This is a genomic window from Kribbella sp. NPDC003557, from assembly GCF_040610805.1.
GTDB lineage: Bacteria > Actinomycetota > Actinomycetes > Propionibacteriales > Kribbellaceae > Kribbella.
Genome location: NZ_JBEXMY010000006.1, coordinates 228203 through 284589, shown reverse-complemented (window position 1 = coordinate 284589; position 56387 = coordinate 228203). Strand labels below are relative to the sequence as shown.

General features: G+C 69.4%; 54 protein-coding genes (2 of these 54 running past the window's edge). 20 read left to right on the top strand and 34 right to left on the bottom strand.

The window, feature by feature from the left end; genetic code table 11:
- On the top strand, positions 1-377 hold the 3' portion of the coding sequence (locus ABZW60_RS25995) for a TetR/AcrR family transcriptional regulator (protein ID WP_355480980.1). Its footprint begins 355 nt before the window's first position; only the last 377 of its 732 coding nucleotides appear in the window; its start codon lies beyond the left edge, outside the window; its stop codon occupies positions 375-377.
- Here ABZW60_RS25995 and ABZW60_RS25990 read toward each other — a convergent pair.
- Positions 303-1196 carry an AraC family transcriptional regulator gene (locus ABZW60_RS25990; protein ID WP_355480978.1) on the bottom strand — a complete coding sequence of 298 codons (894 nt, stop codon included), beginning with the start codon at positions 1194-1196 and terminating at the stop codon, positions 303-305. The genes ABZW60_RS25995 and ABZW60_RS25990 overlap by 75 nt on opposite strands.
- 193 nt (positions 1197-1389) lie before the next feature.
- On the opposite strand from ABZW60_RS25990, the gene ABZW60_RS25985 reads away from it, so the two are divergent.
- The 4 genes from ABZW60_RS25985 to ABZW60_RS25970 all read left to right on the top strand — a co-directional run bounded on the left by ABZW60_RS25985 (position 1390) and on the right by ABZW60_RS25970 (position 7360).
- Positions 1390-4164, top strand: a complete 2775-nt coding sequence (locus tag ABZW60_RS25985) for a family 78 glycoside hydrolase catalytic domain (RefSeq protein ID WP_355480976.1) — start codon at positions 1390-1392, stop codon at positions 4162-4164.
- A gap of 93 nt (positions 4165-4257) precedes the next feature.
- A complete protein-coding gene (locus tag ABZW60_RS25980; protein WP_355480974.1) occupies positions 4258-5589 on the top strand; it encodes an extracellular solute-binding protein in 1332 nt (443 codons plus the stop codon).
- A complete protein-coding gene (locus tag ABZW60_RS25975; RefSeq protein WP_355480972.1) occupies positions 5586-6512 on the top strand; it encodes a sugar ABC transporter permease in 927 nt (308 codons plus the stop codon). The genes ABZW60_RS25980 and ABZW60_RS25975 overlap by 4 nt, the downstream gene beginning before the upstream one ends.
- Positions 6509-7360: a carbohydrate ABC transporter permease gene (locus tag ABZW60_RS25970; RefSeq protein WP_355480970.1), complete on the top strand. Its 852-nt coding sequence runs from the start codon at positions 6509-6511 to the stop codon at positions 7358-7360. The genes ABZW60_RS25975 and ABZW60_RS25970 overlap by 4 nt, the downstream gene beginning before the upstream one ends.
- Here the strand turns inward: ABZW60_RS25970 and ABZW60_RS25965 are convergent.
- The gene (locus ABZW60_RS25965; protein ID WP_355480968.1) at positions 7350-7979 is read right to left on the bottom strand and encodes a class I SAM-dependent methyltransferase; all 630 of its coding nucleotides are present in this window, start codon (positions 7977-7979) and stop codon (positions 7350-7352) included. The two genes, ABZW60_RS25970 and ABZW60_RS25965, sit on opposite strands and share 11 nt — an antisense overlap.
- Positions 7976-9106 carry an aminotransferase class V-fold PLP-dependent enzyme gene (locus tag ABZW60_RS25960; protein ID WP_355480967.1) on the bottom strand — a complete coding sequence of 377 codons (1131 nt, stop codon included), beginning with the start codon at positions 9104-9106 and terminating at the stop codon, positions 7976-7978. Before ABZW60_RS25960 ends, ABZW60_RS25965 begins: the two co-directional genes overlap by 4 nt.
- Before the next feature lie 222 nt (positions 9107-9328).
- Here ABZW60_RS25960 and ABZW60_RS25955 point away from each other — a divergent pair, with 222 nt between their 5' ends.
- The 3 genes from ABZW60_RS25955 to ABZW60_RS25945 all read left to right on the top strand — a co-directional run bounded on the left by ABZW60_RS25955 (position 9329) and on the right by ABZW60_RS25945 (position 11899).
- Positions 9329-9538, top strand: a complete 210-nt coding sequence (locus ABZW60_RS25955) for a zinc ribbon domain-containing protein (RefSeq protein ID WP_355481799.1) — start codon at positions 9329-9331, stop codon at positions 9536-9538.
- A 180-nt stretch (positions 9539-9718) separates the two neighbouring features.
- Entirely contained in the window at positions 9719-10471 is a 753-nt protein-coding gene (locus ABZW60_RS25950) for a glycerophosphodiester phosphodiesterase (protein ID WP_355480965.1), read from the top strand.
- Positions 10472-10525: 54 nt separating this feature from the next.
- Entirely contained in the window at positions 10526-11899 is a 1374-nt protein-coding gene (locus ABZW60_RS25945) for an MFS transporter (protein WP_355480963.1), read from the top strand.
- A 44-nt stretch (positions 11900-11943) separates the two neighbouring features.
- On the opposite strand, the gene ABZW60_RS25940 is transcribed toward ABZW60_RS25945, so the two are convergent.
- The 7 genes from ABZW60_RS25940 to ABZW60_RS25910 all read right to left on the bottom strand — a co-directional run bounded on the left by ABZW60_RS25940 (position 11944) and on the right by ABZW60_RS25910 (position 19608).
- Positions 11944-13362 carry a polysaccharide lyase 6 family protein gene (locus ABZW60_RS25940; RefSeq protein ID WP_355480961.1) on the bottom strand — a complete coding sequence of 473 codons (1419 nt, stop codon included), beginning with the start codon at positions 13360-13362 and terminating at the stop codon, positions 11944-11946.
- 10 nt (positions 13363-13372) lie between these two features.
- On the bottom strand, positions 13373-14218 hold the full coding sequence (locus ABZW60_RS25935; RefSeq protein ID WP_355480959.1) for an AraC family transcriptional regulator: 846 nt from the start codon (positions 14216-14218) through the stop codon (positions 13373-13375).
- On the bottom strand, positions 14215-15630 hold the full coding sequence (locus tag ABZW60_RS25930) for a polysaccharide lyase 6 family protein (protein ID WP_355480958.1): 1416 nt from the start codon (positions 15628-15630) through the stop codon (positions 14215-14217). The genes ABZW60_RS25935 and ABZW60_RS25930 overlap by 4 nt, the downstream gene beginning before the upstream one ends.
- A 3-nt stretch (positions 15631-15633) precedes the next feature.
- Entirely contained in the window at positions 15634-16500 is an 867-nt protein-coding gene (locus ABZW60_RS25925) for a carbohydrate ABC transporter permease (RefSeq protein ID WP_355480956.1), read from the bottom strand.
- Complete coding sequence (locus tag ABZW60_RS25920; RefSeq protein WP_355480954.1) at positions 16497-17441, bottom strand: sugar ABC transporter permease; 945 nt, start codon at positions 17439-17441, stop codon at positions 16497-16499. Before ABZW60_RS25920 ends, ABZW60_RS25925 begins: the two co-directional genes overlap by 4 nt.
- Complete coding sequence (locus ABZW60_RS25915; RefSeq protein WP_355480952.1) at positions 17438-18607, bottom strand: sugar ABC transporter substrate-binding protein; 1170 nt, start codon at positions 18605-18607, stop codon at positions 17438-17440. The genes ABZW60_RS25920 and ABZW60_RS25915 overlap by 4 nt, the downstream gene beginning before the upstream one ends.
- Positions 18608-19029: 422 nt before the next feature.
- Positions 19030-19608: a TetR family transcriptional regulator gene (locus ABZW60_RS25910; RefSeq protein ID WP_355480950.1), complete on the bottom strand. Its 579-nt coding sequence runs from the start codon at positions 19606-19608 to the stop codon at positions 19030-19032.
- A gap of 48 nt (positions 19609-19656) precedes the next feature.
- Between ABZW60_RS25910 and ABZW60_RS25905 the strand changes: the two genes are divergently transcribed.
- The gene (locus ABZW60_RS25905; RefSeq protein ID WP_355480949.1) at positions 19657-20445 is read left to right on the top strand and encodes a class I SAM-dependent methyltransferase; all 789 of its coding nucleotides are present in this window, start codon (positions 19657-19659) and stop codon (positions 20443-20445) included.
- Between the two features lie 42 nt (positions 20446-20487).
- Here the strand turns inward: ABZW60_RS25905 and ABZW60_RS25900 are convergent, their stop codons facing one another.
- The 4 genes from ABZW60_RS25900 to ABZW60_RS25885 are packed head-to-tail and all read right to left on the bottom strand — an operon-like array spanning position 20488 to position 24336.
- Positions 20488-21045: a hypothetical protein gene (locus tag ABZW60_RS25900; protein WP_355480947.1), complete on the bottom strand. Its 558-nt coding sequence runs from the start codon at positions 21043-21045 to the stop codon at positions 20488-20490.
- 21 nt (positions 21046-21066) lie between these two features.
- Entirely contained in the window at positions 21067-22296 is a 1230-nt protein-coding gene (locus ABZW60_RS25895; protein WP_355480945.1) for an ABC transporter permease, read from the bottom strand.
- Entirely contained in the window at positions 22296-22988 is a 693-nt protein-coding gene (locus tag ABZW60_RS25890; protein WP_355480943.1) for an ABC transporter ATP-binding protein, read from the bottom strand. Before ABZW60_RS25890 ends, ABZW60_RS25895 begins: the two co-directional genes overlap by 1 nt.
- On the bottom strand, positions 22978-24336 hold the full coding sequence (locus tag ABZW60_RS25885; protein WP_355480941.1) for an HlyD family efflux transporter periplasmic adaptor subunit: 1359 nt from the start codon (positions 24334-24336) through the stop codon (positions 22978-22980). The genes ABZW60_RS25890 and ABZW60_RS25885 overlap by 11 nt, the downstream gene beginning before the upstream one ends.
- 266 nt (positions 24337-24602) lie before the next feature.
- Here ABZW60_RS25885 and ABZW60_RS25880 point away from each other — a divergent pair, with 266 nt between their 5' ends.
- The 3 genes from ABZW60_RS25880 (at position 24603) to ABZW60_RS25870 (ending at position 26803) form a co-directional block, all read left to right on the top strand.
- Positions 24603-24974, top strand: coding sequence for an RNA polymerase-binding protein RbpA (locus tag ABZW60_RS25880; protein WP_130448290.1), 372 nt, complete (start codon positions 24603-24605; stop codon positions 24972-24974).
- Between the two features lie 90 nt (positions 24975-25064).
- Entirely contained in the window at positions 25065-25652 is a 588-nt protein-coding gene (locus tag ABZW60_RS25875) for a TetR/AcrR family transcriptional regulator (protein ID WP_355480939.1), read from the top strand.
- Positions 25649-26803 (top strand): GDSL-type esterase/lipase family protein, encoded by a 1155-nt coding sequence (locus ABZW60_RS25870; protein ID WP_355480937.1) that lies wholly within the window; start codon positions 25649-25651, stop codon positions 26801-26803. The genes ABZW60_RS25875 and ABZW60_RS25870 overlap by 4 nt, the downstream gene beginning before the upstream one ends.
- Before the next feature lie 4 nt (positions 26804-26807).
- On the opposite strand, the gene ABZW60_RS25865 is transcribed toward ABZW60_RS25870, so the two are convergent.
- The 6 genes from ABZW60_RS25865 to ABZW60_RS25840 are packed head-to-tail and all read right to left on the bottom strand — an operon-like array spanning position 26808 to position 32335.
- On the bottom strand, positions 26808-27149 hold the full coding sequence (locus tag ABZW60_RS25865; protein ID WP_355480935.1) for a hypothetical protein: 342 nt from the start codon (positions 27147-27149) through the stop codon (positions 26808-26810).
- On the bottom strand, positions 27136-27447 hold the full coding sequence (locus tag ABZW60_RS25860; protein WP_355480934.1) for a hypothetical protein: 312 nt from the start codon (positions 27445-27447) through the stop codon (positions 27136-27138). The genes ABZW60_RS25865 and ABZW60_RS25860 overlap by 14 nt, the downstream gene beginning before the upstream one ends.
- Positions 27448-27449: 2 nt before the next feature.
- A complete protein-coding gene (locus tag ABZW60_RS25855) occupies positions 27450-28679 on the bottom strand; it encodes a divalent metal cation transporter (RefSeq protein WP_355480932.1) in 1230 nt (409 codons plus the stop codon).
- Positions 28676-29107 carry a hypothetical protein gene (locus tag ABZW60_RS25850; protein ID WP_355480930.1) on the bottom strand — a complete coding sequence of 144 codons (432 nt, stop codon included), beginning with the start codon at positions 29105-29107 and terminating at the stop codon, positions 28676-28678. Before ABZW60_RS25850 ends, ABZW60_RS25855 begins: the two co-directional genes overlap by 4 nt.
- The gene (locus tag ABZW60_RS25845; RefSeq protein WP_355480928.1) at positions 29049-31388 is read right to left on the bottom strand and encodes an FUSC family protein; all 2340 of its coding nucleotides are present in this window, start codon (positions 31386-31388) and stop codon (positions 29049-29051) included. The genes ABZW60_RS25850 and ABZW60_RS25845 overlap by 59 nt, the downstream gene beginning before the upstream one ends.
- 26 nt (positions 31389-31414) lie before the next feature.
- Positions 31415-32335 carry an MBL fold metallo-hydrolase gene (locus tag ABZW60_RS25840; RefSeq protein ID WP_355480926.1) on the bottom strand — a complete coding sequence of 307 codons (921 nt, stop codon included), beginning with the start codon at positions 32333-32335 and terminating at the stop codon, positions 31415-31417.
- Between the two features lie 82 nt (positions 32336-32417).
- Between ABZW60_RS25840 and ABZW60_RS25835 the strand changes: the two genes are divergently transcribed.
- A complete protein-coding gene (locus tag ABZW60_RS25835; RefSeq protein ID WP_355480924.1) occupies positions 32418-33266 on the top strand; it encodes a LysR family transcriptional regulator in 849 nt (282 codons plus the stop codon).
- Positions 33267-33342: 76 nt separating this feature from the next.
- Positions 33343-34809: an AAA family ATPase gene (locus tag ABZW60_RS25830; RefSeq protein WP_355481797.1), complete on the top strand. Its 1467-nt coding sequence runs from the start codon at positions 33343-33345 to the stop codon at positions 34807-34809.
- Positions 34810-35300: 491 nt separating this feature from the next.
- On the opposite strand, the gene ABZW60_RS25825 is transcribed toward ABZW60_RS25830, so the two are convergent.
- From ABZW60_RS25825 to ABZW60_RS25795, 7 genes are all read right to left on the bottom strand, one after another.
- Positions 35301-35771 (bottom strand): FxsA family protein, encoded by a 471-nt coding sequence (locus tag ABZW60_RS25825; RefSeq protein ID WP_355480922.1) that lies wholly within the window; start codon positions 35769-35771, stop codon positions 35301-35303.
- Positions 35772-35870: 99 nt separating this feature from the next.
- Complete coding sequence (lnt, locus tag ABZW60_RS25820; protein ID WP_355480920.1) at positions 35871-37445, bottom strand: apolipoprotein N-acyltransferase; 1575 nt, start codon at positions 37443-37445, stop codon at positions 35871-35873.
- Positions 37446-38093: 648 nt separating this feature from the next.
- Positions 38094-38456: a hotdog domain-containing protein gene (locus ABZW60_RS25815; protein ID WP_355480919.1), complete on the bottom strand. Its 363-nt coding sequence runs from the start codon at positions 38454-38456 to the stop codon at positions 38094-38096.
- Between the two features lie 29 nt (positions 38457-38485).
- Positions 38486-39238, bottom strand: coding sequence for an OAM dimerization domain-containing protein (locus ABZW60_RS25810; RefSeq protein ID WP_355480917.1), 753 nt, complete (start codon positions 39236-39238; stop codon positions 38486-38488).
- Positions 39235-40794 (bottom strand): lysine 5,6-aminomutase subunit alpha, encoded by a 1560-nt coding sequence (locus ABZW60_RS25805; protein WP_355480915.1) that lies wholly within the window; start codon positions 40792-40794, stop codon positions 39235-39237. The genes ABZW60_RS25810 and ABZW60_RS25805 overlap by 4 nt, the downstream gene beginning before the upstream one ends.
- Entirely contained in the window at positions 40794-42371 is a 1578-nt protein-coding gene (locus ABZW60_RS25800; RefSeq protein WP_355480913.1) for an amidohydrolase, read from the bottom strand. Before ABZW60_RS25800 ends, ABZW60_RS25805 begins: the two co-directional genes overlap by 1 nt.
- A 3-nt stretch (positions 42372-42374) precedes the next feature.
- The gene (locus ABZW60_RS25795) at positions 42375-43418 is read right to left on the bottom strand and encodes an L-erythro-3,5-diaminohexanoate dehydrogenase (RefSeq protein WP_355480911.1); all 1044 of its coding nucleotides are present in this window, start codon (positions 43416-43418) and stop codon (positions 42375-42377) included.
- Between the two features lie 143 nt (positions 43419-43561).
- On the opposite strand from ABZW60_RS25795, the gene ABZW60_RS25790 reads away from it, so the two are divergent.
- Together ABZW60_RS25790 and ABZW60_RS25785 are read left to right on the top strand one after the other, a co-directional pair.
- Positions 43562-45028, top strand: a complete 1467-nt coding sequence (locus ABZW60_RS25790; protein WP_355480909.1) for a lysine 2,3-aminomutase — start codon at positions 43562-43564, stop codon at positions 45026-45028.
- A 114-nt stretch (positions 45029-45142) separates the two neighbouring features.
- Positions 45143-46795 carry a hypothetical protein gene (locus ABZW60_RS25785; RefSeq protein WP_355480907.1) on the top strand — a complete coding sequence of 551 codons (1653 nt, stop codon included), beginning with the start codon at positions 45143-45145 and terminating at the stop codon, positions 46793-46795.
- Here ABZW60_RS25785 and ABZW60_RS25780 read toward each other — a convergent pair.
- Genes ABZW60_RS25780 through ABZW60_RS25770 form a run of 3 tightly spaced genes read right to left on the bottom strand, consistent with a single transcriptional unit; the run spans position 46777 to position 49108 of the window.
- A complete protein-coding gene (locus ABZW60_RS25780; RefSeq protein WP_355480905.1) occupies positions 46777-47451 on the bottom strand; it encodes an HAD family hydrolase in 675 nt (224 codons plus the stop codon). The two genes, ABZW60_RS25785 and ABZW60_RS25780, sit on opposite strands and share 19 nt — an antisense overlap.
- Complete coding sequence (locus tag ABZW60_RS25775) at positions 47448-47888, bottom strand: AsnC family transcriptional regulator (RefSeq protein ID WP_355480903.1); 441 nt, start codon at positions 47886-47888, stop codon at positions 47448-47450. The genes ABZW60_RS25780 and ABZW60_RS25775 overlap by 4 nt, the downstream gene beginning before the upstream one ends.
- Positions 47889-47926: 38 nt before the next feature.
- Positions 47927-49108 carry an endonuclease/exonuclease/phosphatase family protein gene (locus tag ABZW60_RS25770; RefSeq protein WP_355480901.1) on the bottom strand — a complete coding sequence of 394 codons (1182 nt, stop codon included), beginning with the start codon at positions 49106-49108 and terminating at the stop codon, positions 47927-47929.
- A 140-nt stretch (positions 49109-49248) separates the two neighbouring features.
- Here ABZW60_RS25770 and ABZW60_RS25765 point away from each other — a divergent pair, with 140 nt between their 5' ends.
- The 3 genes from ABZW60_RS25765 to ABZW60_RS25755 are packed head-to-tail and all read left to right on the top strand — an operon-like array spanning position 49249 to position 52205.
- On the top strand, positions 49249-50169 hold the full coding sequence (locus ABZW60_RS25765; RefSeq protein WP_355480899.1) for a 5'-3' exonuclease: 921 nt from the start codon (positions 49249-49251) through the stop codon (positions 50167-50169).
- Positions 50166-51362, top strand: a complete 1197-nt coding sequence (locus ABZW60_RS25760) for a M20 family metallopeptidase (protein WP_355480898.1) — start codon at positions 50166-50168, stop codon at positions 51360-51362. Before ABZW60_RS25765 ends, ABZW60_RS25760 begins: the two co-directional genes overlap by 4 nt.
- A 48-nt stretch (positions 51363-51410) precedes the next feature.
- Positions 51411-52205 (top strand): alpha/beta hydrolase, encoded by a 795-nt coding sequence (locus ABZW60_RS25755; RefSeq protein ID WP_355480896.1) that lies wholly within the window; start codon positions 51411-51413, stop codon positions 52203-52205.
- Here ABZW60_RS25755 and ABZW60_RS25750 read toward each other — a convergent pair.
- A complete protein-coding gene (locus ABZW60_RS25750; RefSeq protein ID WP_355480894.1) occupies positions 52142-53368 on the bottom strand; it encodes an MFS transporter in 1227 nt (408 codons plus the stop codon). The two genes, ABZW60_RS25755 and ABZW60_RS25750, sit on opposite strands and share 64 nt — an antisense overlap.
- Before the next feature lie 51 nt (positions 53369-53419).
- Between ABZW60_RS25750 and ABZW60_RS25745 the strand changes: the two genes are divergently transcribed.
- On the top strand, positions 53420-53992 hold the full coding sequence (locus ABZW60_RS25745; RefSeq protein ID WP_355480892.1) for an ABATE domain-containing protein: 573 nt from the start codon (positions 53420-53422) through the stop codon (positions 53990-53992).
- Here ABZW60_RS25745 and ABZW60_RS25740 read toward each other — a convergent pair.
- The 3 genes from ABZW60_RS25740 to ABZW60_RS25730 all read right to left on the bottom strand — a co-directional run.
- A complete protein-coding gene (locus ABZW60_RS25740; protein ID WP_355480890.1) occupies positions 53989-54948 on the bottom strand; it encodes a nucleoside hydrolase in 960 nt (319 codons plus the stop codon). The two genes, ABZW60_RS25745 and ABZW60_RS25740, sit on opposite strands and share 4 nt — an antisense overlap.
- Complete coding sequence (locus ABZW60_RS25735; protein WP_355480888.1) at positions 54905-56224, bottom strand: hypothetical protein; 1320 nt, start codon at positions 56222-56224, stop codon at positions 54905-54907. Before ABZW60_RS25735 ends, ABZW60_RS25740 begins: the two co-directional genes overlap by 44 nt.
- A 94-nt stretch (positions 56225-56318) precedes the next feature.
- Positions 56319-56387: the 3' end of an ABC transporter ATP-binding protein gene (locus ABZW60_RS25730; RefSeq protein ID WP_355480886.1), read on the bottom strand. It continues 1989 nt past the right edge of the window; the window shows 69 of its 2058 coding nt (coding positions 1990-2058); its start codon lies off the right edge, out of view; its stop codon occupies positions 56319-56321.

Genomic DNA, 56387 nt, shown 5'->3' with positions numbered 1-56387 from the left:
GGCCCAACGAGCTCCTCTGGATGGAACGCGGACTGGCCGCACTGGCCGGCACCGGCCTGACCGGCGGCGAGCAGCTCGACTCGATCCTGCTGATCACCAGCCTCGTCCGGAACCTCGCCCAGCAGTCCACGACCTTCCCCGGGCACACCACCGGACTGACCGAGGAGGACATGCTGCGGTCGCTGGCCGAGATCCTCGCCACCGAGGCCGGCCGGTTCCCGCATCTGGCCACCGCGATGCGGACGTTGAGCGGCAGCGAGAACCAGGGCCTGGAGTTCGGTCTGCAGCGGATCCTGGACGGGCTAGACCTTCTCGTCCGCGGCCGGGTAGCTGTGCCGGATGGCATTGAAACGTTCCCGATAGAGGGTCGCGGATAGCCCGTAGTGGGATTTGAATCGGCGGGCGAAGTAGTTCTGGTCGGGCCAGCCGACGGACTCCCCGATCCGGTTGATCGGCAGGTCGGTGTGCAGCAGCCGGTCGGCCGCCAGCTCGACGCGATGCCGTGACAGGTACGCCATCGGCGGGACGCCGGTCACCGACTTGAACAGCCGGACCAGATAACCCGGCGCGAGATGCAATTCGCCGGAGAGTTCGGCGAGCGTCCAGTGCCGCGCCGGGTCGGCCTCCATCAACCGCATCGCGTCGAGCACCGCCGGGTGCGTGTGCTCACCGCGTTCGTCGGATTCGGCCACCGTTCGCGCGACACAACTCAGGTACAGCGACAGCCAGCCGATCACCTCGCCGCGGTGCCGGCTGAGCGGCTGGTTGCGGAGCCGGCGCAGTCCGTCGAGGTGCCCGACGGCCTCGGTGAAGGTGCCCGGATCGAGATGCGTGGCGAGCATCCCGCGACGCTGCGCGGAGAACGGTCCGGTCCACAACAGGTAACCCAGCAAGGGATCCTCGCGCGCCCACGCCAGCTCGCGGCGCACCAGGTCCGCGGAGAAGCAGCAGTTGTAGACCTCGAGATCGTCGCACTCGACGTACTCGTGCCAGACGCCCGGGCGCAGCAGGATCGCGTCGCCGGCGCGCAGCCGCTGACGCCCCGCGAGGCTGTGGTGGACGCCTTCACCGCCGGTGACGAGCAACAGCTCGAAGAAGCTGTGCGTGTGCAACGGATGGGACTTCTCGTGCAGGTGTGTCCCCGCGTGCACGACCGTCCCTTCGACGAAGTGCAGCACGGTTCCGCGGGTCCTCACCGGCTCATCGGCCATACATCACGATACGAGCCGAAGTGCAGATCGTGCTAGATCGGGTGCACATCGGGCTAGTGACCGGCGACTGCCGGTCGCAGGATCGGGGAACAGGCGAAACGTCCTCGCCGGTCAATCAGCCAACGATCGAGCGTTTTGTCAGAGCACCCAATGAATCGTTTCACTCGGTTGGAGTCTCATGTCGCAACTCGCCGCACCCACCGCCCTCCGCTTCGAGCATCGGTCCGCACCCGTCCTGGGTATCGGCACCGCGAGCCCGAGGATCTCCTGGCAGGTCCCGGCCGCGGACGCCGGCTACGCGCAGACGGCGTACGAGGTCGAGATCACCACCGGCAGCACGCAGGTCTTCACCGTCCAGTCCCCCGACCAGATCCTGGTGCCCTGGCCGGGTGACGCGCTGGAGTCCCGTCAGGCCGCCCAGGTGCGGGTCCGCGTCCGCGGTACCGATGACTGGAGCGACTGGAGCGAGCCGGCCACCGTCGAGCCCGGGCTGCTCACGCCGGACGACTGGACCGCCCGCTTCGTCAGCCCGCGGGAGAACCCGCACGGCTCCCCCGCGCCGCTGGTCGCCGGCACCGCCGATCTGCCCGACGGCGTCGTGAAGGCCCGCCTGTACGCCACGTCGTACGGCATCTACATCCCGGAGCTGAACGGTCAGCGGGTCGGGACCGAGGAGCTCGCGCCCGGCTGGACGGCGTACCAGTACCGGCTCCGCTACCAGACGTACGACGTGACCGAGCTTGTCCGGCCTGGTGAGAACACGCTCGAGTTCCTCCTCGGCAACGCGTGGTACCGCGGCCGGATCGGCTTCCAGGACCAGAAGCAGCTGTACGGCGACCGGCTCGCGGTCCTCGCGCAGCTCGAGGTGACGACCGAGGGCGGCCAGGTCCACACGTTCGCGAGCGACGGCACCTGGACCTCCCGGGAGAGCAACGTCCTGGCCGACGACCTGTACGACGGTCAGTCCACTGACCTGCGCAAGCGGCCCGGCGCACCGGCCCCGGTGGATGTCCTCGACGCCGACTTCACGCTGCTCGTCGCGCCGGACGGCCCGCCGGTGCGGATCACCGACGTGCTGCCCGCCGTCGAGATCACCACCTCGCCGTCCGGGAAGACCCTCGTCGACTTCGGCCAGAACCTCGTCGGCCGGGTCCGCCTGACGGTCCGCGGCCAGGCCGAGGGCGACGAGATCGTCCTGCGGCACGCCGAGGTGCTCGAGAACGGCGAGCTCGGCGTCCGCCCGCTGCGCACCGCGAAGGCGACCGACACCTACGTGCTGGCCGGGCCCGACGAGGTCGTGCTCGACTCGCCGCTCACCTTCCACGGCTTCCGGTACGCCGAGGTCACCGGCGTCGCCGGGCTCCGCAAGGAGGACCTCGAGGCGGTCGTGATCGGCACCGACCTGCGCCGGACCGGCTGGTTCGAATCGTCGAACGAGCTGCTCGACCAGTTCCACCAGAACGTGGTCTGGGGGATGCGCGGCAACTTCGTCGACGTACCGACCGACTGCCCGCAGCGCGACGAGCGGCTCGGCTGGACCGGCGACATCCAGGTCTTCTCCCCGAGCGCGAGCTTCCTGTTCGACACCGCGGGCTTCCTGACGAACTGGCTCGCCGACCTCGCCGCCGAGCAGCAGAAGGACGGCTCGGTGCCTTTCGTCATCCCGGACGTGCTCCGCAACGAGTCGCCGGCGACCGCAGCTTGGGGTGACGCGGCAACGATCGTTCCATGGGTGATCTACGAGCGCACCGGCGACGCCGGGCTGCTCGCCCGGCAGCTACCGAGCATGCGGGCCTGGGTGGACAAGATGGCCGACCTGGCCGGTCCCGACCTGGTCTGGTCGGGCGGCTTCCAGTTCGGCGACTGGCTCGACCCGACCGCGCCGCCGGAGAACGCGTTCCTGGCCAAGGCCGACCCCGATGTGGTCGCCACCGCGCACCTGGCCCGGTCCGCCGAGGTGTTCGGCAAGGCCGCCGCGGTGGTCGGCCAGACCGACCTCGCCCGCGAGTACACCGACCTGGCCGCGCGTGTCCGGCAGGCCTTCGCGACCGAGTACGCGACCGACGGCGGCCGCGTATTGAGCGACGCGGCAACGACCTACGCGCTCGCCCTGCAGTGGGCGCTGCTGCCGACCGAGAACCAGCGGCAGCGGGCCGGCGAACGGCTCGCCGACCTGGTCCGTACGTCGGGCTTCCGGATCAGTACCGGATTCGTCGGCACACCGCTGATGGCCGACGCACTGGCCGATTCCGGACATCCTGACCTGGCCTACCGCCTTCTGCTACAGACAGGCTGCCCCTCTTGGCTGTACGCAGTGACGATGGGAGCCACGACGGTCTGGGAACGCTGGGACAGCATGCTGCCCGACGGCAGCATCAACCCCGGCCAGATGACGTCGTTCAACCACTACGCCCTCGGCGCCGTCGCCGACTGGATGCACCGGCGGGTCGCCGGCCTCGCGGCCGCCGAGCCCGGCTACCGGACCATCGACATCCGCCCGCTGTTCACCGACCAGCTGACGAAGGCGTCGGCCAAGCACCTCACGCCGTACGGCGAGGCATCGGTCGCGTGGAACCGCGCCGACGGTCAGGTCACGCTGAGCGTCACCGTCCCGGTCGGGTCCCGCGCGAAGGTCGACGTACCTGGCCTCGAGCCCGTCGAGGTCGGGCACGGTACGCACGAGTGGACCGTCACCGACCCGTACGCCGAGTCGCCGCGGCTGGCCGCGGACGCGACGGTCCGCGACGTCCTGGACCACGAGCCGACCTGGTCGACGCTCGCTGCGGCCGCGGTCGAGAACGGCATCGTCGCCGATGACGCCGAGCTGGCCGGCCGCCTCGAGCGGTACCTGGACCAGCCCGCCACCGGGCTGGTCGACGCGATCAGCCCGCGCGGCTTCTCCGCGAGCGCCGAGGCCCTGAAGGGCGAGCTCGACGCCCTGCTCAACCACTAGCCCTACTCTCCCTGCCCAACTCAACCTGCCCAACTCAACCTGCCCACTCACCGACCGCCCCGCTGCCGCGAAGTACATCCCTTGGAGGTCATGATGAGGTTCCGCCCAGGAGCCAGCGGACTCGCACTGCTGGCTGTCTGTTCCCTAGCCCTCTCCGCGTGCAGCGCGGGCAGTCTCGGATCCAGCGACGACGCCGGTGGCAGCGGCGCGGTCGAGATCACGTACCTGACCACGAACCAGGATCAGGACATCAAGGAAGCCGAGCAACTCGCCAAGGACTTCCACGCGAAGAATCCGAACATCACGGTCAAGGTCGACAGCCGGCCGGGCGGCACCGAGGGTGACAACATCGTCAAGACCCGGCTGTCGACCGGCGACATGCCGGAGGTGTTCAACTACAACACCGGTTCGCTGTTCCAGGCGATCGCGCCGCAGAAGAACCTGCTCTCGATCAACGACGAGCCCTACATCAAGGACCTGGACGACAACTTCAAGAAGACCGTGACCGCCGACGGCCAGGTGTACGGCGCACCGGTCGGCGGGTTCATGGGCGGCGCGGTGCTCTACAGCATCCCCGTGTACGAGAAGCTCGGCCTCACACCGCCGAAGACGTGGGCCGACTTCATGGCCAACAACGCCAAGATCAAGGCCGGCGACCCGGGGGTCGCACCGGTGATCCAGACCTACGGCGAGACCTGGACCTCGCAGCTGTTCGTGCTAGGCGACTTCCACAACGTCTCCGCGGCCGAGCCGGACTTCGCCGACAAGTACACCAAGAACCAGGCGAAGTACGCGACGTCGCCGGCCGCGCTCAAGGGCTTCGAGCACACCCAGGCCGTCCACGACGCCGGCTACGAGAACAAGGACTTCGCCTCCGCGAAGCTGCCCGACGGCCTGAAGATGCTTGCCACCGGCAAGGGCGCGCACTACCCGATCCTGTCCGGCGTGGTCGCGAACATGATCGCCACCTACCCGGACGCCGCGAAGTCGGTCGGCCTGTTCGCGTTGCCTGGTGACGACGCGAGCAAGAACGGCCTGACGCTGTGGACGCCGGGCGGCCTCTACATCCCGAAGACCACGACCGGCGACAAGCTGGACGCGGCCAAGAAGTTCCTCGCCTTCGTCGCCAGCCCGGACGGGTGCAAGTCGCAGTCCGAGGCGGGCGCGCCGACCGGTCCGTACGCCGTGAAGGGCTGCACGCTCGGCGACAACGTGCCGCAGGCGATCAAGGACATGCAGCCGTACCTCGACAAGGACGGCGGCTCGAGCCTGGCGCTGGAATTCCTGTCGCCGGTCAAGGGCCCGTCGCTGGAGCAGATCACGGTCGAGGTCGGCTCCGGGATCCGCAAGGCGAAGGACGGCGCCGCCCGGTACGACGAGGACGTCAAGAAGCAGGCGCAGCAGTTGGGCCTGGAGGGCTGGTGAGGTCGGTGGCTGTGTCGATCTCCCAGGAACACAGCAAGACCGCGGCGGTCGCGAAGACCGGTAGCAAGGTCTACCGCCCGTACTCGTTCTGGTTCTACCTGCCCACCGCGGTGATCTACGCCGTGCTGTTCCTGGTCCCGACGTTCGCCTCGTTCTACTACAGCCTGACGCGCTGGAGCCTGTTCGAGTCGAAGTTCATCGGGCTGGACAACTTCAAGCTGTTCTTCGCCGAGCCCGCGCTGGTGAAGGGCTTCACCAACACGCTGATCTTCGCCGTCGTGACGTCAGGGTCCAAGGTCGTGCTCGGTCTCCTGCTGGCCGTGCTCCTGACGTCACAGATCGTCGGCCGCGGGTATCTGCGCTCGGTGGTCTTCTTCCCGGTCCTGGTCAGCACGGTCGGCGTCGGCCTGCTGTTCCAGGTGATGATGAATCCCGAGCGGGGCATCATCAACGGCGCCCTCGGGGTGATCGGCATCGACGGACCCGGGTGGCTGACCGACCCGAAGTGGGCGCTGCTGTCGATCGCCCTGGTGGACGTCTGGAAGGGCGTCGGCCTGGCGACGCTGATCTACATCGCCGGGATCGTGTCGATCCCGCGCGAGTACCTGGAGGCCGCCCGGGTCGACGGCGCCGGAGCCTGGGAGTCGTTCCGCCGGATCGTGCTCCCGCTGTGCAAGCCGGCCACGGTCACCGTGATCATCCTGTCGCTGATCGGCGGCCTGCGGTCGTTCGAGCTGATCTGGGCGATGACCCGCGGCGGACCCGGGTTCACCTCGGACGTGATCTCGTCGGTGATCTACAAGCAGTACCAGGCCGGCTTCTACGGACTGTCGACGGCCGGCAACGTGATCCTGTTCGTCGTGGTGACCGCGATCGTGCTGCCGCTCAACTGGTTCCTGAACCGCAAGGAGGTGGACCTGTGAGCACCGCCGAACTCGTCAACCACCGGCCCGGCCGCAAGTGGGCGCTCAGCGTGGTCGCGATCCTGGCCTCGATCGTGGTGTTCATCATCCCGTTCGTGTTCATGCTGCTGACCGCGGTCAAGGACCGCCAGCAGGCCGCGGACCTCGACTTCTCCTGGCCGCATCAGTTCCAGTTCGTGCAGAACTTCGTCGACGTGGTCAAGGCCCGCGACTACATGCTGGTGATCGCGTTCATCAACAGCACGATCCTGACCGTGGTGAGCGTGGCCGGCATGGTGGTGCTGGCCGCGATGGCCGGGTTCGTGCTGCAGCGCCGGGCGAGCCGGTGGAACGGCTTCATCAACTTCCTGGTGCTGTCCGGACTCATCATCCCGCCGGCCGTCGTGCCGACGATCTGGGTGCTGCAGAAGCTCGGGCTGTTCCGGACGATGCCGGGACTGATCCTGATCGAGATCGCGTTCGGGCTGTCGTTCTGCATCCTGCTGTTCCGGGCGTTCGTCGCGACGATCCCGCGGGAGCTGGACGAGGCGGCGATCATCGACGGGGCCGGGCCGCTGCGGCTGTTCTTCGGCGTCATCTTCCCGCTGCTCAGATCCGTCATCATCACCGTGGTCGTGGTGCAGTCGGTCAACGTGTTCAACGACTTCGTGAACCCGTTGTACTTCCTGCCCGGTGACAAGAACGCCACCGTCCAGCTCACGCTCTACAACTTCTCCGGTCAGTTCTCCACGCAGTACAACCTGCTGTTCATGGACATCCTGCTGATCACGATCCCGCCGCTGATCATGTTCCTGTTCTTCAACCGGCAGATCGTCGCCGGGATGACGTCGGGAGCGGTCAAGGGGTAGCCGGCTTGCGGACGAGAAGGGCGGCCTGGGCGGCGTCCTTCTCGCCGGGCAGCGCCGCGCGCGTCAGGGTCGCGACCTCGGCGAACCCGGCGCCGGCGAGCAGCCCGGCGACGTCCGCGACGTCGTACATGTAGACGTCCAGGTCGAGGTCGTGCCCGTAGCCGTTGCTCAGGTGGCGGCTGCCCGCACCGACCTTGAACCCGTGCAGCAGGTGACCGCCGGGCCGCAGGACGCGGAACAGCTCGCCGAACACCGCCGGAAGATCCTCGCGCGGGGTGTGCACCAGCGAGTACCACGCGAGGGCCGCGGCGAGCTCGCCGTCCTTCAGGTCCAGGTCGAACAGCGACCCGACCTCGAACCGCAGCTCCGGATACTCCCGCCGGGCCACCTCGATCATCCCGGGCGTCAGGTCGACCCCGAACACGTCCATTCCCCGGCCGTCCAGGTACGTCGTGATCCGGCCCGTCCCGCAGCCGAGATCGCCGACGGGTCCGTCCTCGACGAGCGCGGCGAAGTACTCCAGCGCGCCGGTCTCGAACGGGTCCTGCCGGTGGTAGTCCCTCAGGATCGCGTGATAGTCGGCGGCGGCGCGGTTGTATGACCCTCGGATGTCGTTCACGCGAGGACTCTAGGGAGCCCTTCCGACAGTTTCTCGTAGTCCGCGAGCGAGTTGTAAGCGTGCGCCGACAGCCGGATGAACTTGCGCTCCTCGAACCCGGTGAACGTGATCTCGGCCTTCAGCTCCCGCGACACCCGCATCTTCAGCGCGTCGCCACCACTCAGGTCGACCGAGGACGGCAGCTCGACCAGCCGCATCGTCGCCGGCGGGTGCACCACCTCGGCGACACCGGTCCCGAGCGCCTTCGCGAGGATCTTCGCGCCCTCCTCGACCAGTCCGGTCAGCTGCGGCCGGCGGGTCGGCCAGTCCAGGTCCGCCAGGACCCGCAGCGACTCCGGCGCCGCGATCCACGGCACGTAGTCGTACGTCCCCTGCATGTCGAACCGCTCCGGCATCCGCTCGTCGTACTCCGACCAGGACACGATCAGCGGCAACGCCGCTGTCCGCCACTGCTCGGCGACGACCAGACCGGCCGTGGCGCGCGGGGCGGCCGGCCACTTGTGGAAGTTGCCCGTCCAGAAGTCGGCGCCACCGGCGGCCGGCGCGTCGATCAGCGCCGGGGCGTGCGCGCCGTCGACCACGATCGGTACGCCGTGGGCGTGGGCGGCCGTCACCAGTGCGTCGACCGGGAACACCTTCGCCGTCCCCGAGGTGATCTGGTCCACGATCAGCACCGACGCGCCGTCCAGCTCGGCCGTCACCAGCGCGACCACGGTCTCGTCGTCGGCCTCGAGCGGGATCCCGACGTTCACCACCTCGACGCCGCGGTCCTTCGCGAACCGCTCGGCGGCGTAGCGCACCGCGCCGTACGCGTGGTCGGTCAGCACGATCCGGCTGCCCGCGGGGATCGGCAGCGTGTGCAGCGCCACGGTGACGCCGGCGCTCGCGTTCGGCACCAGGGCGAAGCCGGCCGGGTCGGTCTCCAGGTACGACGCGAGCGCGAGCCGGCTCGCGGTCAGGCGGTCGGCGACCGTGCGGAACCACACCATCGGGTTGGCGTCCATCTCGGTCCGCAGGGCTGCCATCACCTCCTGGGTCCGGCGCGGCACGGCGCCGTACGAACCATGGTTGAGGTGCAGGACACCGGGATCGAGGGTCCACAGGTCGGGGCGGGGGCCAGAAACCATTGGGTATTTCAACAGATTCCTCAGCATGTGTATTAAGGGCTGTTCAAAAGCTTCAGATGATTTCGCAGGGGAAGAGAGAGAAAGAGAAGAGATTTGTACTGGTGGCCGGCTTCGGTTACCGGCCGGAGGTTTTCTACGCGGCTGTGCAGGTGAGTCGATGCGGCATCACTCTACACTCGGGATCGATCACGATGAGATCGCCGAACTCGTCGGTCGACTCGTCTGCCCGGCGTCTACCGCAGCTGGAAAGCCGACCGCTGGTTTCCCTCGTCGAAACAATGCGCGCAATGCGACCGGCTCAATCACTCCCTCGCACCGGCCGACCGCGAGTGGACATGCACCGGCTGCGGCACCATCCACGACCGCGACGACGATGCAGCCGCCAATCTTCGCCGCGGACTCCTGGCTGAGCGAACCACCACATCAACCTGACGCAAGACGCCTCGCCGGGAAGTTCCCCGGAGAGACAAACGCCTGATGGAGACCGCCGAAGACCTCACTCTCCGGAGTCGGCGGCGGTCGATGAAGCAGGAAGGGTCTCAGCGACGCCACGACTGAGACTCACGCAACGGCTGAGTACCGTCACCACCCAAACGGTACATACTTCTGGACGTGTACCCCTACCTCGACCACGACGGCCCGATCGCGATGGCTCATCGAGGCGGCGCGAAACACCCGGACAACGTCGGCTACGAGAACTCGCTGCACGCCTTCCAGCACGCCGTCGACCTCGGGTACCGGTACCTGGAGACCGACCTGCACGCGACCAGCGACGGGGTCGTGATCGCGTTCCACGACAAGGTGCTGGACCGGGTCACGGACCGCACCGGGGTGATCGCGGAGCTGCCCTGGTCGGAGGTCAGCCGGGCGAGGATCAACGGCCACGAGCCGATCCCGCGCCTGGACGAGCTGCTCGAGCACTTCCCGGACATCCGGTTCAACCTCGACATCAAGGCCGAGGGCGGCCTGGAGCCGGCCGCGAAGGTGCTGCGGGCCGCGAACGTGCTCGACCGGATCTGCGTGTCGTCGTTCTCCCAGTCGCGGGTCCGGCGGATCCGCAAGCTGCTCGGCCCCCGGCTCTGCACCGGGTACGGCGAGTGGGAGGCCGCGCTGATCCGGTTCCTGCCGTTCGCGCTGCCGTCGCGCGGCGCCTGCCTGCAGATCCCCGAGCGGTACCGCTCCTTCCACGTGCTCACCCCCGGCCTGATCCGGCGCGCGCACTCCCGCGGCAAGCAGGTGCACGTCTGGACGATCGACGACCCGGCCACGATGCGCCGCCTGCTCGACGCGGGCGTCGACGGCATCATCACCGACCGCACCGACCTGCTCCGCGACGTCCTGATCGAGCGGGGTCAGTGGCACTGAAGTGTTATGCCGGGGTACGCCGCTTCGTCCCCCGGAAATGACACACTTCCGCGCATGGGAATCCTCTCCGCCCCGGCCGGCGTGGACAAGCGTGAGTACTGGGGCTTCAGCCTGTACGACTGGGCGAACTCCGGCTATGTCACCACGGTCGGCACGGTCCTGTTCGCGCCGTACCTGACGTCGGTGGCCGAGACCGCCGCCTGCGGGTACGTCGGGACGACCGACAAGCCGTGCGACACGAACCTCGACGTGCTCGGCCTCGGCGTCTCCCCCGGCTCACTCGCGTTCTACGTCGTCACTGTGGCCACGCTGGTGTCGGCGCTGTTCCTGCCAGTGGTCGGCGCGATCGCGGACCGGATGACCCGCAAGAAGCTGCTGATGTGCGGCTTCGCCTGGACCGGCGCGCTCGCGGCCAGCTCGATGGTCTTCGTCGGCGGCGGCCGCTGGGCGCTCGGCGCGCTGTTGCTGTTCGTCGGCAACCTGTGTCTCGGCTCGTCGCTCGTCGTCTACGACTCGATCCTGATCGACATCGCTCCCCCGGACCAGCGTGACGCGGTGTCGTCCCGGGCCTGGGCGTTCGGATACGCCGGCGGCTTCCTGCTGCTGCTCGTCAACCTCGCCGTCGTGACCGCACACGACGCGCTCGGGATGTCGCAGGGGACGGCCGTGCGCCTCAGCCTCCTCAGTGCCGGTCTCTGGTGGGGTCTGTTCACCTTCATCCCGTTCGTCCGCCTCCGCGACCGGCCGCCGGTGAGCGTGGTGCCGGTGCGCAGCGGCAGCCTGGTCCGCCAGAGCTTCGGTCAGCTGTCCGCCACGCTGAAGCACCTGCGCGCCTACAAGATGACGATGCTGTTCCTGATCGCGTACCTGTTCTTCAACGACGGCATCCAGACGGTCATCTCGGTGTCCTCGACGTACGGCGAGAAGCAGCTCGGGTTCGAGACCCAGGTGCTGATCGCGACCATCCTGCTGGTCCAGTTCGTCGCGTTCTTCGGGGCGCTCGCGTTCGGCCGGTTCGCCCAGCGGTACGGCGCACACCGCACGATCGCCGGCGGCCTGGTGATCTGGATCCTGATCGTGATCGCCGGGTTCCTGCTGCCGGCCCATCAGATCGCGCCGTTCCTGACCATGGGCGTCGCGATCGGGATCGTGCTCGGCGGCACGCAGGCGCTGTCCCGCTCGGCGTTCAGCCAGCTGATCCCGAAGGGCCGCGAGGCGGAGTACTTCTCGCTGTACCAGGCGGGCGAACGCGGGACGTCGTGGCTCGGCACGCTGGTGTTCGGCCTGGTCCACCAGCTCACCGGCTCGTACCGTCCGGCGATCGTCGCCCTCGGGCTGTTCTTCGTCATCGGCCTCGTGCTGCTCGCCCGGGTCGACATGCGCCGGGGTATCGAGGAGGCCGGCAACAGCCAGCCGGCTGTCGTCTAGGCGGAGGCGCCCGCCCTGGTGAACGGGCGCCTCCGCGTCCGGGGTCAGGCCGCGTTCGGGCCCACGTCGGCCGCGTTCAGCGGACGACGGATCGGTGCAGCTGTCGAGTACTCGTCGGCGCCCACGTCGTACGGCGCCGTGCGCGTCTGGCCGTCCACGTCGTCGCCGACCTGACCCGAGTGGTCGACGCTCGCGGCGTTCACGGCGGCGCTCCCCGAGCCGAGCCGGTAGACGCCGTCGGTGCCCGCGGTCAGCTTCGGATCGGCCCGGGTGTAACCGGACGACGGGATGTTGCCTGCTGACGCGGCGCCCCAGGTGATGTTGCCCGACCAGGTCAGGCCGCTCAGGTACGGCATGTCGACCAGGCCGCCGCTGTCGCCGACCATCAAGTTGTCGGAGACCACGCAGCCCAGCGGCGGCACCGTGCGCTGGCTCTCGCCGGCCAGGGCCTGCCCGTTGTTCCGCAGCGTGTTCAGCGTGATCGTCACCCGGTCCGGCGCGTCGTTGCCGCGCCGCGAGTCGGACGGCTCGCCCTCGTAGTGGTCGCGCTCCGTACCGCTGCCGAGCACCACACCGGCGCCGGAGACGCCGCTGACGTAGTTGTTCACGATCAGGTGGTCGTTGCCGTAGATCCGGATGCCGTTCTCCCCCGACAGCAGGTAGTTGCTCTCCACCCGGTTGTCGTTGCCGTGCCGCAGCACGATGCCGCCCAGGCTGTCGCGCACCGTGTTGTAGCGGATCGTGTTGCCGGACGACTTCACCGAGATCGCCTCGGGGTCGCCGTCGCAGCGCTCGAACAGGTTGTACTCGACCGTCGCGTCGGCGCCGCTGAGCGCCCGGCCGCTCACCCCGAGCCGGATCGGCTCCCCGCCGTTCGAACCGCTGAACGTGTGGTCGCGGAAGTGGTTCCGCAGGATGTACGTGCGCTGCGCCATCGCCTCCGAGCCCGGACCGTCGATCACCAGGTAGACGCCGATCGTGGACTTGTCGTGGAAGACGTTGCGGTCGATCTTCGCGTCGTCGCCGCGGACGACGACCCAGTGCTCGGCGGCCGGCGCGAGTCCGAAGTCGTTGCGGGTCAGCCGGATCCGGGGGCAGTCCGCCGGGATCTCCAGCGTCGTGCTCTGCCGGAACGCGAACCCGCTGATCGTGATGTCCGACGATCCCGAGAACACGAAGCTCTGCGCGCCGGTCAGCGTCACGCCGCCGCGGCTCTGCGCCACGATCGTGATCGGCGAGCCGCTGCTCCCGTGCCGGTTGGTGACGGTGATCGGCGATCCCGACAGTACGGCGTACGAGCCGTTCGCCAGCGTGATGGTGGTGCCGGCGGTGGCGGTGTCGATGGCCTGCTGCAACTGGGCCAGCGACGTCACGGTCGCCTGCTCCCGGGCGAGCGCGGGACGCGCGCTCACCAGGGAGAAGGCGATGACGCCACCGCCGGCCAAGAACGTGCGACGGTGCATGACGAGTCTCCTAGCTGTTGGGGCGGTACAACTTCCGGTACTCGCTCGGGGTCACCGAACTCACCTGTCGGAAGACCTTCGAGAAATAGGACTGATCCATGCCGACGGCGGCCGCGATCTCCTCCATCGGGCGTGCGGTCGCCACCAGTTCGCGCTGGGCCCACTCGATCCGGGCCCGTTTGATGTACTGCTTCGGCGACAGGCCGAACTCCGTGCGGAAGTGCCGCATGAAGGTCGGCAGGTCGTAGCCGAACCGTGCCGCGAGTTCCTCGACGCTCGGCAGCGTGGCGAGGTTGTCCTGGATGTAGCGCACGATCCCGGACTCGCTCGTCTGCCGCTCCGAGAGCCTGACCGAGCCGGGCGGCGCGCTGTCCAGGTAGTGCGCGAACAGCGCCGTCAGCGCCGAGCGCAGCCGCAGCGGCGTCGCGAGACCGGGCGGGTCCCGGTCGGCCGCGCCGACCTGCTCGAACAGCGCGGCCGCCTCGTCGGGGGCCTTGCTGGGCACGATGTACGGCAGCGTCAGCATCTCGCCGATGTCCCGGTCACCGATCAGCGCGTTGAAGTGCAGCCAGTGCTTGCGGAACACGTTGTCGCTGATCGTCTCGTACGAGACCGGCACCTCGGCCGGCATGTACACCAGCTCGCCCGGCCGCGGGTAGAGCTCCTCGTCGCCGACGACGAGGCGCCCTTCACCCTCCAGGATCAGGTACAGCCGCGAGAACGGATCGGGCTGCAACGGCCGGGACCACTCGCGGTGCACCTTGGTGATCCGGGCAGCGACGACCAGGTCCAGCCGCAACCGGTCGAGATACGTCCGGATGATCTCCTGCTCTCCTACCGCTGTCTTGGTGGTCATCGGGCGTGCGGTCCCACGTCGGTCGAGGTCAACGGGCGGTACTTCGCATGCCGCGGCGAGTACTCGTCCGCGCCGACGTCCGCCGCTCGTCCTGTCCGGTGGTCGCCGTCCAGATCGGTGGCCACCTCCGGGTACGGCCGGGACGCCGCGTCGATCGCGGGACTGCCGGCCGTCAGCCGCCGTACGCCGTCGGCCCCGGCCGCCAGTCGCGGGTCGACGCGGGTGAAACCGGCCGCCGGAGCGTTGCCGTCCGCGCCGAGTCCCCAGTGGATGTTGCCTGCCCAGGTGATGCCGTCCTGGAACGGCATGTTCACCAACTGACCGTTGTCTGCCACCAACAGATTGTCCGTCACCGCGCACTCCAGCGGTGGGAGGGTCCGGTGGCTCTCGCCGATCACGGCCGCCTCGCAGTCGAGCACCGTGTTCAGCGCGATCCGCACCCGGTCGGGCGCGTCGTTGCCGGTCCGGGACTTCGACGGCTCGCCCGGGTAGTGGTCCCGGACGTTGCCGCTGCCGAGGACGACGCCGGCGCCGCTGATCCGCTCGAGGTAGTTGTTCACGATCAGGTGGTCGTTGCCGTAGATCCGGATCCCGTTCTCCCCGGACAGCAGGTAGTTGCCCTCGACCCGGGTGCCGTTGCCGTGCCGCAACACGATGCCGCCCAGGCTGTCGCGGATCGTGTTGTGCCGGATCGTGTTGCCCGACGACTTCACCGAGATCGCCTCGGGGTCGCCGTTCGCGCGCTCGAACAGGTTGAACTCGACCACCGCGCCCGCCGTCGACAGCGCCCGCGGGCTGACGCCGAGCCGGATCGGCTCGCCGCCGTTGTCGCCGGGGAACGAGTGGTCGCGGAAGTAGTTGTGGTGGATCCGCACCCCGGCCGCCATCTGGTCGGTGCCGGCGCCCTCGACACCCAGGTAGATGCCGAGCTTGGACTTGTCGTGGAACTCGTTGTGGTCGAACTCGGTCTGGTCGCCGCGGATCATCACCCAGTGCAGACCCTCGACGTCGGCCAGCTGGAAGTCGTTCCGGGTCAGCCGGATCCGCTTGCAGTCCGGCGGTACCTCGAAGGTCGACGTCTGCCCGCGGAACGCGAACCCGCTGATCGTGACGTCGGACGACGCGCTCAGTACGAAGGTCTGGGCCCCGGTCAGGACGACGCCTCCGACGGACTCGGCCCGGATGACGATCGGCTCGTCACAGGTACCGCGCTTGCCGGTGATCGGGACCGGGCCCTCATAGGTGCCGTTGGCAACCGTGATGACGCTGCCCGGGACCGCCCGGGCGATGGCGGCCTGCAGTTCGTCGAGCGAGCGGACCAGGTTGCCGCGGGCGGACGCCGCCGTGGGCAGCCCCGCGCTCAGCCCGGCCCCGGCGACGCCGGTGGCCGCCAGGAAGGTACGACGCTTCATGTCTCACCCCTTGAGTGCGCCGGAGGTCAGCCCTCGGGCGAACGAACGTTGGAAGAAGAGGAACACCAGCACGGACGGGAGCAGCGCCAGCAACGACGCGGCGAGGACGACACCGGGCGTGACGGCCTGGTCGATCCGCAGCGTCCGCAGCGCGAGCGGCAGCGTGTACGCCGAGGAGTTCTGTGCCACCAGCAACGGCAGCAGGTACTGGTCCCAGATCATCGTGAAGCCGAACACCCCGATCACGCCGAGCGCCGGCTTGCACAGCGGCAGGATGATCTGCCCGAAGATCCGCAGCTCCCCCGCGCCGTCGATCCGGGCCGCCTCCTCGAGCTCCCGCGGGACGTCCTTCATGAACTCGGTCATCACCAGTATCGAGAACGCCCAGGCGCCGAGCGGGACGATCATGCCGGCCAGCGTGCCCATCAGGTTCAGATGGACCAGCGGCAGGTCGGCGAGCACCAGGGTCAGCGGCAGCGCGAGGATCTCCTCGGGCAGCATCATCGTGGCCAGGATCGCGACCATCACCAGCGTCATCAGCGGGAACTTCTTCCGCGCCAGCGCGTAGCCCGCCAGCACCGACACCGCCACCTGGAGCAGCAGCCCGAAGCCGACCACGAAGAACGAGTTCAGCAGGTACCGCAGGACGCCGTGGTCGAAGGCGATCCGGAAGTTGTCGAGCGTCGGCGACTTCGGTACGACGCTCAGCTGGGTCGGATCCGAGACGTGGTTGAACGAGCCGACCAGCAACGCGAGCAACGGTCCGGCGAAGACTGTGAACAGCCCCGCGTAGATCACGAACTTCGCGAGCCGGGCACCGAACCCCTTCCTCTCGGTGAGCCCCAGCGCGGTCTCCGTGGCAGCACTCATGCGGCTCTCCTCCGTCGCAGCAGCTGGACGCAGACGGTCAGCACGAGCGTGGCCGCGAACAGCAGCACCGCGCCGGCCGACCCGACACCGAGCCGGCTCTGCTCCAGGCCCAGCTTGTAGATCAGCGTCATCACGACCTCGGTCGAGCCGTTCGGCCCGCCGTTGGTCAGCAGGAACACCTCGGTGAACGTCCGGAACCCGCGGACGGCGGCCAGCACGAACAGGATCGCGAACACCGGCCGCAGCCCGGGCAGCGTCACGTGCAGGATCCGCTGCCGCGTCGACGCGCCGTCCACCGTCGCCGCCTCGTACAGCCCGCGGTCGATCCCCGCCAGCCCGGCCAGGAAGATCATCATGTCGTACGGCGCCCCGCGCCAGATGCCGGTCACCGCGATCGAGGCGAGCGACGTGTGCGGGTCGTTGATGAACCCGGACGGCCCGAGCCCGACCAGGCCGATCACCTGGTTGATCAGGCCGTCGCCCGTCGGGTGGTACATGATCCGCCACAACTCGGCGACCACGGCGAGCGGTACGACGACCGGCAGGAACGCCGCCGACCGGATGAAGGTCAGCTTGCGGGTCTGACCTTCCACCAGCAGCGCCAGGCAGAAGCCGAGCAGCATCGATCCGAACGTCTGCCCGACCGCCAGCACGATCGTGTTCCAGGCCGCGGACCGGAAGCCGTCCGAGCCCAGGACCTCGGCGTAGTTCGCGCCGCCGACCCAGGTGTTGCCCAGGTACGGCCGGACCTCCTGCACCGACATCCCGATCGCCTGTGCCATCGGGATGAACTTGAAGTACACGAACAGCACCAGCGCCGGGGCGAGGAACAGCCACGGCACCCACCACTGCCCGTCGCGCAGCTTCCGGCGGGGCCGGTGGACGGCCGCCGGCGCGACCTGCGCCGGGGCCGTCAACCGGGTTGCCTCACGCACACTCATGACGCGTTGACGCCCTGCTGGCTGAGCGTGTCGGTCAGCTTCTGGTCGAGCTTCTTCAGCTCGGCGTCGACGTCCAGGCCGCAGTCCGCGATCAGCGCGTTCACCGTGTCGGCGGTGCTCTGCCGGACCGGTGTCCAGTTCGGGATCGACGGGGCGTAACGGCCGTGCTCGCGGTACACGTCGGCGTACAGCTTCCACCGCGGGTCCGGGCGGACCGTGGTGATGTCGACGCTCTTGTTCACCGGCAGCTGGACGATGAACGCCTTCTCGCCTTCCATGCCGATCTTCTGGCCCTCGGCGGAGATCGCGTAGCCCGCGAAGGCGTTCTGCGCGGCCTCGTTCTTCGAGCCGGCCATCAGGTAGACGCTGCCGCCTTCCGCGAGCACCGTCGAGTCCTTCGGACCCTTGGGCATCGGGACGACCTCGTACTTGTCCTTGCCGAGCGACGAGTCGAAGCGCGGCATCAGGTACGGGCCGACGACGTACATCCCGGTCTTGCCGGCCTCGAAGGTCTCGTTGGTCGGAGGCGTGTCCATCGTCGCGGCGCCTGGCTGAACCACCTTGGACGTGCAGGCGAGGTCGCGGAACCACTTGGTCGCGGCCACCGACTCCGGGGTGGACATCGCGGGCTTGTACTTGCCGTCGCTCTGCTTGGCGATGAAGTCACCGCCGGCGGCCCAGAGGAAGTTCGAGAAGTACCACGACGCGTAGCCGCGCTTGGTCGAGCCCGGTACTGCCAGGCCGTACGTGTCGGCCTTGCCGTTGCCGTCCGGGTCCTGGGTGGTGAAGGCCTTCGCCAGGGCGACCATCTGGTCCCAGTTCGCCGGTGCGGTCAGGTTGACCTTCTTCAGCCAGTCCTTGCGGATCAGCAGCGCGGAGGCCTGCGCCGAGTACGGGACACCGTACGCCTTGCCGTCGGTCGCGCGCGCCGCGGCCAACGCCGGCTCGAGCAGCTGGTCACTGCCCTTGATCGCCGACAGGTCCACCTCGCGGACGATCCCCTGGCTCACCATCGTCCCCAGCTGCGAGGAATCGTTCATCACGATGTCCGGCAGGTCCTTCTGCGCCGCCCGCTGCGACAGCTTGGTCTCGAAGTCGTCGAAGATCGCCGTCACCTCGACCTTCTGCCCCGTCGCCGCCTCGAAAGCCGCCGCCAGCTTCTTCATGCCCTTCTCCCCGTCACCCCCCGGAGTGGTCCGCGCCCACAACTCCAAAGGCGCCGACGGATCCTGCTCGGCCTTCCCGGCCGCACCCCCACCGCAACCGGCAACCACCAGGGCGACCCCCACCCCCGCAGCCATGAATCTGAACGACCTGATCACGGACACAGTCATGCCAACTTCCCAGTCGAGAGACCCGATTTGTACTTTTTGAGCCTCATTTCGTCGCAAGATAACGCTTTCCAAACCAGGACGTCAATGACCCGCTCGCTCCAGGTCCGCCACCGCGCGGCCGCCACCCTCCACCCCAACGCGACCCCAATCCGAGGGGTTGCCCACTGAACCGGAGGGTCACCCCCTCGTATTTTGAGGAGGCAACCCTCCAGCTGAGTGGGCAACCTCCGTGGCCGGTGGAGCGCGTGGGGCGGCTAGGCGGGTAGGACGGAGGTGATGAAAGTGCGTACCTCGGGGACTGTGGGGCGAGTGCCTGTGCGGTCGGCGAAGAGGAGGTGGGTGGAGCCGATCAAGGTCAGGCCGAGGACGTCGGTGTTGGTGCCGGCCGGGATCCGGCCGTAGGTCTGCTCGGCGGACAAATAGTCCCGGATCGCCTGCCCGGCCTCGGTCAGGATCGGTACGCCGGTGGGCACCGCCTCCCGCAACCGCGCACGCAGACCGTCGCGGGAAATGGTCAGGCTGACGATCGCCACCGCGACCGACCCGAACAGATCGGTCAGCATCGTGGTCAGGTTGTCGACGACAGTCCCCTGCCCCGCCGACTGCAGCAGCGTCTCGGCCTGGGCGTCGAGCCGCCGGATCCGGTCGAGGACGAGCTCGGCGAGGAACCCGTCGAAGTCCGTGAAGTGCTTGTGCAGCACGCCTTTCGCACACCCGGCCTCGTTGGTCACGGCCCGGCTCGTGAGCGCCTCCGGCCCGTCCCGCAGCAGCACCCGTTCGGCCGCGTCGAACAGCCGCTCCCGCGCATCACGCATCGCCACGCCGGTCGGCATACACACCTCGCTTGACACAAATGGGCACCCGCCCACTACCGTGGGCACATGCCCACTCTACCGCCGCAACCCCACCAGAAACGCGACATGGCCGAATCGTTCGGCATCGACCCAGCCCTGTACGACCGCGCACGACCCCGCTACCCCGACGCCCTCGTCAACACGATCGTCGCCGCTGCCCCGGGCCCCGACATCCTCGACGTCGGCTGCGGCACCGGCATCAGCTCACGCCAGTTCCAGGCAGCCGGATGCCACGTCCTCGGCGTCGACGTGGACGAGCGAATGGCGGCCTACGCACGCTCCACCGGAGTCACCGTCGAGGTCTCACCCTTCGAGTCCTGGGACGCCGCCGGCCGCACGTTCGACGCGCTCGTCGCCGGCATGACGTGGCACTGGATCGACCCCGCGATCGGCGCCGAGAAGGCCGCCGATGTCCTCCGCCCGGGCGGCACCTTCGCGGTCTTCTGGTACGTCCTCCAGCCCCCGTCCGACCTCGGCGCAGCGTTCGCCGCCGCCTACGACGACGTACTCCCCAGCAACCCCCAGACGGCCGCGGCCCCACAAACGGCGTACCAGCAGATCATCGACCGAATCGCCGGCAACCTCACCGCGACCGGCGCCTTCACCAACCTCCAGCGTCCCACCTTCGACTGGACACGCGAGTACACCCGCGACGAATGGCTCGACCAGCTCCGCACCAGCGGCCTGGCCAAACCCCTGGCCGACGCCGGCAAGCTCGACACCGTCCTCACCCGGACCGCGGCCGCCATCGACGCCGTCGGCGGCGCCTTCACGCTCGACTCCTCCGCCGTAGCCCTCACCGCCACCCGCGGGTGACGTGCGCCCGGCCGGGGTGCTGGCCGGGCGCACGGGTCTCAATCAGCGCGACGACGGCGACGCGCTGGGGTTGTTGCGGAAACCGCCACCGAACGAGCCCTGCCGGACGGTGTTGGCGGTGATGGTGCCGTTCGAGTTCTGGCCGCTGACGACGACCTGCTCGCCGGCCTTCAGGTCCGCGGCCGTGCCCTTCGCGGTGATCTCGTACGTCGTGTCGCCGGTGAGCTTGACCGTGACGTTGCCGGACTGCGTCTTCACGACCAGCTCGGAGCTGTTCGCCGACACGACCGTGCCGACGGTGCCGCCGCCACCCTGCCCGCCGCCCGGGAACTGGCCCGGCGCGTTCTGCCCGTTCTGGCCACGAAACCCCCCGTACCCGCCGGCGCCGCGCCCACCGGCCTGCGGCTGGTTCGACGAGCTGTCCGACGCGAACGCCGCGTGCAGCCCGGCGCCGCCACCGAGACCGATCGCGAGCACGACGACGCCGGTCAGGATCGCCGTCGCCAGCGGCAGGTTGAGGGTCTTCTTCGGCTTCAGCGCCGCGTCGACCTCCTCGTCGGACCCGATCTGGGCGAACTCGTCGGGCGTCTGGTTACTCATCTGCAAGACCTCTCACTCATGTCACTCGTGACGTAGCGCATCGATGGGACGGAGACCGGCGGCTCGGTGCGCCGGCATGCTGCCGAAGAACAGGCCGACCGCCGCGGACACGCCGAGCGCGAGCCCGATCGACGACGGCACCAGCACGGGCTGGACGCCGGCCAGCTGGAAACGGGTGACGATCAGCGCGGCCCCGACGCCGACCGCACCGCCGATCAGGCTGAGCAGCGTCGCCTCGATCAGGAACTGGCCGAGGATGGTCCGCCGCCGGGCGCCGAGCGCCTTGCGGATCCCGATCTCCCGGGTCCGTTCGGTGACGGTGACCAGCATGATGTTGGTGACCCCGATGCCGCCGACGACCAGGCTGATCGCGGCCACGGTGGCGAGCAGGGCGGTGAACGTCGCCGCGGTGTCCTGGCTGGTCTGCAGGATCTGCGCCGAGTTCGTGATCCGGAACGGCGATGTCTCGGTCGCCGGCACCTGGTGCCGGGCGGTCAGCAGCTGCGTGACCTCGGCCTGCGCGGTGTCGACCCGGTTCTGGTCCGCGGCCTGGACGACGATCTGGCTCAGCGCGCCGTACCCGGCCTGGGTCGCCCGGAGCGTGTTGATCGGGACGATCGCGGTCGCGTTCGGGTCGTTGAACCCGGTGCTGTCCTTGCTCGCCAGGACGCCGAGCACGGTGAAGTCGACCGCGCCGAGCTTGATCGTCTGCCCGACCGCGCTCGCGGGCCGCGTGAACAGCTCGGTCGCCGCGGTCTGCCCGAGCAGGATGACCCGCCGCGAGCCGTCCACGTCGGCCTGCGTGAACGAGCTGCCGATCTGCACCGGCGTGTTGGTGGCGGGCAGGTACGCCGGGGTCGTGCCGATCACCTGGTTGACCGTGTAGCTGGTGTCGCCGTTGGTCGCCGTACCGGAGCTGGTCATCACCGGCGCCACGGAGGAGACGTCCGGCACCAGGTTCTTGTCGGCCAGCGCCGCGGCGTCGTCGAGCGTGAGGCTGTACTGCTGGTTGGCCGGGCCGGCCTGTCCGCGGACGAACCCACCGCCACCGCCGGTGGTGGAGACCGTCAGCAGGTTCGTGCCCATCGCTTCGAGCCGGTCCTGCACGGCCTTGCCGGAGCCGTTGCCGACCGCAACCAGCACGATCACGGCGCCGACGCCGATCGACACCCCGAGGACGGTCAGCAGCGATCTCAGCTTGTTCGCGGTGAGGCCGCGCAGCGCGGCGCCCATCAGGTCGCGTGGTGACATCAGCGGGTCACCTCGTCGGAGACGATCCGGCCGTCGGAGACGTGCACCAGCCGCCGGGCCCGGGCCGCGACCTCGTGCTCGTGGGTGATCACGATGATCGTCCGGCCGCCGGCGTGCAGGTCGTCGAACATGCCCAGCACCTCGTCGGTCGAGTGCGCGTCGAGGTTGCCGGTCGGTTCGTCGGCGAGCAGGATCCGCGGCCCCGTCGCGAGCGCGCGGGCGATTGCGACCCGCTGCTGCTGGCCGCCGGACAGCTGGTTGGGCCGGTGACCGGTGCGGTCGGCCAGGCCGACCATCTCGAGCGCGCGGTTGGCCCGCTTGCGGCGTTCGCCCCGGCGCAGGTGCGCGTAGGTGAGCGGCAGTTCGACGTTCGCGAGCGCGGTGGTCCGCGGGATCAGGTTGAACGACTGGAAGATGAACCCGATCTTCCGGCCGCGGACGAGGGCCTGCTGGTCCTCGCTCAGCCTGGCCACGTCGCTGCCGTCCAGCCGGTACTCCCCGCGGGACGGTACGTCGAGGCAGCCGAGGATGTTCATCAGCGTCGATTTGCCGGATCCGGACGAGCCCATCACCGCGACGTACTCGCCGGCGTCGATCCGCAGCGAGACGCCCCGGAGGGCGTGGACCGCGGTCTCGCCCTGGCCGTACGTCTTGGTGACGTCCCGGATCTCGATCAGGGACTCAGCGGCCACGGAAGCCTCCGGCGCCGGTGCCCTGGCCGAGACCGCCGCCCGGGAACTGGCCGCCGCCCGGCTGCTGCCCCTGCCGGTTCTGGCCGTTCTGGGTCCCGGTGCCGCCGATCGCGCCCTGCAGCAGCTCGATCTGGTCGCCTTCGTTCAGGCCGGAGGTGATCTGGGTGTAGCTGTCGCCGCGGACGCCGACCTGGACCTCGCGCGTCCCGCTGCCGTCGGCCATCGTGACGGTGGACGTCGTCCCGCTGGTCGCGATCGCGGTACTCGGGACGTAGAGCGCGTTGGCGGCCTTGGCGGTCTGGACCGTGACGTTCGCGGTCTGGCCGATCCGGGCGTTGGCCGGGAGCTTGGCGAGGCTGAAGGTGGCCGAGTACGACACCACGCCGTTGGTGGTGGTCGGCGTCGGCGAGACGGTCGCCAGCGAGGCGGTCAGCGTCGTGCCGGGTTCGGCGTTCAGCGTGACGGTCGCGGTCTGGCCGGCCTTGATCTTGATCGCGTCCGCCTCGGCGAACGCGGCCACGACCTGGAGCGCCTTCAGGTCGGCGATGTCGACGAACCCGGTGCCGGACGTGGTCGACGTACCGGAGCTGGAGGCTGAACCTTGACCTGAGGTCGAGCCTTGTCCGCCGGTGCCTGAACCGGAGCTCGAACTCGAACCGGACCCGCCGGCCACCGAGCCGACCGAGCCGTTGACCGCGGTGATCGTGCCGGCGATCGGGGCCTTGAGCGTGGTCGCGTCGACCGCCGCCTGGGCCGCCTCGACGTTCTGGTCGGCCTGCTCCTTGTCGGCCTTCGCCTTCGCCAGGCTCGCCTCAGCGTTGCTGACGGCAACTTCCGGGCTCTGACTCTGACCTTGACCTTGAGACTGCTGGGTCTGCTGCTGACCGTTCGTCGGGGTGGGTGTCGGCGAGGCCGAGGCTTCCTCGGCCTCCTCGAGGGCGTCCTGCGCGTCGTTCAGTGTCTCCTCGGCCGCGGTGACCGAGTTCGCCGAAGCGATCTGGTTCTGCTGCGCGATCCGCAACTGCCGCTCGGCGGCGGACGGGTCGACCTTCGCGATCGCGGCGCCCTTGGCGACCACCTGGCCGACCTTCACCAGCACCTGGGTCACCGTCCCGGAGGTCTCGAACTGCGGGGACGCGGTCTGGGAGCTCTGCAGGGTGCCGCTGGACCTCACGCTCGCGGTCACCTCGCCCCGCTGCACCGCCACGGTCGGCCGGGTCGCACCGGCGGCCGGCGGATCCTTCTTGAAGAAGAGGAAGTAGGCGGTGACGGCGATGACGAGGACGATGGCCACCAGAGCCACGTTCACGAAGTTGAGGCCACGGATCTTGTGGCGGGGTAGCACCATGGGAGCAGACGGTAGGGACCGATGCTGAGGAGGAGATCCTCAGTTCCTGGCAACAACCTGTGAACCAGATATCGATTTGGCGCGTCGTACGTCGGGCGGCAGGCGACACCTGGCAGCGGTGCGGGATCTGTGAACAGACGATGACAGCAGGTCACGACGGTGTTATCAGGGGCTGTCAGGTGCGTACATATGGCTCGGACATGCCAAAATGGGAATGATCCGGGCCGGCCGACCGTTGGCACGGATGACGATCTCGGAGGTTTGACATGTCTAATCGCGTACTGCGTGGTTCGGGGCTGGGTGGGGTCAGCTTCGAGGATGACCGTGGTGTCGAGTTCGCGCCGCGCCAGATGATCACGTACGACTGCCCCCGCGGCCACGTGGTCGAGGTGACCATGGCGCACGACGCCGAGGTGCCCGCGGTCTGGGAATGCCCGCACTGCGGCAGCGAGGCCGCCCGGTCCACCGGCGAGAAGCCGGAGCCGAAGCAGGAGAAGCCGGCCCGTACGCACTGGGACATGCTGCGCGAGCGCCGGAGCATCTCGGAGCTGGAGGAGCTGCTGGCCGAGCGGGTCGAGCTGCTCCGCAAGGGCGAGATCGGCCCGGCGCACCTGCACCGGACCAAGCGCACCGCCTGAACCACCCGGGAACCCTCATCGCAACGGCGCGGTGGGGGTTTCTTCTTGATCTCATTTGCCTAAAGGTTTTAGGTTTTTGCATAATGAGGTATGGCAAGAGTGGGGTTGAGCGGCGAGCGCCTGGCGCGGGCCGGGGCGGAGCTGGCCGATGAGGTCGGGTTCGACCAGGTCACCGTGTCGGCGCTGGCGCGGCGGTTCGGCGTGCAGGTGGCGAGCCTGTATTCCCATGTCCGCAACTCCGACGACCTGAAGGTCCGCATCGCCACCGTCGCTCTCACCGAGCTCGCCGACCAAGCGGCCGCTGCCGTTGCCGGCCGCGCGGGCCGCGACGCCTTGGTAGCCCTGGGCGACGTCTACCGCAGCTACGCCACGACTCACCCCGGCCGCTACACAGCCTCCCGCTACGCCCCACCCACCTCGGTCCTGGGGGCGGAGTTCGTAGCGGCCGGGAAGCGGCACTCGGAGCTGATGCGGGCGGTTTTGCGCGGGTACGACCTGGACGAGCCGGCCGCGACCGACGCCGTACGGCTGCTCGGCAGTGTCTTCCACGGCTACGTGACGCTCGAACTTTCCGGCTCGTTCAGCTACAGCGAACCGTCCAGCGGCGCCAGTTGGCCCCGGATCCTGGACGCCATCGACTCCCTCCTCCGCACCTGGCCCGAGAGGCACTCTTCGTGATCACCACCCCCATCACCATCGACCTGCTGCGCGGCGCGCTCGACCTCGAGCAGACCGAGCGCGGCGTCCTGCCACACCGCCTCCCCGCCTGGGCGCGAACGCAGTACGACGACGGCCAGATGTCCATGGTCGACTCGCAGCCCTCCGGCGTGCGCCTCGTGTTCGGCACCAGCGCGACCGCGATCGAGCTCGACACCCTGCCGACGAAGCGCGACTACACCGGCGCTCCCCCGCGCCCCGACGGCGTGTACGACGTCCTCGTCGACGGTCAGCTGCACACGCAGCTCACCGCCCAGGGCGGCGATGTGATCACGATCGACCTGACGACCGGTGCCACCGAGACCCGCCGCGGTCAGACCCAGACACTGCGCGTGACCGGGCTGGCCGCCGTACCGAAGACGGTCGAGATCTGGCTGCCGCACGACGAGACCACCGAGCTCGTTGCCCTGCGTACCGATGCGCCGGTCGAGCCGGTCGCCGCGACCCGGCGCGTCTGGCTGCACCACGGCAGCTCGATCAGCCACGGCTCCAACGCGACGCATCCGACCGGGACCTGGCCCGCGCTGGTCGCAGCCCAGGCAGGAGTGGAGCTGATCAACCTCGGGTTCGGCGGGAGTGCGTATCTGCAGCCGTTCATCGCCCGCACGATCCGCGACACGCCCGCGGACCTGATCAGCCTCAAGCTCGGCATCAACATCGTGAACTCCGACGGCCTCCGGCTGCGCGCGTTCACGCCTGCCGTGCACGGCTTCCTGGACACCATCCGCGACGGTCACCCCGACACGCCGCTGCTGGTCGTCTCCCCCATCCTCTGCCCGATCCACGAGGACACCCCCGGCCCGACCGGCTGGGACCTCGCCGCACTGGCCGCCGGCGAACTGCGCTTCACCGCGACCGGCAACCCCGACGAGATCCCCGCGGGCAAGCTCACCCTGTCGGTCATCCGCGCCGAGCTCGCCCGGATCGTCGCCCAGCGAGCCCTCACCGACCCGAACCTGCACTACCTCGACGGCCGCGAGCTCTACGGCGAGGCGGACAACCTCAATCATCCGCTTCTCGACGACCTCCACCCCGACGCCACCACCCACACCCTCCTGGCCGACCGCTTCACCCGCCACACCTTCACCTCGAAGGGCCCCTTCGCGGACTGAGCGGTCAGTAGCGGGCGAAGTCCTCCAGGCGGTGGAGGCCGGCGCGGCCCCGGGTGATGGTGACGGTGTCGCCGGCGATCTCGGCGACGTCTTCCCAGGGGAGGTACCAGACCTCGCCGAGCCGCCAGTGCATCAGGCGGCGCAGCAGCTCCGGGCCGACGTGGCGCTCGTAGCCGAACAGTCGGGTGGCGCGGTTCTCCACGACGATCAGGCCGTCGACCCGCAGCGCGCGCTGCATCGAGACCAGCATCGGGCCGTCCTGGACCAGGCGGACGTCCGCGACGCCGCCGATCACGTCGCCGTCGGCGTCCAGGACCCGGTGTCCGAGCAGGTCATTCAGCCGCATCGCCGGCTCCGGGGATCTTCGCGATCACGTGCTTCTCGACCCAGTCGTCGTAGTAGTCGAGGTCGAGATCGTCGACCACGACCGTCACCGCCGTGTCGATGGCGGCGATCCGGCGGGCCGTGATCCGCTCCCGGCCGGAGATCAGCGCGGCCACCACCGGCGGGTCGGCGTCCAGGTCGAGGTCGACGTCGTCGATCTTCCCGGCCAGGTGACCGTCGGCCTGGTCGATCAGCTGCCGGTCGAGCAGGTGCAGCTGGGCGTGCAGCACACGGCCCGATTCGGCGGGTGTGCGGGGCATGGTCACTGCCCTCCCTTCGTGATGATCATCAGCGGTATCGCGGCCGCCGAGGCGACCACCAGCAACGCCAGGTAGATCAGCCCGACCGCGTTCCGTACCGGACCGTTCCTCGCCTCGCCGACATAGTCGGGGTCGTTGGCAACGATCAGGATCGGCAGGTAGGTGAGCGGCAGCGCCATCGCCGCGAACACCACGGAGTACTCCGTCACCAGCACCGGATCGACGGAGGTCAGCAGCGTCAGCATCGCCAGCACGATGCACACGATCATCACCACATGGAACCGCGACGCCTCCCGCGGCCGGACCAGCTTGCCCCACTGCCAGCCGCGGTACTGCGCGATCGTGTAGCCGCACGACAACGCCGTCTCCAGCGCCGCGCCGAACGTCGCCGCGAACACGCCGATCAGCACGACAGCCAACCCGAGCTTGCCGAGGGCAACCGCCACCGGCAACGTCACCTGGCCGAGCGTCCCGACCTGGATCCCCGCGGGCAGGAACAGGACCGCGGTGCACCCCATGATCGCCAGCGACAGGATTCCACCGAGCGGGAACCCGACGAAGACGTTCGACCGGGCGGTCGCCAGGTCACGCCGGGTCCACTTCTCCTCGACCCCTCCGGAGGAGAAGAAGAACACCTCGTACGGCGTCATCGCCGCGCCGAACAGCGCGATCGCGAAGTACGCGTACGTCGACCAGTCCTCGTGGCCGATCGGGTGCGGCCGGGTTGCCTGATGCAACAGCTCGCCCCAGTCCGGCCCGAGCTTGAACAGCGCGACCGCGAACACGATCAGCAGCAGCCCGAGCAGCCCGAAGATCTGCTCCAGGCGGGAGAATTTCACCCGCCAGATCACCAGCCACACCGCGAACGCGGCGAGCGGCATCCAGAGCAGGTACTGCACGCCGCTCGCGAGCTCGAAGGCGAGCGCGACACCGCCGATCTCGGCGATCAGGGTCAGCAGCGTGACCAGGAACGACGCCACCAGGGTCAGCAGGCCGGTCCGGGGCCCGAGCCGCTCGCGGATCAGGTCGAACACCGGCCGCCCGGACATCGCCACGACCCGCCCGCACATCTCGGCGTACAGGCAGATCCCGATCACGCCGACGATCACGACCCACGCCAGGTGCATGCCGAACCGTGCGCCGACCAGCGCGTTCGTGACCAGGTCGCCGATGTCCACGAATCCGCCGATCGCGGTCAGGATCCCGAGCGTGACGCCGAGCAGCTTCTTCACTGGGTGAGCTCCCCGATCCGGCCGAGGTCGGCGCTCGAGCGTCGCAGCGCCGGGAGCTGCTGCTCGGCCGCCGCGAGATCGTCGTTGCCGAGCGCGATCCGGACCGCGGTCACCGCGGTCGTGGCGTCGTCGAGGGTCTTGGTGACCTGCTCGTAGAGCCGCGTCGAGGTCTCCGTCGAGGGTTGCTGGGCGGTGAACGAGCTCGCGGCGCTCTCGACACCCTTCTCGGCGTCCTTCACGATCTGTCCGGCGGGCTGCTTCCACAGATGGTTGGCCCGTAGCTGCTCGACAGCCAGGCGCGTCGTGTTCACCTCGGAGGCCGCCTCCCGCGCCGACTGCGCGGCGGCGGAGCGGAGCTTCTGGTCCGGGTTACCGCAGCCGCTCAGGATCAGCAGTGCCAGCAGTGCGATCGCCACTGCCCGACGCATGGTCACCATCCTCGGTCCGATAGTCGTACGACGGCCCGGTACCCAGCAGCATGCCGTGCCCTGTCGTACGCCGGGCCGCGGACGCGAGGCTCGGCTGCAGGCGCCGTACCGCTTCGAGGTGACTGTGCGTCCAGAGGATCCTGATCGCTGTCGGCGTCGCCTGACCGTCGCGGTCGTAGAGGTCGCGTCGCACGGCGTCGATCAGCCGCGCCTTCGTCGCGTGATCGTGCTCCAGCGGCTCGGGGACGCGTTCCTGCCCGTCGACGCTGCGCGCGAGGTCGGCGTACCACCGCAGCAGCCGGTCCGCCGACGCGAGGAGTGCGGCCTGCGCCGCGGCGCGGTCGTCCGACGGCGGGCGCCCGTCGGCGTACCGTTCCCAGAGCTCGAGTACGGCGTCCGCGGCCAGGCGGATCCCGACGACGCCGGTCACGAGCGCTGTCATCTCGCTCAGCGGCACCGGCTTCGCGCCGCGCTCGGCGAGGTACGTGCGGAACGTGTCGTCCAGCCGGCGGGCCGCGGCCGCCGCGCGCCGGCCGTCCTGCGGTGCGGTCGGTCCGGGCCCGCAGCACGACACGGCGTACCCGACGACGCTGACGAGGTACTGCGCGCTGTCGACGTACGCCTCGGCGAGCGCCTTGCCGACCGCTGTCGACGCTCCGCGCGGCCAGAACAGCAGCCCGACGAGCAGACTCACCGCGCAGCCGAGCGCGATGTCCTCGATCCGGAACAGGATCAGCGACCAGCCTTCCGGCTGCGCGATGTTGAAGAGGATCACCAGCGTGACCGTGAACGCGGCCTGACCGGTCGCGAACGAGATCGCCGCCGGCACGATGCCCGCGATCAGGACCGCGACCGGGAGCAGGATCCACAGCACGACGCTGTTCTCGCCGATCAGCACCAGGAGACCGCCGCCGATCAGCGAGCCGACCACAGTGCCGCCGACGGCGCGGTACGCGTTCTGGCCGGTGTTGAGCGCGTTCGAGCGCAGCACCGACAGAGTGCCGAGGATGACCCAGAAGCCGTGCTGGACGCCGGTGAGGTTCGCGAGCGCCACCGCGGCCGCGAGCCCGGCCGCGCCACGGATGCTGTTGTGCAGCCACACCGAATGCCGCTCGAGATGCGCGGCGGCGCGTTCGGCCGCGCTGGTGACCGGCTCCGTCAGCGAGCGCGGCTCCCGCCCGAGCAGCCGGTCCGTCCAGCTGCGCTGATCCGCGATGCGCGCGGTCTCCACGTTCTGCGCGACCAGCAGGACCGCGAAGCCGATCTCCTGCGCCCGGAACGACACGTTCAGGCTGCTCATCAGCTCGGCCGGCGTTCCGTACGCCGACGGCAGCCGAGCGACCGCGATCTCCTCCAGTGCCGTGACCGCGTCGCGCAGCGCTCGTGCCGCCTCGGTCAGGCCGTCGACGGCGAGCCTTGGATCGTCGAGCAGCTCCGCGCCGCGTTCCAAGACGTCAGCGGCCGCGAGGTGCACCGCGGCGGACTCGCCGTCACCGCCGGGGAGCACCGCGGGACGCGCGTCGCCGAGGATCGCGCTCAGCCAGGTGAGTTCGTCGACCAGCCGCACCAGCGCCCTGGAGCCTGTCGACAGACCGGTCGGCCGGTACGGCGTCGCGGTGAACGTACGCCGCAACTCGTCGATCAGGGTCGTGGTCCGATCCATCCGTACGGCGCAGATCTCCGCCGTGTCACGCGCCTCGGAACGCAACTGTGCGGCCGCTGCCCGGCACACCCGGGACGCCGGTGCCGCGAGCGGATCGGTCCATGGCCTCGGCCACAGGAGCGAGACCGCGAGGACTGCCGCCGCGGCTGCGATCGCGACCCCGGCCAGTCGATCCGGCAACATCGCCAGCGGGCCCGGTGTGGCGACCGAGAGGATGAAGGCGAGCAGCAACGACGTACCGGCGCCGGCCAGGACCGAGCTGACGACCCCGGAGAACAGGACCACGAAGCCCACGACAGCGGTCGCCACGATCGCGGTCCAGACGGAGCGGCCCGCCAACGTGCCGAGCGAGACCAGCACGAGCCAGGCCACCGCGAGCTGCACCTGGGCGCGGACCCGTTGCACCTTGGAGCCCGGGAAGTCGACCAGCAACAGCATCGCGAACGCGCCGAACGCGGCGAACGTCGCCACCGTCGGCGCGTGCAGGACCTTGGCGCAGAACGCGAACAGCGTGGGCATCACGATCGCCGTCCGCGCCGCCCGCCGCGTCGCCGCCAGCCCCGGATCGCGCGCCCGCAGCCAGGCGACGAGACGCCGGTCGAGCTTCACCACCCGCATCCCGCCTCTCGCCGAGCCCGATGGCGTCAGTCTGCTCCATCCGACCGGCTGTGGTCACGCGGATGTTCCGAGCAGAGACAGCCGACGCCACGCTCGATCCATTCGGGGAGCCGCCAGTCGGGGTGCCGCCGGATCATCAGGTCCCGGATCTCGGCCGCGGTCGTCTCCTCCGACACCCCCGAGTCACGCCGGCGCCAGGTCTCGTCGCGGAGCTCGGTCAGGTAGTCGCGGACCTGGACCAGCAGCCGCGCGTCACCGACGTCACCGTGGCCGGGCACAACGATCCGGTGGCCCTCCCCGGCGAGGCGGTCCATGACCTCGATCCAGCGCACGCCGGACACGTCGACGTCGTACGGAGGGAACCACGGGAAGATCGCGAACTGTCCCGCCTCGGCCAGATCACCGGTGAACAGGATGCCTTCGTCGGGGACGGTGACGACCTGGTCGCCCTTGCTGTGCGCGCGGCCGGTCGGTCGCAGGTGGACGGTGCGGCCGCCGAGGTCCAGCGTGTACGTGTCGTCGTACGTGTGGTCGGGGATCGGGATGCGGACGTCGTGGAGCTCGCGCGCGACGGGCTCGCCGAGCTGACGGAACATCGCCAGGTACCCCACGCCCTTGGTCGCGAGGTCGTCGGCCTGGGCGGCGTTGACGAGGTAGGTCGCCTCACCGGCGAAGACCTGCGCGCCGAACGCGTGCTCGGGATGGAAGTGCGTCGTCGTCAGGTACAGCCGGCGGCCGTTCGCGTACGACGTGGCGAACCGCAGTACCCGCTCCGCGTTGCGCGGGCCGAGGCCGGTGTCGACGACGAGGACCGAATGGGTGCCGCCGATCAGGCCGATGTTGGGCACGAGGTCGACGTTCCGGTTCGGGATCACGACGATTTCGCGGGCGAGTTCGTGGACGTCGCCGAGGTCGACGAGCGGGTCGGCGTACGGGTAGTCGGTCATGCGCCCAGCTCAGCACCGGACGTCGCGGCGCGTCCAAGACCGGTCCCGCATCGGCGATACCCGGCGGGTATCGTCGCAGGTGATGGAACTGCTGACCTTGCGATACTTCGTGGCGGTCGCCGAAGAGCTCCACTTCGGGCGGGCCGCGACTCGCCTGCACATGAGCCAGCCACCACTGAGCCGCGCGATCCAGCAGTTGGAGGCCGACCTCGGCACTCCCCTGTTCCAGCGGTCCTCCAGCGGCGTCACTCTGACCCCCGCCGGAACCGCCCTGCTCTCGGAAGCCCGCAAGCTTCTCCAACAGGCCGAACAGGTCCGCACACGAGTCGCTTCCGCCGCCGGCGCCGCAACGCTGACCGTCGGCATCCTCAGCGACAGCACCGACCCCGACGTGTCCAAGCTGGCCGCGGCCTATCGCCGACGCCACCCCAACATCGACGTACGAATCCGCGAAGCCGACCTCACCGACCCGACCTGCGGCCTACGCAACGGCCTGGTAGACGTAGCCCTCACCCGAGGCCCGTTCGACGAAACGGGCCTCCACGTCCAGGTCCTACGCACCGATCCGGTAGGCGCCGTCCTCCGCGCCGACGACCCGCTCTCCGGCCACACCCACCTGAAACTGGCGGACCTAGCCGACCGCCGCTGGTTCCAGTTCCCCACCGGCACCGACGCCACTTGGCAGTCCTACTGGAACGGCGGCGAACTCCGCCAGGGCCCGGTTGTCCGCGCAGTCCAGGAATGCCTCCAGTCAGTCCTCTGGAACGGCACGGTAGGCCTGGCACCCCTGACCCACCACAACCCCGGCAACGAACTAACCACCATCCCCATCGAAGACCTCCCACCCAGCCCGCTCGTCGTCGCCTGGACCAACACCACCCCACTCACCCAGTCCTTCATCCAAACCGCCAGCTCCACCTACCGCACCTGACGGTCCCCGACTTGTGGGGAGACGTCACAATCGTGGCGGACGATGTGAACCAGGCGAGGATCGAGGCCGATTGACTGTGCGACGAAGTGAGCAGGCCGGCATCTGGCAGCAACTGCGGATGGAAGCTGAAGCCCCGCACCTCAATAGAGTCTTGGTCCGATCGTCACCGGTCCTCGCACCCCAGACGATCGATCTGGGTCGATTCACCGTCCTGACCGGCACCCACGGTGTTGGCAAGTCGTACCTGCTACGAGTCTTGAGCCGTACGACGCCGTTGACCGGACATTACTTCCCGCAAGGCCCGCCCTACCTCTACGCATCGGAACGCTACGAGATTGCGGAGCCGCTGCAAGGAGCTTTTCAGGCTGAGTATCGCACCGGCGATGAGTTCGTCCGATGGTCGCTGGACCTCACCAAACCGGACGACGAAATCTTCGCGTCGTATCCGGAGTTCACGCAGGACGACGAACCATGGACGAGTTACGTCGACCCTTCTGTCGCGCTCAGCGATGTGTCCTTCTTCAACAGCAACAGGATGCCCAACATCCGCTTCTCAGAAGCACAACAAATCACCAAGACCGAGCCCGCCCGCCTTCGGCAGATCCTCGGAAAGTCCTACGAGCACCTCTCCTGGAAGACCTGGGTGACAGACGATCTCGAGTTGCCCTTCTTCAACGCAACAGTCGATGGCCACGCCTATACGTCAGACACGATGAGCATGGCTGAACTCTGGGTCCACTACGTTTTGTGGGTCCTGAGGAGCGCGTCTTCATCGAGCATTGTTCTCATCGACGAGCCCGAGACATTCCTGTCACCCACGGGCCATGCCGCGTTTCTGAACGAGATCGCTCGCAAGGCCCTCGAGTCGAAGGCTCAGGTCGTCGTCGCAACACATTCGACCGCGATGATCGCCGCGACTCCGCTCGAATGTCTCCGCGTCATCACTGCCGGCGTGACCGGCGCAAAAGTCAGTAGGCCGTCGACAACAGCCTCGGCGCTGCGCATTCTCGGACTGGAGCCGGCCGTCCGGGCCCTCGTGATCGTCGAGGATGACTTCGCCGCTCTGCTGGTGACACGAACTCTGGGGCTCCTCGCTCCCGACATCGCGGGAACCATCGACGTCGTACCGGCCGGCGGCTCGGCTGCGGCGATCGCGGCCGGCCGTGCGCTCATGCGGTCATCGCGCCTCGGGGTGTGTGTCGTGCTGGATGGCGACCAGCGTGATCGCACACTGTCCGATCCGCGTCCGCCTCTGCTGTACCTACCGGGCGACGCTCCCGAGATCGCCATCAGCGCGCCCAGCAGATCGAACCCGTCCGCTCTGGCCGACCGCCTCGGGCGCACGGTTGACGCCGTCGAGTACGCGCTGGACGGCGGCCGATTCCACGACCATCACGACTGGTTCTCGGCCGCGGCGCGCGCACTGGAGATCTCGCGTGAAGCCTTGGTCGACGGTGTCATCCTCGTCTGGCTGACCGAGACACAGACCTCCGAGGAGGGTCAACAACTCGCCGCTGGCATCAGGGCTGGGCTGCAACTCTGACGTAGTGCGTCTGCGGCGCGGGCCGTGGTTTGCCGCGGTGGGCGTAATCCACGGAGCGGGACGCCTGCCGTCCGAGGCGCCGCCGAGCCCACGGACAACAGCCCTGCGTCGTCGCGGGCGAAGTCCTTGCTCATCATCCCCCCGCTGCCGTCGCCAGCGAGCGGCAGCTCGCCACTGGCCGGCGGCAGCCGGCAACGTCCGGCGCCAGCCGGCACTCCCGGGCGCCAGCCCGGACCCCCGGCGCCAGCCGGAACCCCCGGGCGCCAGCCCGGACCCCCGGCGCCAGCCGGAACCCCCGGGCGCCAGCCCGAACTCCCGGGCGCCAGCCCGACCCCCCGGGCGCCAGCCCGGACCCCCGGCGCAAGCCGGCGCACCCGGCGCCAGCCGGAAGCGGATGCTCCGGCGGTAAGCCGGGGGTGGGTGGGAGTGCGTGGAGCAGCCGCGGTGACGAGCGCAGCGAGGAAGTGAGCGGGTGCGTAGCGCGCGTGGGGCTACTTGTCGGGGTCGACGACCTCGCCCTGGATGACGTCGCCGGACGAGGGCCGGGGCTGGGTGGGGCCGCCGGGCATGAAAGGAGTGAAGGTTGGTGGGGTGAGGGTGGCGGCGCGGCTGCTGACGAAGCGGGTCACCAGGCGGCGGGCGAGCGGGCGTGTGAAGGGAAGGACGAAGAAGAAGCCGAAGATGTCGGTGACGAAGCCGGGGGTGAGCAGCAGGGTGCCGCCGATCAGCACCAGGGCGCCGTCGGTCAGCTCGCGGCCGGGGAGTTTGCCGGTTTCGAGTGCGGTCTGCAGGGCGTTCCAGGCGCGTCGGCCCTCACGCTTGACCAGCCACGCGCCCAGCGCGCTCTCGGCGATCAGCAGGGCGACCGTCGGCCAGCCGCCGATCACCTGGCCGACCTGGATGATCACGAAGATCTCCACGATCGGCACGACCAGCAACGCCAGCCCGATCAACCACGGCATTTTCCGTACCCCTTCCGGTGATTCACCCAAGTGTTACAGGTCGCGGCACCGGTTCCCACGCGCTCGGGGGCCGTTCAGGGTCATCCCGGGTCTCGCAGGTTAAGCGGGCACCTTCTCGGGGCTGCGCGCCGGCCCGGCCGCGGGCGGTGGGGTTGTCGAGTCGCCGGCGCTACGGCGGCGGCGATCGAGGAGGGCGAGCACCAGCCCCAGCAGACCGAGTCCGGTGAGGATCCACTGCGGCCACCCGCCGAGGATCGTGGCCAGTGTGTGCCCGTCGCGCACCGGCACCGTCGCGACGTACACATCAGGAACGAACTGCGCGGACTTGTGCTCGACCGTCCCGTCCGGCCGGATGACACCGGAGATCCCGCTGGTCGACGCGATCAGCACGGTGCGACCGGTCTCGATGGCGCGCATCCGCGTGATCGCGAACTGTTGCTCGGGCTGACCCGTCCCGCCGTACGTCGCGTTGTTGGTCTGCACGATGAGGACCTGCGCACCGCCCTTGACCACGTCCTGGATGACGTTGTCGTACGCGAGCTCGAAGCAGATCACGTCGCCGTACGTGACCCCGCGGATCGGCATCACGCCCGGACCCACACCCGGTACGGTCTGCGCGCCGATCATCTCCAGCCGCTTGATGTACGGCAGCAGCTGGTCGCGGAACGGGATGTACTCGCCGAACGGCACCGGGTGCCGCTTCGCGTACCGCTGTCCCGGGCCGCTCGCCGGGTCCCAGACGATGCCGGTGGTCTGCCGCTCGTTGTCCCCCGGGCCTTCGGTGACGGCGCCGACCAGGATCGGTACGTCGACCGCCTTCACGGCTTCCTCGATGTCGGCGCGGGTCTCGGCGTCCTTGTACGGGTCGATGTCGGTCGAGTTCTCCGGCCAGATCACCACGTCCGGCTTCATCTCGGTGCCCGCCTCGACCCGCTTCTGGAGGTCGAGCGTGGCCTGCAGGTGGTTGCGCGTCACGGTGCGCGCCCGGCCGAGGAACTCCAGCCCCTTGCCCGGCACGTTGCCCTGGACCATCGCGGCCCGCACAGTCTTGCCGTCGCCCTCGGTCGACAGGTGGATCAGCACCGGCCCGAACACGATCGCTAGTCCCGCGGCGAGCGCGACGGCGCGCATCCGCACCACGGTCCCCCGGCGCAGCGCGGCGTACACGAGGACGCCGATGAAGGCGACCACGAAGCTCAGGCCCGCGATGCCGACGTAGGCGGCCAGCCTGCCCAAGGGCTGGTCGGAGAAGGCCCAGGCGAGCTTGCCCCACGGGAACCCGCCGAACGGCACCGACGCGGTCGCGAACTCGGTGGCCACCCACAGGCACGGGATCCACAGCGCCCACAGCCGCAGCTTCAGCACCTGCGTCGCGAACATCCCGAAGACGGCGTAGAACAAGCCCTCGAGGACGGCCAGGGCGATCGCGGCGTCGCCGCCGATCACGCTCAACCACGGCACCAGCACGGCGTAGTACGCGATCCCGAACCCGGCGCCGACCAGGAAGCCGGCCTTCATCGAGATCCCGTTCAGCGCGGCCAGGAACAGCGGCACGGCGACGATCGTCAGCCACGGGAGGTCGTGCGGCTCGAACGCGAAACCGAGCAGCACCCCGGCGGCCACGGCCACCGCCACCCGCGGCAGCAGCCGCACCAGCGCCTTCAACCGGTCCACGCGGTCAACCCCTTGTCCTCACGTCACCGGCGCATCGCCGGTTCGCCCGACCGTACAACGTCCGGGACACGCCAATGTATCCGCCCGGCGGCTATCAGGTGTCACGCGTTGTATCGAGCGGACCGAGAAGGTGCGCGATCTCGACGCTTTCGAAAGCTATCTGCGCACGAACACGCTGCTGAAGGTCCCGGCGCTGGGCCGGATCGCCCGGGTCAACTAATCACACCGCTGCAACTCGTCCCGGGAGAGAGGAAAGAGGCTCGGCGTGCCTTCGGACCAACCGACGATGCACTGGCTGCGCACCGCACGGCTGTTGTCTACTGGCCGCCGAGCCTCTTCCACCTCTGCCCCGCGGGGGGCTCACCGCCGGCGATCTCAGCCCCCGTCGACTCAAGCCTGGCTTTGGCCTGGTCAGCGTCGCGGGATCATCCGGCGGCCGAACTTCATGTGACCGTTGAACAAACGGGATATTGACGACTCCCAAAACGATGCTCGCTGACGGCGACGGTGTCAACCTCTCCCCCGGCTCTTTGAGCCCGTTGTAACACGATCGCCTGCCCTACAAGGAAAAACGAGGATACCTCAGCGAAGTCACGTTACAGAGCCGTGTCGGCACTCCACGTGATCGTTACCCAGGGCAACCAATCGTCACGCAACCGGTACGACGACCGTTCCCCTGGCCCGGGTGATCTCCAGCGGCACGTCGAGCACCTCGGCGGCCGACTCGGACCGGTCCGGGCGGCCGCGGCAGACGACGTACGCGCTGAAATCGAGGTCGCGGCTGCGGTTGCCGACCCGGCTGATCGTCGCCGTCACCTCGACGACGTCACCGGCCCGGAGCGGCTGCAGGAACTGCACGTCGGAGTACGACGCGAACAGGCCCTCGTCACCGTCCGCCTGGATGCACACCTCGGTCGCGACGTCGCCGAACAGGGCGAGCACGTAGGCCCCGTCGACCAGGTTGCCGGCGTAGTGCGCGTGGCTGTACGGAACGTACCGACGATGCGTCACCGTCAGCCCAACAGTTGCCTTTGACACCTTTATGCGCTCTTTCTGTAGGCGTGCCGCTTGGTCACCAGTGCGTCGACGAGATAGCTGGCCACTTCACCCGGCGTCGTGCCGCGACCGAACACCCGGTCGACGCCGAGCTCGCCGGCCATCTGCTCGGTGAAACGGGGGCCGCCGGCAACGAGTACGGGCCGCGCGTCCTCGGCGTACGCCTCCCGGAAGGCCGCCGACATCTCCTTGGTGTTCAGGACGTGCGCCTCGCGCTGGGTGACCACCTGGGAGACCAGGATCGCGTCGGCCTTGTCCGCCTTGGCCCGCCGGACCAGCTCCGGTACGGCGACCTGCGCGCCGAGGTTCACCACCTTCACCTCGCGGTAGTACTCCAGGCCCTTCTCGCCCGCGAAGCCCTTGATGTTCAGGATCGCGTCGATGCCGACCGTGTGCGCGTCGGTGCCGATGCAGGCGCCGACCACGGTGAGGCGGCGGCGCAGGCCCTTGCGGATCGCGAGGTTGACCTCCTTCGGCGAGAGCAGCGGGTAATCGCGCTCGATCACCTCGACCTTCGACGTGTCGACGAGGTGGTTGACCGGGCCGTAGACCACGAAGAACGTGAAGTCGGGGCCGATCGCCTTCGAGTGCACGACCAGCGCCGGGTCCATGCCCATCTTGTTGGCCAGCTGGACCGCCGCGCCCTCGGCCCGCTTGTCGTGCGGGACCGGCAGCGTGAACGACAGCTGCACCATCCCGTCGCCCGTGGTGTCGCCGTACGGCCGGATGATGCTCACTTGCCCTCCTCCAACAATTCGGTCGCCGGGTTGTAGTACTCGGCGGACTTCCGCGCGACGCCGTCGAGGCCGCGGCCGGCGTCCTGCGGCCGCTTCATTAGCCCGAAGGTGCCGTCACCGATGGCGTTCAGCAGGCCGTCGTCGACGATCTCGTCCAGCAGTTCGACCGACTCGGCCAGCACCTGCCGCGCGCGGGTCGCGATGAATCCGTTCGGCTCCGGCCGGAAGTCCTCGTGAAGGTTGCCGGCAGCACCCAATACGTAACGAACGTTCTGCAGCGCCAGGTCCCGGTCCGAGATCCACGGCGTCACGACCGCCTCGGTCATCATGCCGACCAGCAGGATGCCCTGCCCGGTCATCGCGCCGACCAGGTTGAAGAACCCGTCCAGCAGGTAGCCGCGGAACACGTCGCCGGTCATGTGCCGGGTCGGCGGCATCCACTTCAGCGGCGCGTTCGGGAACAGCTGCCGCGCGAGCATCGCGTGCGCCAGCTCGAGCCGGAACGAGTCCGGCAGGTCCGGGTTGATCTCGAACGCGTGCCCGAGCCCGAGCTGCGAGTCCTCGAGCCCCGCCTCCTTGGCGAAGTACTCGTTCAGCAACTGCGAGACCGTCACCGTGTGCGCGGCCTCGACCGCGTCGGCCGTGGTCAGGTAGTTGTCCTCGCCGGTGTTGATGATGATCCCGGCGCGGGCATGGATCTGCCGGCTGAAGCGCTGGTCGACGAACGTCCGGATCGGGTTGATGTCGCGGAACAGGATCCCGTACATCGAGTCGTTCAGCATCATGTCGAGCCGCTCGAGCCCGGCCAGCGTCGCGATCTCCGGCATGCACAGACCGGACGCGTAGTTGGTCAGCCGGACGTAGCGGCCGAGCTCCTTCGACGACTCGTCCAGCGCGGCCCGCATCAGCCGGAAGTTCTCCTGCGTCGCGTACGTCCCGGCGAAGCCCTCGCGGGTCGCGCCCTCGGGCACGTAGTCGAGCAGCGACTGCCCGGTCGACCGGATCACCGCGATGATGTCCGCGCCTTCCCGGGCCGCCGCCTGCGCCTGCGGGATGTCCTCGTAGATGTCGCCGGTGGCGACGATCAGGTAGATCCACGGCCGCTGCTCCGGGTCACCGTGCCGCTTGACCAGCCGGTCCCGCTCCCGCCGCCGGCCGTCGATCCGCTTCAGTCCGGCGGCCGCGACCTTCCGCGCCGCGGACCGGGCCCGGACGGCGTCGCGACCCTCCGGCATCCGGAAGGTGACCGAGCCGGACGCCGCCTTCTGCGCCAGCACGCCCAGATCCTCGGCCTCCCCGCGGAGCAGCGCGTCCCACACCGGCAGCGCGAGCCCGTGTTCGAGCCCGACGTCGGCGCGCACGGTGTCGGCCAGCCGGTTCACCCACGGGATGCCTTCGGTGTCGGCGCCGGTCAGCCCGGCAAGCCGCAGTACCGCCCGCTCGACCGACACCGTGGTGTGCTGTCGGGCCAGGTCGACGATCGGTTTGCCGGCCTTGCGCGCGAGGCTGCGCGCCTTCCGGACGGTGACCGGATCGAGGTCGAGCTTCTTCGGCATCACAATCCCTCGGCTTGATAGACGACACGGCCGCCGACGACCGTGCGCACGCAGGTGGGTGTTCCCTGGTTCAGATCCGGCAGGACCGGTACGCCGGCCCGCGGGTCCGTCGACCACGCGGCGACCCGCTGGTCGGGCGTCTGCACGACGAGGTCCGCGTCGCTCTCCCAGATCGCGTACGTCGCGGCGGTGCTCGGCGCGAGCACACCGGCGTCGTCGATTCCCACGGCCCGCCAGCCGCCCCGCGTGTGCGCCTGGAACGCGGCCCGGACGGTGATCCGCTCGGACTCCTCGTGGTGGAACGCGGCCGCGCGGACGGCGTCCCAGCCGCCCAGCTCGGTCACCGGGGCGTCCGACCCGAAGGCCAGCACGACGCCTGCGCGGGCCAGCGAACCGAACGGGTTCATCCCCCGCCACCGGTCGCCGACGCGGGCGGCGTACATCCCGTCCGGACCGCCCCAGTGGCCGTCGAACATCGGCTGCACGCTCGCCACCACGCCACAGCGGGCGAGAACGGCGATCGTTGCCTCGTCGACCATTTCGACGTGCTCGAGCCGGTGCCGGGCCGCGACCAGCGCCTGGACACCGACCTTCTCGGCGGCCAGCTCGAACCCGCGGGCGATGTTGTCGAGCGCCTGGTCGCCGATGCAGTGGAAGCCGGCCTGCACGTTGCGCTCGGTGCAGGCGATCACGTGCTCGGCGATCTGCTCCGCCGTCAGGTACGCGTGGCCGCGGGTGTCGGCGCGATCGGCGTACGGCTCCCGCAACGCGGCTGTGCGCGAGCCGAGGGCCCCGTCCGCGTTGAGGTCACCGGCGAGCCCGGCGAGGTCGTACGTGCCGATGTGCTCGAAGGCGCCGGGCTCACCCCAGTACAGCGTCGCCGAGAGCCCGACCTCTTCCGCCACCTCTCGCACCAGCGGCAACTCCCAGAGCGGTCCGATGTGCGGAGCCGCCATCTCGTGGAACGCGCCGATCCCCTTCGCGGCCATCGCCCGCAGCGCGGCGCGGATCTCCTGTCGCCGCTGCTCAGGACCCACCAGCTCGCTCAAGGCGTCGCGGACCAGGTGATTGGCGTGCCGCTCGACGCGCCCGCTGTCGTCGAAGCCCTCGCCGCGCGCGACGTCGAACAGCGCGGACGAGACCACGCCCGAGTGCCCGTCCACGCGGGACACGTACACGCGACGCCCGCCTGCCGCCGCGTCCAGTTCCTGCGCCGTCGGAGCGCGGCCCTCCGGCCACTTCGTCTCGTCCCACCCGGCGCTGTCGATCACCGCGTCCGCGGGCAGGTCCGCCGCGTAGGCCGCCAGCTTGTCGAGGGCGTCCGTCAACGACGTCGTACCGGCCAGGTCGAGGCCGGTGAGCACGGCGCCCGTTCCGGCCGTGTGGACGTGGGCGTCCACGAACGCCGGCGTAACCAGCTTGCCGTCCAGGTCGATGACCTCGTCGGCGCCGTCGGCGTACGAGCTCGCGCCGGTGTCGTCACCGAGCCACGTCACCACCCCGTCGTCGAAGGCGATCGCGGTGGCGTGGGGGTCGGCGGGCGAGTAGACGGAGCCGTTCGTCAGAAGTGTGCGCACGGCCTAATCCTCCGCCAGCCTGCTCTCGAACAGACCACGGACACCCGGCTCGGTCCGCAACAGCTCCATCGCGTAGTCCGCGTGGCCCGGGACGTACCCGTTCCCGACCAGCATCGTGACGTCCGCGGCCAGCCCTTCGGCGCCGAGCGCGGCCGCCGAGAACGACGTCGCCATCGAGAAGAAGATCACCGTGCCGCCGGCCGCTGTCGACAGGACGGCTCCGTGCTCGCAGCCCGGGACGTCCACGCACACGACCGTGATGTCCGCCGGTCCCCCGGCGTTCTCGACGGCCTGCGCGAGCGCCACCGGATCGCGGGCGTCGGCCAGCGCCACGACGTCGGCCAGACCGGCCTCGGTCAGCCGGTCGTGCTCGGCCTGGAACGGCACGACCCCGATCGTGCGCGCCGCACCCGCGGCCCGCGCCGCGGCCAGCGACAGTGACCCGGACTTACCTGCGCCGCCAATTACTGACACGACAGGCTTTATGCCTTTGTCGACATACGAGCCGACCACGCGGGCGGTCAGGGCAGGCGCTCCGCACACGTCCATGACGGCCAGTGACAGCTCGGGCTTCAGGTCGTCGGGCAGCTTCGCGACGATCGACCGGGCGAACAGGATCGCGTGACCCTGTGCCGGCACCTGCTCACTCCTGCCGTCCCAGTCCCGCAGCCCGTCGGTGATCTGCAGCGGGGTCAGCGTCAGCGAGACCAGCGTCGCGACCCGGTCGCCCTCGCGGACCCCGAGCGGCGAGTCCGGACCGGCCTCGTCGACCACACCGACGAGCATCCCGCCGGAGCCGGTAACTGGGTTCTGCATCTTGCCGCGGGTCTCGACGATGTCCAGGACCGCACGCCGGATCGCCGCACCGTCGCCGCCGTGCGCCTCGGCCAGCTGGCGGTACGACGCGGCGTCCAGGTTCAGGCGCTCGACCGCGATGCGGACCTCGTCGGGCCAGATGCCGGGACGCGCGTCGAGTTTCTCCGCCGCCTGCGGCAACACGCCGGACGGCGCGAGTACGCGGTGCAGTCCTACCGGGCTCGATGACACTGGTCCTCCTCTGTGCGGTCGGGCAAAATACTACTCACAGCGTGCCGTGACGGGAATTCTTACGGCGTACTGTTGGATCTGAGGGAAGTTCTATCGCTATCCTCACATCAGACCGCATTCCCCCACGTCCCCGCGGAGGACCTGTGACCGACCTGATCACCCCGGAGCTGGCGCCCTCGGAGCAGCCTGGCGACGGTCAGCCCTACCTCTACCGGCGCACCGAGCTGGTCGAACCGGACTGGACGCGGCTGCCCGGCTGGAAGGACGTCACGGCCGAGGAGTGGCGCTCGGTGCAGTGGCAGCGGTCGCACTGCGTCAAGAACGTCAAGCAGCTGCGTGAGGTGATGGGCGACCTGCTCGAGGAGCGGTTCTACGAGGACCTCACCCGCGACCAGGCCGAGCGCGCGACGATGTCGATGCTGCTGCCGCCGCAGATGCTGAACACGATCGTTCCCACGGGCGCCTCCGACTACACCGAGGCGTTCTACGCCGACCCTGTCCGCCGCTACATGCTGCCGGTGTTCAGTGACCGCCGTACTGACTGGCCGTCGCACCCGCATGCGACCCGGGACTCGCTGCACGAGCACGAGATGTGGGCCACGGAGGGGTTGACCCACCGCTACCCGACCAAGGTCCTCGCGGAGATCCTGCCGACCTGCCCGCAGTACTGCGGTCACTGCACCCGGATGGACCTGGTCGGGAACTCGACGCCGGTCATCGACAAGCTGAAGTTCGTGGCGAAGCCGCAGACCCGGCTGGACGACATGCTCGACTACCTGCGCCGTACGCCGGGGGTCCGGGACGTCGTCGTCTCCGGCGGCGATGTGGCGAACATGCCCTGGCCGCGGCTGGAGGCGTTCCTGAACAGCCTGCTGGAGATCGAGAACATCCGCGACATCCGGCTCGCCACCAAGGCGCTGATGGGCATGCCGCAGCACTGGCTGTCCTCCGACGTGCTGTCAGGTGTGGAACGCGTCGCGTCGGTGGCGCGCAGCCGCGGTGTGATGCTCGCGATGCACACGCATGTGAACGCCGCACAGTCCGTGACCCCGTTGGTCGCCGAGGCGTCGAAGGCGATGCTCGAGGCCGGCCTGCGCGACGTCCGGAACCAGGGCGTCCTGATGCGCGGCGTCAACGACTCGATCCCGCAGCTGCTCGACCTGTGCTTCGCGTTGCTCGACGGCGCGAACATCACGCCGTACTACTTCTACATGTGCGACATGATCCCGTTCTCGGAGCATTGGCGGGTCTCGGTCCGCGACGCGCAGCACCTGCAGCACGGCATCCTCGGCTACCTGCCCGGCTTCGCGACACCGCGAATCGTCTGCGACGTGCCGTACGTCGGGAAGCGCTGGGTGCACCAGCTGTCGGAGTACGACGAGGTGCGCGGCATCTCGTACTGGAAGAAGAACTACCGCACCGGCATCGAGCAGCAGGACCCCGAGGCGCTCAACCGCACCTACGAGTACTACGACCCGATCGACACCCTCCCCCGCGAGGGCCAGGACTGGTGGACCCAACACGCCGGCGACCACCTCGCCGAAGCCGAACAACGCGCCGCCGCCTCCCGCGCCGCCGCCGAGTCCCAGAAACTCCTGGAAATCAACTAACCCCGATCAGTCTTCGGTGCCACCGCAGGGGGCGGCACCGAAGACTTTTGCAACTTCGTGCAACTCTCCCAGCGTGACCCGTTGGATGCGCTCGGCAACCGCTAGCATCGCGGGGTGATTCGCAAGGTTGCCGGCGTACTGCTCGCTTTGGCTGGGCTGATTGTTGCTGTCGTCGGCGGCGTGGCCGCATTCTGGCTGATCGGGCCGGATGACACGGTGCATTCGGGCGAGCAATCGTTGAGCAGCAAGGGACTGGCGATCGCGACCACGCCAGAACTGCTGGACCGCCACGGCCCGGTGCTGCACGTCGACGTACGGTCGGCGAAGGACGAGCCAGTGTTCGTCGGAGTCGGCCGCGACTTCGACGTCGCCAGCTACCTCAACGGCACCGCGCACACGAAGCTCGTCCAGGTCCAGTTCCCGATCGCGCTGTCCACCGAGGACTCCAAAGGGACCGCCGGTCCTCTCGCCGCACCCGCCGCGCTCGACTGGTGGGTCGCCAAGGCGAGCGGCGCCGGCCGCCAGTCGATCGCCTGGCCCATCGAGGACGGCCCGTACGACCTCGTCGTCATGAACGCCGACGGCAAGACCGCCCCTGACGTCCGCGCCGACCTCGGCATCGAGATCCCGAAGGCATTCCTGACCGCCCTCGCCGTCTTCGTTGTGGGCATCGTGCTCCTTGCCTTGGGCATCCTCCTCGTCCTGCTCCGCCGCCGCCCGGCGAACCCCCAGGCTCGACAGATCACCTCATCGCCCAACGCACCCACCAGCCCGCCTGTGCAGGGCGGGGTGCGACGGGTTGTGGCGCTCACGGTCGTGGCCGGTCTGCTGACCGGATGCTCCGCGATCCCACAGCCGGACACCGTGACGACGCTGACCCGCCCGGCCATCAGTGACGAGGGCGCGGCAGCGGCCATCAAGCGGTACGACGAGGTCAGCAACGCGGCCGCGAAGCGTCGCGACGAAAAGCTGATCGCGGGTGTCGAGGCCGGGGACGAGCTCCGCCTGACACAGGCCGGCTATCGCATCAGCAGGGTGCTGGACAAAACGGCGAAGGACATCCCCGGCCCGACGACCCACGTGAAGCCGAGCCTCGGCGTGCCGACGTTCGGCGGCTATCCCATGCGGTTCGTCGCCTCGGCCGGCATGTCGGCGTACAAGGACTACCAGGTGCTCGATCTTTGGGAACGCAAGTCCGCGGGTGATCCCTGGCTCGTGACCCACCAGGTCACCCCGGAGAAGAAGGTCAAGCTCCCGCCGCTCAAGGGCTTGCGTCCGCTCACAGCCGCGGACGGCGCGAAGCTCGCAGCCTCACCGGAAGCCGCAGGAAAGGCACTCGCCGGATACTTGAACGCCGGCACCAAGTCATCACACGTCGCCCTCTTCGCCCCGTCCCCGGACATCACCAGCGTCCTCAACGAGCTCGCCGCCGCCAGGACGAACCTGTCCAGGGATCCGAAGTCGTACCGCGCTGTCATCGACACCTTCACCCTGAGCGGCACTCCGGCCGCGTTCCTGACAACCTCCGGCGAGGCGCTGGTCTTTCTGTCGCTGACCGAGGAGTTTCAGGTCCAGGTCGGTCCGGACATCGCGATCTCCTGGGGCCCGGGGAGTCGCGCATCCGCGTTCAGCCCGCCCACCAGGGAGTACGACAGTGCTCTGACCAGCACCGTCCTCCATCAGTTCGCTCTGGCCGTTCCGCGGAGAGGCGGCAAGATTCGGGTGCTTGCCGCGAACGACGACGTCGTTCAGGCCGGCGGCTTCTGAACCAGGTAGCTGGTCAGCTCGGCGAAGGTCTGGATGGTGGGGCCTTGCCAGGTTGGGGCGCTGTTGGCGTGTTCGAGGGTGCGGATGGCGTGCATGCCTAGGGCGGTGGCGGCGGGGAGTTCGTTGTCGTTGCCGTCGCCTACGTAGAGGCAGTCACCGGGGTCGGCGCCTAGGGCCGTGCAGGCGGCTTTGTAGATGGCTGGTTCGGGCTTGGCGGTTCCTAGTTCGGCTGAGAATGCCGTGGCGTCGAAGTACTGGGCCAGTGGGCTGGTCGGCCACTGGAGCTGAGTCTCTGCGGTGATGTTGCTGACCAGCCCGATGCGCCAGCCTGCGGACTTGAAGGCGGCCAGGGTGTCCAGGGTCGCCGCCGGCACCCTTGTGAGCAGCTGTTGCGCCAAGGCGCGTCGCAAGCTCGTTGCCTCTTCCACCTGTTCGTCGGTCGGCGCGCCCCCGCAGCGCTCGGCGATGACGCGCAACGTGCTCGGGAGATCGCCGTACGCCCCGATGAACCGCTCGTACGAACACGCGTCGAACGCCCGCTGGAACGCCGCACCGTCGACGCCGAGCACCGCGCCCATCCGCGCGTTGACCGCGTCCCGCTCGGCGTCCCCGCCGAAGACCAGCGTGCTGAACAGATCGCTGAGCAGGACCGTCACAGGGCCGGCGGACGACGCTCGTACGGCGTGCTCAGCACGATCGTCGTGGTCGTGGACACGTTCGCGCGGGCCCGAATGACGGCCAGCAGGTTCTCCAGCGCGGCCGGGGACGCGACCCGGACCACCAGGATGTAGCTGGAGTCGCCGGCCACCGAGTAGCAGGACTCGATCTCGCGGACGTCGCGGAGCCGCTCCGGCGAGTCGTCGGCCTGGGACGGGTCGATCGGCCGGATCGCGATCAGCGCGGTCAACGGCAGGTCCAGCGCCGTGTGGTCGACGGTCGCGGCGTACCCCTGGATGATGCCGCGCTGCTCGAGCCGCTTCACCCGCTGGTGGACGGCCGAGGTCGACAGGCCGGTCGCCTTGCCCAGGTCGGTGAAGCTCATCCTGCCGTCGGACGCGAGCAGGCCGACGATCTTGCGGTCCAGGTCCTCCATCCTGAAGACACTACTTGAGGAGACGCTCCAGCCGCTCGTCATCTCGCGACGGTGAGCGCGACTCCGGCGTGGTCGGACGGCCACAGTCCGGTGGCCGGGTCCTTCGCGGAGCTGTCCGCGCCGGTCACCTCGCCCGCGATCACCCGGACCTGCTCACCGGGTGCGGGGCGGGCGAAGATCATGTCGATCCGGTGGTCGAAGGACGGCGGCGCCGGCTCGTCGACGGTCTCGTTGAGGCCGGAGGTCCACCCCTGGTTCGCCGGTCGCCAGGTGAGCCAGAGGTCGGTGAAACCTCCCGGGCCGGTGATGTACTCGTACGGCGCCTTGTGCGGGACATGGTCCTGCGGCTTCACCGAGCTGTTCAGCGGGTCGGAGTTGCAGTCGCAGCCAATGATCGTCGTCCGGCCGCGATCGGCTGCCGGCCCGGCGAGCAACTCCCGGGCCTGGGCCAGCGCCAGGTCGGAGCTGAACGCTTCCAGGTGCGTGTTGACGAAGCGGAACGGCCGCCCGGAGCCGTGCGCGACGTCCACCCAGTTGTAGCCGCGGACGAACGACGCCGGCAGCCCGGCGACGGAGAGGACGAGCTTGGCGTCGTACTGACCGCTGCCCGAGTCGAGGACCCGCAGGTTGCTGGACGCCCGCAGCAGGATCACGTCGCGGACAGTGAGCCGCACGTCCCGCCCGTCGGTCGCCGTCCCGGTGAACGGGTTGCCGACGAAGGACGGCGCCTCCACGTCGGACTCCTGCTGCACGACGACCGCCTTGTACGGAACGCCCGTACGCCGCAGGTCCTGGAGCAGGATCGCCAGGAAGTCGTAGTCGACCTCTGTGGCGTTCAGCGCCCCGGGGGTCCCGGACCCCGGCAGCTCCAGCGGCCCGTGCCGCCACAGCGCGACCTCCTGGAGGCCGATCAGATCCGGCTTCGCCGCAGAGATCTCCCGCGCGAGCAGCTGACTGCGCCGCGGGAAGTTCGTCTGGTCCACGATCGCCCGGGTGAGGTGGTTCGCGTTCCCGAGCGCGACGAACGCGGCCGCACCGGTCAGCCCGGCGGTGGCCTCGATCGGCCGCTGGATGTCCGCGCCGAGATACAGGTTGCGCGTCATCACTGTCACTGGCTTGTCCACCTTCGCCGCCGCCGGCACCGCGTGCAGCGGCACGGCGAGCACCCCGAGCACCGTCCCGAGCACTACCGCGAGCCTGCAGAACCACGACCGAAGCATCCGGATCCCCTCCCCTGGGTCGGTACCGATCCTTGGTCTACCACGCTCGGGTGGCAAGGGCTTGTGCGTCGCGGCCTGTCGGCGGCTTGTGAAAACATCACCCCATGCCAGTACCAGATTCAGCAACAGGACAGCGCCTGATGCTGCTCGACACCGCGTCGTTGTACTTCCGTGCGTTCTTCGGCGTGCCCGACACGATGAAGGCGGCCGACGGTACGCCGACGAACGCGATCCGCGGGCTGCTCGACTTCATCGCGCGGCTGACCGAGAACCACAAGCCGACCCACATGGTCGCCTGCTGGGACGACAACTGGCGGCCGTCCTGGCGAGTCGCGCTGATCCCGTCGTACAAGGCGCAGCGGGTCGAGTTCGTGACGCCGAAGGGCGAGCAGGTCGAGGACGTGCCGGACCGCCTGGAGGTCCAGGTGCCGTACATCCGGGCCTGCCTGGAGGCGATCGGGATCGCCGTCGTCGGCGCGCCGGACCACGAGGCCGACGACGTGATCGGCACGCTCTCGCACCAGGCGACGATGCCGGTCGACGTCGTCACCGGCGACCGCGACCTGTTCCAGCTGATCGACGACAGCCGCGGCGTCCGGGTCGTCTATACGGCCGCTCGCGGTGTCGGCCGCGCCGATGTGTACGACGAGAAGGCGCTGCTCGCGAAGTACGAGATCCCCGCCCAGCGGTACGCCGATTTCGCCACGCTCCGCGGTGACGCGTCGGACGGCCTGCCCGGCGTGAAGGGCATCGGCGAGAAGACCGCCGCCGCGCTCGTCACGGCGTACGGCGATCTGGACGCTATCCGCGCCGCGGCCGCCGACCCCAGCACGCCGATGGCGCCCGGGGTGAAGAAGAAGATCCTCGCGGACAGCGACTACCTCGACGTCGCGCCCACGGTGGTCGCGGTCGCCAAGGACGCGCCGGTCGGGACGTACGACGCGACCCTGCCGCGCGAGATCAAGGACCCGGAGCGCTGGCTGGACCTCGTCGAGCTGCTCGAGCTCGGCAGCAGCGCCCAACGCGTGATGGCCGCGCTCGACCTGGGCCCGAAAGCATGAGGACGCGCGAGCTGGCGGAGCAGTTCCGCGAAGAGATCGTCACGCTGCGCCGGGCGCTGCACGAGGTCCCGGAGTACGACCTGGATCTGCCCAAGACGCAGCAGCTGATCCTGGATGCGCTCGACGGTCTGCCGCTGGAGATCACGCTCGGCAAGGAGCTGTCGTCGGTGACCGCCGTACTGCGCGGCGGTGCCGGGCCCGGTCCCGTGGTGCTGCTGCGCGGTGACATGGACGCGCTCCCGGTCACCGAGCGGACCGACGTGCCGTTCGCGTCCCAGCATCCCGGGATGATGCACGCCTGCGGCCACGACCTGCACGTTGCGGGCCTGGTCGGTGCCGCGAAGGTGCTGTCGGCGCTGCGGGACGAGCTACCGGGTGACGTGGTGTTCATGTTCCAGCCGGGCGAGGAGACGTCCGGCGGCGCACCGATCATGATCCGCGAGGGCGTGCTCGACGCGGCGGGCCGGCGCGCGGACGCGGCGTACGGGCTGCATGTCGGGTCGTCCTCGGAGCCGTTGGGGATGTGGAGCAGCCGGCCCGGCTCGTTCATGGCGGCGGCCGACCAGTTGCACGTCCGCGTGATCGGCTCGGGCACGCATGGCTCGACGCCGTACCGCGGCAAGGACCCGATCCCGGTGCTGTGTGAGATCGTGACCGCGTTGCAGACCATGGTCACGCGCCAGGTCGACGTGTTCGACCCGACCGTGATCACGGTCGGCCGGATCGCGGGCGGCACGAAGGAGAACATCATCCCGGACGACGCGTTCTTCGACGCGACCGTGCGGACGTTCTCCGAGGCGACGCGCGCCAAGGTCCAGGAGGCGTCGATCCGCCTGGTCGAGGGGCTCGCGGCGGCGCACGGCCTGCAGGTCGAGGCCGAGTACCAGATCGGCTACCCGGTGACGGTCAACAACGAGGCCGAGTTCGACTTCGCCCGCGAGACCATCGTGGACGTGTTCGGCGCCGACCGGTTCCGCGAGCGCCCCAATCCGCGCTGCGGCGCGGAGGACTTCTCCTACGTGCTGCAGGAGGTCCCCGGCGTGTACCTCAACCTGAGCGCCTGCGCCTCGGCCGATCCGGACGCGGCGCCCGACAACCACTCCCCGTTGGCCAACTTCGACGACTCGGTCCTGCCCGACGGGGCCGCCCTGCTCGCCGAGCTCGCTGTCCGGCGCCTCCACCGGGCCGGCTAGGGAGAATTCCCGATAGGCGGGCAGTCCGCGCTGCAGCAGACTGCCCGCATGCCCTTCGTCAACGTTCCCGACGGTTACCTGTACTTCGAGCAGCACGGTGACGGCCCGGACGTCGTCCTGCTGAACGGCGGCCTGGCCGACGTCCGCCTGTGGTCGTCGACGGTGGCCTGGCTCGCCGGGACCCACCGCGTCACCACCTGGGACTACCGCGACACCGGTCTGTCGTCACCGGCCGAGCGCGCGTACGACGAGATCGCCGACCTGGCCGCCGTGCTCGACGCGGCCGGGATCGAGCGTGCCGTGCTGATCGGGGTGTCCGACGGTGGGCGGCGCGCGCTCGGGTTCGCGCACCGGCATCCCGATCGGGTCGCGCAGCTGTGTGTCGTGGGCGGTTCGTTCGGCGAGTTCCCCGACCCGACACCGGCCGAGGCGGCGGCCCGGGTCGTGATGCGCGCCCACTTCGCCCGGCACGCCGAGGTCCTCGAGACCGGCGGTATCCCGGCTGCCGCCGAGCACGACGTCCGAGGCTGGTGCCCGGCCGTCCGCGGCGACGACCGGCGGCTGCTCGTCGGCCTCGAGATCGCGAACTCGCGCGTGATGACGATGCCGGTCCACCACGGCGTCGAACTCGATCCGCCCGTCAAACACCGCTTCACCGAACTGACCACGCCGATCTCGGTCCTGATCGGCGGCCGCGACTTCGACGGCACGCAGCTGTGGGGGCGGCGGCTGGCCGCGCAAGCACCGCACGCCGAACTGACCGTGCTGCCGGAGGCCGATCACATGCCGATGTTCTCGGCGTCCGACGGGTTCCGGGAGTTCGTCACCCGCGTACTGGCCTGATTCCGCAACGCCAGCGCGGTGAGTAGGACGCCGAGGACGGTGGTGGCCGCGGCGACGACGTAGATCGCGGGCAGGCCGGGGCCGGCGACAACACGGCCGCCCAGCCAGCCGGCGAAGGCCGCCGCGACCTGGTACGCCGAGGCGTTCACCGCGATCGCCAGCGTCGGGGCCGCGGCGGCCGTCGTCAGGACCCTGGCCTGCATGCCGGGGATCACGGAGAAGCCGACCGCGCCGAGCGCGAAGATCAGTACGCCGGTGAGTGTCGCGCTCGGGCTCAGCCGCAGGGCAAGGAGCAGGACGACGAGAAGGGCGAGCGCGCCGAGCTGAGACGGGAGCAGCGCGCGGTCCGCCAGGCGGCCGCCGACCAGGTTGCCGATCGTCGCGCCGACGCCGTACACCAGCAGCATCGGAGCGACGGCCGCGGCCGGGAACGACGCGGGACCTGTCAGGAGCGGCGCGAGGTAGGTGAACACCATCAGTACGCCGATGTTGGCGACGGCGGTGATGGTGATGGCGAGAAGCAGCTCGCGGCTCCGGAACACGGTGAACTCCCCCAGCGCACCGGTACGCACGCCGGGCCGGTCGCCGGGGTCGTCGGATACGAAGCGTGCGACGAGCAGCAGGCCGGCGGCGCAGCAGGCCGTGATCGCCGCGAACGTCGTACGCCAGCCGAAGGCCTCGCCGATCCAGGTGCCGAGCGGGGCGCCGAGGATCATCGCCAGGTTCATGCCGAAGGCAAGTTTCGCGACGGTCGACGCCTTCTTCTCCGGCGGCGCGGTGGTGGTGGCGATCACGATCGCGTTGGCGAAGAACGTCGAGGTGACCAGCGCCGTCACCACCCGGGCCGCGAACAGCACGCCGTACCCGGGGGCGATCGTGGACAGCAGGTTCCCGGTCACCGCGACCGCCAGCAGGGCGAGCACGAGAGGCTTACGCGGCCGGCCGGCGGTGATTGCCGTCAGCAACGGGCCGCCGACGATCATCCCCAGCGCGTACGCCGTGACGAGCAGGCCCGCCGCCGGTACCGAGACCCCGAGGTCCCCCGCCACGGCCGGCAGGATGCCCGCCACCACGAACTCCCCGGTCGTCACGCCGAACACACACACACCAGCAACGCCGTCAGCTTCATCGACTTCCTCACGGATATGTAGCGAATGATCCATGAGAACCGTAGATCGTCCTCACGGATATCCGCAACCTGTACCATGAGAGCCATGGAGTCACCGCTGCCGCCCGCACCCGGCGCCGACACTCATCTCGCGCTGGACTTCGCCAACACCGCGATCGCGCTCCCCGGCGGGCAGTACGTCGACCTGCTCGGCAGCCCGGCCTCGGTGAACGAGTGGCTCACAGCCCACAACCTCGCGCCCGACGACGCCGACGTACAGGAGATGTGCGCGACCCAGCTCCGCGCCCTCCGCGAGCACGTCCGCTCACTGTTCGCCGCGCGAGTCACCGGCGCACCGGCGCTTCCCGCGGCGCTGGATGCCGTGAACGACGCCCTCACCCGCGTCCCGACCGCCGAGCTCCTGCACTGGGACGACAAGACCGGGCCGTACCGAGCCGCGCCCTGTCCCACCAACGAGGTCCTCGAGCACGCCCTGGCCACCATCGCCGCCGGCGCCGCCGACCTCCTCACCGGCCCCGAGGCTGAAGCCCTCACCGCCTGCGACGCCACCCCGTGCAACCGCTACCTGATCCGCCACGGCCGCCGCCACTGGTGCTCCACCCGCTGCGGCGACCGAGTCCGAGCCGCCCGCGCCTACGCCCGCCGCACCGCGACCTAACCCAACGCCCTCTCCAGCCACGCCATGAAAGCCGCGTAGTCGGCCGAGATCGACATCGCGATCTCAATCCCGTCCTCCGCCAAACTCATCCGAGCGATCCCGTCAAGCGCCACCCGCTCCCGCACAAACCGCACCCCCGGCCACAACATCGCCGCCGCCAGCGTCAACGAGTCGTGTTGCATCGCCGGATACTTCGCCGTCCAGCGATCGAAGTGCTCGCGCAGCACCCGCTCCCACGGGCTCGCGTCCGGCGCGGCCCACCGCTGGTAGACCGGCGACTCCGTGGTGACCTCCATGGCCGGATGGAACGTCACGTCCGACATCACGAACCTCGCCGGTCCCCAACGCTCCAAGGTCGGCAGCAGGCCGATGGCCGCGGCCGGGTCGGCCCGGAAGTTGTGCTCGGCCCGGTCGGGGTGCCGATAGTTGATCGCCCCACCCATCTGCGTGACCGCCATCCGGGCCACCAGCTCGGGTTGCTCCCGCTGCAGGGTCGCCAGATTCGACAGCGGCCCGATGCCCACCCAGCGCAGCCGTCCTTCCGTCGCGGCACAGACCTCGCTCACCGCCGCGACGACGTCGGACTCCTGCTGCGGCACGTCCGCCGGACACATCCCGCCGACGACCCATCCCCTCCGGTTCCCCAGATCGGAACCCGCCACCACGCGGACGTCCGGCCGCCCCACCAGATCCAGCAGCCACCGCACGAACCGGGCCCGCTCACCGCCGTACTCGTCACTGGTCACCACCAGGGCCAGCTCAGGCACCAACCGCGCCGCCGCCACCAGGGCCACGGCATCGTCCGGATCCCCACCGGCATCCGTGTCGACGATCATCGGCGCCCTGGCGATCGCCGGCGCGCCGGGCGACGGTGGCGGGCCGCCAGCGATCAGGCCCAGATCGTCGGACTCGTCAAAGATCGCGGCCCATCCCGCGAGCGCCATCCACTCCGCCACGGGATCCTCTTCGCGGCCCTCGCCCATCGACACCTCCAGCTTTCCGCGTCGCGCTGAACACATTCTCGACGAACACCTGCTTGTCGCCGTCGCTCCCGCACTGCTCGTACGCGGCCCAGATCGCCTGCCTGTCACGTTCCGGCACCTGCGCCCGGTCCAACGTCCGCTGCAGCGCCTCCACCTGCCGGTTGTCAGCCCGGTACACGAACGAGTCGAGGAACTCCGCGAGCCGCGGATCAGTCGCCCGGCCCTCGACCCACGCCCGGATCTCGCCGCGGTACCGGACGGCTCCGTCCTCCAGCCCTCGCCGGTAGTTGCCTCCGGCATCACGCAGGGCCGCGACCTCCCGCGCCAGATCGGCGACCGCCCTCAGATTCATCACCTTCACGCCCTCCCGCACCCGAGGGTCACGCAGGCGGGCCGACAACCGCGCTCTGCTCAGGCCTTTCAATGGGTCCGGATCGTAGCGCTGGCCGGACTGCACGGGTCCCCGCGCGTCGATCCGCTCCGGACTCGACATCGGCCCGTTGAGCAGCTTCTCAACGCTGTGCAGAGCGAGCCGATGCGCGAACGTCTTCGACTCGTCGGCCGGCAGCGCCTCGAGGGCCTGTCCCGACCGCGTCTCCGCCGCGGGCAGGTGCACCTCGTACCCCTTCTTGCTTCCGGGGTGCGGGTCGTCCGTCGACTCGCCGTGGAACGCATACCGCCCGACGAACTCGGTCTCCGGGTAGACCGCCGCCAGCAGTTCCTGAGCGCTGCCCTTGAAGCTCGTGTCGACGAGTGCCACCCTGCTCCCCGGCTGCCCGACCGGCACCCGCTCGTCGCGCAGGTAGTCCGTCAGCAACTGATACCCGCCCACCGCGTTCGCCGGATCCGCCCGGGACGCCGTGCCGCGGAACCCGTGCACCTGCGGGAAAGTCAGGCCTTGGTGGCGCTCGAGGTCCTGGAGCGCGTTCTCGACCAGGAGGCGTGACAGGACGACGTTCGAGCCGTGCCGATGGAAGAACTGTCCGTCGAGCCGGCTCATCGCCAGCGCGAGATGGTGGCCGTCCCGGCCGAGCGCGACCACCCGATCGACCTTGCGCGCTGCGACATCCTCCCGGAGGTCGGCGAGCATGTCGTCGGCGACCCGGACCATCAGCGGGGCCGGAAACTCGTAGGTGACGAGGTAGGCGTCCCGCAGCGTCCTGACAGCCGCGGGGTCATCGATACTCAGTCGCGCCGCGACCCGGTGCGCGGTCCGGGTGCCGCGGTCATGGACGAAGTTCGTGGGCATGCGTCAAGTACCGCACAGAAGGCGATACCGGCGTGGAAGTTATCCACAGGCTGGGGTGGGCGGGGACGCTCGGTGGCGTCCCCGCCCAGCGGGGTCAGCGGGCCATTGGGCGGCCGGCCGGGGTGGCGGGGGCGGCCAGGGCTGCTGCCTCTTCGTCGATGTC

Excerpts from the sequence above, each read along its gene's own strand:
- ABZW60_RS25985 (WP_355480976.1), top strand. The coding sequence starts at position 1,390 with ATGTCGCAACTCGCCGCACCCACCGCCCTCCGCTTCGAGCATCGGTCC.
- ABZW60_RS25980 (WP_355480974.1), top strand. The coding sequence starts at position 4,258 with ATGAGGTTCCGCCCAGGAGCCAGCGGACTCGCACTGCTGGCTGTCTGT.
- ABZW60_RS25960 (WP_355480967.1), bottom strand. The coding sequence starts at position 9,106 with ATGGTTTCTGGCCCCCGCCCCGACCTGTGGACCCTCGATCCCGGTGTC.
- ABZW60_RS25945 (WP_355480963.1), top strand. The coding sequence starts at position 10,526 with ATGGGAATCCTCTCCGCCCCGGCCGGCGTGGACAAGCGTGAGTACTGG.
- ABZW60_RS25940 (WP_355480961.1), bottom strand. The coding sequence starts at position 13,362 with ATGCACCGTCGCACGTTCTTGGCCGGCGGTGGCGTCATCGCCTTCTCC.
- ABZW60_RS25935 (WP_355480959.1), bottom strand. The coding sequence starts at position 14,218 with ATGACCACCAAGACAGCGGTAGGAGAGCAGGAGATCATCCGGACGTAT.
- ABZW60_RS25930 (WP_355480958.1), bottom strand. The coding sequence starts at position 15,630 with ATGAAGCGTCGTACCTTCCTGGCGGCCACCGGCGTCGCCGGGGCCGGG.
- ABZW60_RS25925 (WP_355480956.1), bottom strand. The coding sequence starts at position 16,500 with ATGAGTGCTGCCACGGAGACCGCGCTGGGGCTCACCGAGAGGAAGGGG.
- ABZW60_RS25920 (WP_355480954.1), bottom strand. The coding sequence starts at position 17,441 with ATGAGTGTGCGTGAGGCAACCCGGTTGACGGCCCCGGCGCAGGTCGCG.
- ABZW60_RS25915 (WP_355480952.1), bottom strand. The coding sequence starts at position 18,607 with ATGAAGAAGCTGGCGGCGGCTTTCGAGGCGGCGACGGGGCAGAAGGTC.
- ABZW60_RS25910 (WP_355480950.1), bottom strand. The coding sequence starts at position 19,608 with ATGCCGACCGGCGTGGCGATGCGTGATGCGCGGGAGCGGCTGTTCGAC.
- ABZW60_RS25905 (WP_355480949.1), top strand. The coding sequence starts at position 19,657 with ATGCCCACTCTACCGCCGCAACCCCACCAGAAACGCGACATGGCCGAA.
- ABZW60_RS25900 (WP_355480947.1), bottom strand. The coding sequence starts at position 21,045 with ATGAGTAACCAGACGCCCGACGAGTTCGCCCAGATCGGGTCCGACGAG.
- ABZW60_RS25895 (WP_355480945.1), bottom strand. The coding sequence starts at position 22,296 with ATGTCACCACGCGACCTGATGGGCGCCGCGCTGCGCGGCCTCACCGCG.
- ABZW60_RS25885 (WP_355480941.1), bottom strand. The coding sequence starts at position 24,336 with ATGGTGCTACCCCGCCACAAGATCCGTGGCCTCAACTTCGTGAACGTG.
- ABZW60_RS25880 (WP_130448290.1), top strand. The coding sequence starts at position 24,603 with ATGTCTAATCGCGTACTGCGTGGTTCGGGGCTGGGTGGGGTCAGCTTC.
- ABZW60_RS25875 (WP_355480939.1), top strand. The coding sequence starts at position 25,065 with ATGGCAAGAGTGGGGTTGAGCGGCGAGCGCCTGGCGCGGGCCGGGGCG.
- ABZW60_RS25865 (WP_355480935.1), bottom strand. The coding sequence starts at position 27,149 with ATGCGGCTGAATGACCTGCTCGGACACCGGGTCCTGGACGCCGACGGC.
- ABZW60_RS25860 (WP_355480934.1), bottom strand. The coding sequence starts at position 27,447 with ATGCCCCGCACACCCGCCGAATCGGGCCGTGTGCTGCACGCCCAGCTG.
- ABZW60_RS25850 (WP_355480930.1), bottom strand. The coding sequence starts at position 29,107 with ATGCGTCGGGCAGTGGCGATCGCACTGCTGGCACTGCTGATCCTGAGC.
- ABZW60_RS25845 (WP_355480928.1), bottom strand. The coding sequence starts at position 31,388 with ATGCGGGTGGTGAAGCTCGACCGGCGTCTCGTCGCCTGGCTGCGGGCG.
- ABZW60_RS25840 (WP_355480926.1), bottom strand. The coding sequence starts at position 32,335 with ATGACCGACTACCCGTACGCCGACCCGCTCGTCGACCTCGGCGACGTC.
- ABZW60_RS25835 (WP_355480924.1), top strand. The coding sequence starts at position 32,418 with ATGGAACTGCTGACCTTGCGATACTTCGTGGCGGTCGCCGAAGAGCTC.
- ABZW60_RS25825 (WP_355480922.1), bottom strand. The coding sequence starts at position 35,771 with ATGCCGTGGTTGATCGGGCTGGCGTTGCTGGTCGTGCCGATCGTGGAG.
- ABZW60_RS25805 (WP_355480915.1), bottom strand. The coding sequence starts at position 40,794 with ATGCCGAAGAAGCTCGACCTCGATCCGGTCACCGTCCGGAAGGCGCGC.
- ABZW60_RS25775 (WP_355480903.1), bottom strand. The coding sequence starts at position 47,888 with ATGGAGGACCTGGACCGCAAGATCGTCGGCCTGCTCGCGTCCGACGGC.
- ABZW60_RS25770 (WP_355480901.1), bottom strand. The coding sequence starts at position 49,108 with ATGCTTCGGTCGTGGTTCTGCAGGCTCGCGGTAGTGCTCGGGACGGTG.
- ABZW60_RS25765 (WP_355480899.1), top strand. The coding sequence starts at position 49,249 with ATGCTGCTCGACACCGCGTCGTTGTACTTCCGTGCGTTCTTCGGCGTG.
- ABZW60_RS25760 (WP_355480898.1), top strand. The coding sequence starts at position 50,166 with ATGAGGACGCGCGAGCTGGCGGAGCAGTTCCGCGAAGAGATCGTCACG.
- ABZW60_RS25755 (WP_355480896.1), top strand. The coding sequence starts at position 51,411 with ATGCCCTTCGTCAACGTTCCCGACGGTTACCTGTACTTCGAGCAGCAC.
- ABZW60_RS25750 (WP_355480894.1), bottom strand. The coding sequence starts at position 53,368 with ATGGATCATTCGCTACATATCCGTGAGGAAGTCGATGAAGCTGACGGC.
- ABZW60_RS25745 (WP_355480892.1), top strand. The coding sequence starts at position 53,420 with ATGGAGTCACCGCTGCCGCCCGCACCCGGCGCCGACACTCATCTCGCG.
- ABZW60_RS25735 (WP_355480888.1), bottom strand. The coding sequence starts at position 56,224 with ATGCCCACGAACTTCGTCCATGACCGCGGCACCCGGACCGCGCACCGG.